The organism is Roseovarius sp. AK1035, assembly GCF_003288315.1.
Classification (GTDB): Bacteria; Pseudomonadota; Alphaproteobacteria; order Rhodobacterales; family Rhodobacteraceae; genus Roseovarius; species Roseovarius mucosus_A.
This window is the reverse complement of sequence record NZ_CP030099.1, coordinates 1,297,267-1,354,443: the sequence shown is the minus strand read 5'-3', so window position 1 is coordinate 1,354,443 and position 57,177 is coordinate 1,297,267. Positions and strand designations below refer to the sequence as shown.

General features: G+C 59.5%; 53 protein-coding genes (2 of these 53 cut by a window edge). 21 read left to right on the top strand and 32 right to left on the bottom strand.

From position 1 onward, the window contains the following. From recQ to yaaA, 3 genes are all read left to right on the top strand, one after another. Positions 1-1,916, top strand: the 3' portion of a protein-coding gene (gene recQ, locus RAK1035_RS06530; RefSeq protein WP_008281334.1) for a DNA helicase RecQ. It extends 121 nt beyond the left edge of the window; the window shows 1,916 of its 2,037 coding nt (coding positions 122-2,037); its start codon lies off the left edge, out of view; the stop codon is at positions 1,914-1,916. Between the two features lie 97 nt (positions 1,917-2,013). Then, complete coding sequence (locus RAK1035_RS06525; protein ID WP_083803324.1) at positions 2,014-2,880, top strand: class I SAM-dependent methyltransferase; 867 nt, start codon at positions 2,014-2,016, stop codon at positions 2,878-2,880. A gap of 88 nt (positions 2,881-2,968) precedes the next feature. After that, a complete protein-coding gene (yaaA, locus tag RAK1035_RS06520; protein ID WP_037297862.1) occupies positions 2,969-3,733 on the top strand; it encodes a peroxide stress protein YaaA in 765 nt (254 codons plus the stop codon). Here the strand turns inward: yaaA and RAK1035_RS06515 are convergent. The 6 genes from RAK1035_RS06515 to RAK1035_RS06490 form a co-directional block, all read right to left on the bottom strand. Next, positions 3,718-5,880 carry a response regulator gene (locus tag RAK1035_RS06515; RefSeq protein WP_008281331.1) on the bottom strand — a complete coding sequence of 721 codons (2,163 nt, stop codon included), beginning with the start codon at positions 5,878-5,880 and terminating at the stop codon, positions 3,718-3,720. The two genes, yaaA and RAK1035_RS06515, sit on opposite strands and share 16 nt — an antisense overlap. An 86-nt stretch (positions 5,881-5,966) precedes the next feature. Then, positions 5,967-7,142, bottom strand: a complete 1,176-nt coding sequence (locus RAK1035_RS06510) for an acetyl-CoA C-acyltransferase family protein (RefSeq protein WP_008281330.1) — start codon at positions 7,140-7,142, stop codon at positions 5,967-5,969. A gap of 97 nt (positions 7,143-7,239) precedes the next feature. Beyond that, positions 7,240-7,953, bottom strand: a complete 714-nt coding sequence (locus tag RAK1035_RS06505) for a metallophosphoesterase family protein (RefSeq protein WP_037297859.1) — start codon at positions 7,951-7,953, stop codon at positions 7,240-7,242. A gap of 51 nt (positions 7,954-8,004) precedes the next feature. Beyond that, the gene (locus RAK1035_RS06500) at positions 8,005-8,865 is read right to left on the bottom strand and encodes a LysR family transcriptional regulator (RefSeq protein ID WP_162655204.1); all 861 of its coding nucleotides are present in this window, start codon (positions 8,863-8,865) and stop codon (positions 8,005-8,007) included. Positions 8,866-9,098: 233 nt separating this feature from the next. Further along, complete coding sequence (serA, locus tag RAK1035_RS06495; RefSeq protein WP_008281327.1) at positions 9,099-10,694, bottom strand: phosphoglycerate dehydrogenase; 1,596 nt, start codon at positions 10,692-10,694, stop codon at positions 9,099-9,101. Positions 10,695-10,780: 86 nt separating this feature from the next. Then, entirely contained in the window at positions 10,781-11,935 is a 1,155-nt protein-coding gene (locus tag RAK1035_RS06490) for a phosphoserine transaminase (RefSeq protein ID WP_037297857.1), read from the bottom strand. 158 nt (positions 11,936-12,093) lie between these two features. On the opposite strand from RAK1035_RS06490, the gene serB reads away from it, so the two are divergent. Then, on the top strand, positions 12,094-12,963 hold the full coding sequence (gene serB, locus RAK1035_RS06485) for a phosphoserine phosphatase SerB (protein ID WP_008281325.1): 870 nt from the start codon (positions 12,094-12,096) through the stop codon (positions 12,961-12,963). 15 nt (positions 12,964-12,978) lie between these two features. On the opposite strand, the gene RAK1035_RS06480 is transcribed toward serB, so the two are convergent. Next, a complete protein-coding gene (locus RAK1035_RS06480; protein ID WP_008281324.1) occupies positions 12,979-13,788 on the bottom strand; it encodes a division plane positioning ATPase MipZ in 810 nt (269 codons plus the stop codon). 154 nt (positions 13,789-13,942) lie between these two features. On the opposite strand from RAK1035_RS06480, the gene RAK1035_RS06475 reads away from it, so the two are divergent. Continuing rightward, positions 13,943-15,472: an AAA family ATPase gene (locus RAK1035_RS06475; protein WP_008281323.1), complete on the top strand. Its 1,530-nt coding sequence runs from the start codon at positions 13,943-13,945 to the stop codon at positions 15,470-15,472. Beyond that, positions 15,469-16,188, top strand: a complete 720-nt coding sequence (locus tag RAK1035_RS06470; RefSeq protein WP_008281321.1) for an SDR family oxidoreductase — start codon at positions 15,469-15,471, stop codon at positions 16,186-16,188. Before RAK1035_RS06475 ends, RAK1035_RS06470 begins: the two co-directional genes overlap by 4 nt. Before the next feature lie 10 nt (positions 16,189-16,198). Here RAK1035_RS06470 and RAK1035_RS06465 read toward each other — a convergent pair whose 3' ends face one another. The 9 genes from RAK1035_RS06465 to greA form a co-directional block, all read right to left on the bottom strand. Beyond that, positions 16,199-16,975, bottom strand: coding sequence for a transglutaminase-like domain-containing protein (locus RAK1035_RS06465; RefSeq protein ID WP_008281320.1), 777 nt, complete (start codon positions 16,973-16,975; stop codon positions 16,199-16,201). Between the two features lie 63 nt (positions 16,976-17,038). After that, positions 17,039-17,797 (bottom strand): TIGR02186 family protein, encoded by a 759-nt coding sequence (locus RAK1035_RS06460; protein WP_008281319.1) that lies wholly within the window; start codon positions 17,795-17,797, stop codon positions 17,039-17,041. After that, entirely contained in the window at positions 17,797-18,711 is a 915-nt protein-coding gene (locus tag RAK1035_RS06455; RefSeq protein WP_008281318.1) for a sulfite exporter TauE/SafE family protein, read from the bottom strand. Before RAK1035_RS06455 ends, RAK1035_RS06460 begins: the two co-directional genes overlap by 1 nt. Before the next feature lie 107 nt (positions 18,712-18,818). Beyond that, a complete protein-coding gene (locus RAK1035_RS06450) occupies positions 18,819-19,235 on the bottom strand; it encodes a GNAT family N-acetyltransferase (RefSeq protein WP_008281317.1) in 417 nt (138 codons plus the stop codon). Further along, complete coding sequence (gene tsaB / locus RAK1035_RS06445; RefSeq protein WP_037297853.1) at positions 19,225-19,803, bottom strand: tRNA (adenosine(37)-N6)-threonylcarbamoyltransferase complex dimerization subunit type 1 TsaB; 579 nt, start codon at positions 19,801-19,803, stop codon at positions 19,225-19,227. Before tsaB ends, RAK1035_RS06450 begins: the two co-directional genes overlap by 11 nt. Beyond that, complete coding sequence (locus RAK1035_RS06440) at positions 19,793-20,356, bottom strand: NifU family protein (RefSeq protein ID WP_008281315.1); 564 nt, start codon at positions 20,354-20,356, stop codon at positions 19,793-19,795. Before RAK1035_RS06440 ends, tsaB begins: the two co-directional genes overlap by 11 nt. Before the next feature lie 88 nt (positions 20,357-20,444). Beyond that, positions 20,445-20,900 carry a universal stress protein gene (locus RAK1035_RS06435; RefSeq protein ID WP_008281314.1) on the bottom strand — a complete coding sequence of 152 codons (456 nt, stop codon included), beginning with the start codon at positions 20,898-20,900 and terminating at the stop codon, positions 20,445-20,447. A gap of 121 nt (positions 20,901-21,021) precedes the next feature. After that, positions 21,022-22,038: a hypothetical protein gene (locus RAK1035_RS06430; protein ID WP_008281313.1), complete on the bottom strand. Its 1,017-nt coding sequence runs from the start codon at positions 22,036-22,038 to the stop codon at positions 21,022-21,024. Positions 22,039-22,052: 14 nt separating this feature from the next. Then, the gene (gene greA, locus RAK1035_RS06425) at positions 22,053-22,523 is read right to left on the bottom strand and encodes a transcription elongation factor GreA (protein ID WP_008281312.1); all 471 of its coding nucleotides are present in this window, start codon (positions 22,521-22,523) and stop codon (positions 22,053-22,055) included. Positions 22,524-22,800: 277 nt separating this feature from the next. On the opposite strand from greA, the gene RAK1035_RS06420 reads away from it, so the two are divergent. Genes RAK1035_RS06420 through RAK1035_RS06410 form a run of 3 tightly spaced genes read left to right on the top strand, consistent with a single transcriptional unit; the run spans position 22,801 to position 27,087 of the window. Beyond that, positions 22,801-24,450, top strand: a complete 1,650-nt coding sequence (locus RAK1035_RS06420) for an electron transfer flavoprotein-ubiquinone oxidoreductase (protein ID WP_008281311.1) — start codon at positions 22,801-22,803, stop codon at positions 24,448-24,450. A 35-nt stretch (positions 24,451-24,485) separates the two neighbouring features. Further along, positions 24,486-26,273, top strand: a complete 1,788-nt coding sequence (locus RAK1035_RS06415; protein WP_008281309.1) for a tetratricopeptide repeat protein — start codon at positions 24,486-24,488, stop codon at positions 26,271-26,273. Then, positions 26,263-27,087, top strand: a complete 825-nt coding sequence (locus tag RAK1035_RS06410; RefSeq protein ID WP_008281308.1) for a 4-(cytidine 5'-diphospho)-2-C-methyl-D-erythritol kinase — start codon at positions 26,263-26,265, stop codon at positions 27,085-27,087. The genes RAK1035_RS06415 and RAK1035_RS06410 overlap by 11 nt, the downstream gene beginning before the upstream one ends. On the opposite strand, the gene RAK1035_RS06405 is transcribed toward RAK1035_RS06410, so the two are convergent. Continuing rightward, positions 27,080-28,081, bottom strand: coding sequence for a polyprenyl synthetase family protein (locus RAK1035_RS06405; protein WP_008281307.1), 1,002 nt, complete (start codon positions 28,079-28,081; stop codon positions 27,080-27,082). The two genes, RAK1035_RS06410 and RAK1035_RS06405, sit on opposite strands and share 8 nt — an antisense overlap. A gap of 56 nt (positions 28,082-28,137) precedes the next feature. Between RAK1035_RS06405 and RAK1035_RS06400 the strand changes: the two genes are divergently transcribed. The 3 genes from RAK1035_RS06400 to RAK1035_RS06390 all read left to right on the top strand — a co-directional run bounded on the left by RAK1035_RS06400 (position 28,138) and on the right by RAK1035_RS06390 (position 29,409). Further along, positions 28,138-28,353: a putative signal transducing protein gene (locus RAK1035_RS06400; RefSeq protein ID WP_008281306.1), complete on the top strand. Its 216-nt coding sequence runs from the start codon at positions 28,138-28,140 to the stop codon at positions 28,351-28,353. Then, positions 28,343-29,116 (top strand): tRNA1(Val) (adenine(37)-N6)-methyltransferase, encoded by a 774-nt coding sequence (locus tag RAK1035_RS06395; protein WP_037297850.1) that lies wholly within the window; start codon positions 28,343-28,345, stop codon positions 29,114-29,116. The genes RAK1035_RS06400 and RAK1035_RS06395 overlap by 11 nt, the downstream gene beginning before the upstream one ends. Positions 29,117-29,238: 122 nt before the next feature. Next, positions 29,239-29,409: a YdcH family protein gene (locus RAK1035_RS06390; RefSeq protein WP_008281304.1), complete on the top strand. Its 171-nt coding sequence runs from the start codon at positions 29,239-29,241 to the stop codon at positions 29,407-29,409. A gap of 78 nt (positions 29,410-29,487) precedes the next feature. On the opposite strand, the gene RAK1035_RS06385 is transcribed toward RAK1035_RS06390, so the two are convergent. Beyond that, complete coding sequence (locus tag RAK1035_RS06385; RefSeq protein ID WP_008281303.1) at positions 29,488-30,096, bottom strand: alpha-ketoglutarate-dependent dioxygenase AlkB family protein; 609 nt, start codon at positions 30,094-30,096, stop codon at positions 29,488-29,490. A 210-nt stretch (positions 30,097-30,306) separates the two neighbouring features. Here RAK1035_RS06385 and dnaK point away from each other — a divergent pair, with 210 nt between their 5' ends. The 3 genes from dnaK to radC all read left to right on the top strand — a co-directional run bounded on the left by dnaK (position 30,307) and on the right by radC (position 34,296). Continuing rightward, the gene (gene dnaK, locus RAK1035_RS06380) at positions 30,307-32,214 is read left to right on the top strand and encodes a molecular chaperone DnaK (RefSeq protein ID WP_008281302.1); all 1,908 of its coding nucleotides are present in this window, start codon (positions 30,307-30,309) and stop codon (positions 32,212-32,214) included. A gap of 78 nt (positions 32,215-32,292) precedes the next feature. Then, entirely contained in the window at positions 32,293-33,453 is a 1,161-nt protein-coding gene (gene dnaJ / locus RAK1035_RS06375; protein ID WP_008281301.1) for a molecular chaperone DnaJ, read from the top strand. 87 nt (positions 33,454-33,540) lie between these two features. Then, positions 33,541-34,296, top strand: a complete 756-nt coding sequence (gene radC, locus RAK1035_RS06370) for a RadC family protein (RefSeq protein WP_008281300.1) — start codon at positions 33,541-33,543, stop codon at positions 34,294-34,296. A gap of 6 nt (positions 34,297-34,302) precedes the next feature. On the opposite strand, the gene RAK1035_RS06365 is transcribed toward radC, so the two are convergent. From RAK1035_RS06365 to secA, 3 genes are all read right to left on the bottom strand, one after another. Further along, entirely contained in the window at positions 34,303-35,859 is a 1,557-nt protein-coding gene (locus tag RAK1035_RS06365; protein WP_008281297.1) for a substrate-binding domain-containing protein, read from the bottom strand. Between the two features lie 25 nt (positions 35,860-35,884). After that, positions 35,885-36,859 carry a hypothetical protein gene (locus tag RAK1035_RS06360; protein ID WP_008281296.1) on the bottom strand — a complete coding sequence of 325 codons (975 nt, stop codon included), beginning with the start codon at positions 36,857-36,859 and terminating at the stop codon, positions 35,885-35,887. A 95-nt stretch (positions 36,860-36,954) separates the two neighbouring features. Continuing rightward, the gene (secA, locus tag RAK1035_RS06355) at positions 36,955-39,651 is read right to left on the bottom strand and encodes a preprotein translocase subunit SecA (protein WP_008281295.1); all 2,697 of its coding nucleotides are present in this window, start codon (positions 39,649-39,651) and stop codon (positions 36,955-36,957) included. 192 nt (positions 39,652-39,843) lie between these two features. On the opposite strand from secA, the gene RAK1035_RS06350 reads away from it, so the two are divergent. From RAK1035_RS06350 to mutT, 3 genes are read left to right on the top strand one after another with little or no spacing between them, the layout of a single operon-like run. Beyond that, entirely contained in the window at positions 39,844-40,695 is an 852-nt protein-coding gene (locus tag RAK1035_RS06350) for a peptidylprolyl isomerase (protein ID WP_008281294.1), read from the top strand. A 3-nt stretch (positions 40,696-40,698) separates the two neighbouring features. After that, positions 40,699-41,928 (top strand): bifunctional glutamate N-acetyltransferase/amino-acid acetyltransferase ArgJ, encoded by a 1,230-nt coding sequence (gene argJ / locus RAK1035_RS06345; protein ID WP_008281293.1) that lies wholly within the window; start codon positions 40,699-40,701, stop codon positions 41,926-41,928. Beyond that, positions 41,925-42,323: an 8-oxo-dGTP diphosphatase MutT gene (gene mutT, locus RAK1035_RS06340; RefSeq protein ID WP_008281292.1), complete on the top strand. Its 399-nt coding sequence runs from the start codon at positions 41,925-41,927 to the stop codon at positions 42,321-42,323. Before argJ ends, mutT begins: the two co-directional genes overlap by 4 nt. 409 nt (positions 42,324-42,732) lie before the next feature. On the opposite strand, the gene infB is transcribed toward mutT, so the two are convergent. From infB to RAK1035_RS06315, 5 genes are all read right to left on the bottom strand, one after another. After that, positions 42,733-45,237 (bottom strand): translation initiation factor IF-2, encoded by a 2,505-nt coding sequence (gene infB, locus RAK1035_RS06335; RefSeq protein ID WP_037297845.1) that lies wholly within the window; start codon positions 45,235-45,237, stop codon positions 42,733-42,735. Between the two features lie 6 nt (positions 45,238-45,243). Further along, the gene (locus tag RAK1035_RS06330) at positions 45,244-45,867 is read right to left on the bottom strand and encodes an RNA-binding protein (RefSeq protein ID WP_008281290.1); all 624 of its coding nucleotides are present in this window, start codon (positions 45,865-45,867) and stop codon (positions 45,244-45,246) included. A gap of 23 nt (positions 45,868-45,890) precedes the next feature. Next, positions 45,891-47,513 (bottom strand): transcription termination factor NusA, encoded by a 1,623-nt coding sequence (gene nusA, locus RAK1035_RS06325; protein ID WP_008281289.1) that lies wholly within the window; start codon positions 47,511-47,513, stop codon positions 45,891-45,893. A gap of 4 nt (positions 47,514-47,517) precedes the next feature. Next, positions 47,518-48,093: a ribosome maturation factor RimP gene (gene rimP, locus RAK1035_RS06320; RefSeq protein WP_008281288.1), complete on the bottom strand. Its 576-nt coding sequence runs from the start codon at positions 48,091-48,093 to the stop codon at positions 47,518-47,520. Between the two features lie 130 nt (positions 48,094-48,223). Then, positions 48,224-49,210: a P1 family peptidase gene (locus RAK1035_RS06315; RefSeq protein ID WP_008281287.1), complete on the bottom strand. Its 987-nt coding sequence runs from the start codon at positions 49,208-49,210 to the stop codon at positions 48,224-48,226. Between the two features lie 156 nt (positions 49,211-49,366). On the opposite strand from RAK1035_RS06315, the gene RAK1035_RS06310 reads away from it, so the two are divergent. Further along, a complete protein-coding gene (locus RAK1035_RS06310; RefSeq protein WP_008281286.1) occupies positions 49,367-50,575 on the top strand; it encodes an aminopeptidase P family protein in 1,209 nt (402 codons plus the stop codon). Between the two features lie 21 nt (positions 50,576-50,596). Here RAK1035_RS06310 and RAK1035_RS06305 read toward each other — a convergent pair whose 3' ends face one another. From RAK1035_RS06305 to RAK1035_RS06280, 6 genes are all read right to left on the bottom strand, one after another. After that, positions 50,597-51,010, bottom strand: coding sequence for a BLUF domain-containing protein (locus RAK1035_RS06305; protein WP_008281285.1), 414 nt, complete (start codon positions 51,008-51,010; stop codon positions 50,597-50,599). A gap of 301 nt (positions 51,011-51,311) precedes the next feature. Beyond that, positions 51,312-52,385, bottom strand: coding sequence for a phenylalanine--tRNA ligase subunit alpha (gene pheS / locus RAK1035_RS06300; RefSeq protein ID WP_037297935.1), 1,074 nt, complete (start codon positions 52,383-52,385; stop codon positions 51,312-51,314). A gap of 69 nt (positions 52,386-52,454) precedes the next feature. Continuing rightward, complete coding sequence (locus RAK1035_RS06295; protein WP_008281283.1) at positions 52,455-52,919, bottom strand: DUF1203 domain-containing protein; 465 nt, start codon at positions 52,917-52,919, stop codon at positions 52,455-52,457. 81 nt (positions 52,920-53,000) lie between these two features. Continuing rightward, a complete protein-coding gene (locus RAK1035_RS06290; RefSeq protein WP_008281282.1) occupies positions 53,001-53,795 on the bottom strand; it encodes an ion transporter in 795 nt (264 codons plus the stop codon). A 79-nt stretch (positions 53,796-53,874) separates the two neighbouring features. After that, positions 53,875-54,261, bottom strand: a complete 387-nt coding sequence (locus RAK1035_RS06285; RefSeq protein WP_008281281.1) for an HIT domain-containing protein — start codon at positions 54,259-54,261, stop codon at positions 53,875-53,877. 9 nt (positions 54,262-54,270) lie between these two features. Further along, on the bottom strand, positions 54,271-55,848 hold the full coding sequence (locus RAK1035_RS06280; protein WP_008281280.1) for a DUF5928 domain-containing protein: 1,578 nt from the start codon (positions 55,846-55,848) through the stop codon (positions 54,271-54,273). Between the two features lie 150 nt (positions 55,849-55,998). Between RAK1035_RS06280 and RAK1035_RS06275 the strand changes: the two genes are divergently transcribed. Together RAK1035_RS06275 and rpsT are read left to right on the top strand one after the other, a co-directional pair. Beyond that, complete coding sequence (locus tag RAK1035_RS06275) at positions 55,999-56,817, top strand: sulfotransferase family protein (RefSeq protein WP_037297933.1); 819 nt, start codon at positions 55,999-56,001, stop codon at positions 56,815-56,817. A 158-nt stretch (positions 56,818-56,975) separates the two neighbouring features. Beyond that, positions 56,976-57,177, top strand: the 5' portion of a protein-coding gene (gene rpsT, locus RAK1035_RS06270) for a 30S ribosomal protein S20 (protein ID WP_008281278.1). 68 nt of this gene lie beyond the right edge of the window; only the first 202 of its 270 coding nucleotides appear in the window; the start codon lies at positions 56,976-56,978; its stop codon lies off the right edge, out of view.

Below are 57,177 nucleotides of genomic sequence, written 5' to 3'. Positions count from 1 at the left end.
GCGGTGGTAAATCCCTCTGCTTTCAAATCCCCGCGCTGATGCGCGAGGGGGTGACGGTTGTGATCTCACCGCTCATCGCCCTGATGCGCGATCAGGTCCGCGCCCTGCGCGCCGCGGGTGTCGAGGCGGGCGCGCTTACCTCTGGGAATACCGACGAAGAAACCGCCGAGGTCTGGCAAGCACTTGAGGCGGGGCGCTTGCGCCTGCTCTATATCGCGCCAGAACGGCTGGCGGCGGGGTCGTCGCTTGGCATGTTGCGCCGCATTGGCGTGGGCCTCATCGCCGTGGACGAGGCCCATTGCGTAAGCCAGTGGGGCCATGATTTCCGCCCCGATTATTTGCGGATTGGGGAACTCAGGCGCGCGCTCAATGTGCCGCTTGCCGCCTTTACCGCCACCGCCGATGCCGAAACCCGTGACGAGATCGTCGAAAAACTGTTTGACGGACAGCCGCCACAAACCTTCTTGCAAGGCTTTGACCGGCCCAATATCCATATGGCCTTTGCCGCCAAGGACAATCCGCGCGCGCAGATCATGGCCTTTGCCGCCGCGCGCAAGGGACAGTCTGGCATCGTCTATTGCGGCACCCGCGCCAAGACCGAAACCCTCGCACGCGCGCTATTGGATGCGGGGCACTCTGCCTGCGCCTATCATGGCGGGATGGAGGCCGAGGCCCGGCGCATCGTCGAAGGCCGCTTCAGCAGCGAGGATGGGTTGATCGTTGTGGCCACCGTCGCCTTTGGCATGGGGGTGGACAAACCGGATATCCGATGGGTTGCACATGCCGACCTGCCCAAATCCATCGAAGGCTATTATCAGGAAATTGGCCGCGCCGGGCGCGATGGCGCACCGGCCGAGACCCTCACGCTCTTTGGTCCCGACGACATCCGCCTGCGCCGCACCCAGATTGACGAAGGGCTTGCCCCACCGGAACGGCGCATGGCCGATCACGGGCGGCTCAATGCTCTTTTGGGTTTGGCAGAGGCGCTGGAATGCCGCCGGGCCACGCTCTTGCGCTATTTCGGCGAGCAGGCCACACCCTGTGGCAATTGTGACCTCTGCGATACCCCACCCGAAACGTTTGACGGCACCGAGGCCGTGCGCAAGGCGCTCTCGGCGATCCTGCGCACCGGTGAGAGCTTTGGCTCTGGCCATCTGATCGACATCCTCACCGGCACCGCCACCGAAAAGGTGCGCCAACGCGGCCACGAGGCGCTGCCAACCTTTGGTGTCGGGCGCGACATGGACAAACGCGGTTGGCAGGGGGTTTTTCGCCAAATGATGGGCCACGACCTGATCCGGCCCGACCGTGAGCGGCATGGCGCGCTGGTGATGACAGAGACCGCCCGCCCGATCCTGCGTGGCGAAGAAGGCGTGACCCTGCGCCGCGACACGATCGACCATACCCCGCGCCCCGCTGTGCGCGCGCTTGTGTCGGACGAGGATGCGCCGCTCCTTTCGGCGCTCAAGGCCAAACGCCGTGCCTTGGCAGAGGCGGCAGGCGTGCCCGCCTATATCGTCTTCAACGACCGAACCCTGATAGAGATGGCCGAAACCCGGCCAGAAACACTGGATCAAATGGCCCGGATCAGCGGCGTCGGCGCCAAAAAGCTGGAGCGCTTCGGCGCCGAATTCCTCGAAGTCATCACCGGCGCGCGAGAGCCTGTGCATCCCACCCGCCGCAAACTGGCCGGCAGCACCGCTGGAGAGGTCTACGACCGCCTGATGCAGGCGCAGGCCGATCTGAACCGGGGAGAGACGGGCATTGACCGCCCGCTCAGTTGCTCTTCCGCGCTCCTGGCCAAGGTTGCCAGCCAGCGACCCCGCACCGCACAAGAGATGCAACGTCTTCTGGGCGAGAAATACGCCGACCGCTTCGGCGCGGCGTTTCTCGCGGCATTACATCTGCAAGAGTGATGGAACCTGCCTGACCAAGCCCTGCTGCTCCGTTGTTGTTCACCGGCTTCTGTGCTAAATCCTGATCATTGGTAACACGCCGCAGAATAGGTTTTGGATGCGACATCTGTTAAAGCGTTTTTCAAATTTGTGGTCGGTTCATTCTTCGCCTTCCCAGACAAAACCTGACTCTGACAAGAGACCTGATGCATCACCCCCCAAAAGACGTCCCAAGGATGCATTGCGCAAGAAATTCCTTGAGTCCTATGCGCTGGAGAATGGTCGAGGTTTGGAAATCGGCCCGTTTTGTCGCCCCGTCTTTCGGCGCGAGAGCTATCCCAACATGCTTTATGCCGATGTCAAATCAGAAGATTTTCTGAAACGACTGGTCAGAAAGGGCGACATATACAGAGAAGAAGATATCGTTCCGCTGGATTATGTGCTTGGCAATCAGCATCTGGATGCCGTTGTCGCACATGAAACGCTGGATTTCGTCTTTTGTGCGCATGTCCTTGAGCATGTTCCTGATATGATATCGTCACTCAAGGGGATTGAACGCGTGCTCAAACCCGGCGGTCTGTTTCTATGTTTCTATCCGGATCGCAGGTTTACGTATGACATCGACCGCCCCACAACGACGCTCTCACAGCTAGAAACGCGCCACAAACTTCGGATCACGCGCCCTGCCTCGGACACGGTGCTGGAACATTTCACGTTCAATCGAAAGGTTGACGCGGGAAAGGTGTGGGCGAACCACAACGATGCGGTTGGAGAGCGCCGGTTCACCGCGGAACAAGCACAGGAATTCGCCCTTCAGGCAACGCGCTCTTATGTTGATGTGCATTGCAATGTGTTCTCGGATTCAGAGTTTTCCAACATGATTGAGACTTTGGGCGCGGCGGGTCATATCTCGCTGCGTGTGGATCGCATGGTGCCAACTCGGGCACCGTTCAACGAGTTTCATGTCGCCTTGCGGAAACCATAACACGCCCATCGGGTAATCAGCTTGCAAAGCGCCTGTAGCCTTCCATATGCAGGGCTATAACACAGGCACCGCAAACACAGGAAATCCCATGCTCGTCGTCGTATCCCCTGCCAAAAAATTGGACATGACCCCGGTCGAGGGGATTACACCCACCCGCCCCGTGTTCGCCCAGGAGGCCGCTGAACTGGCACATGTGGCACAGGGATTGAATGTGGGTGATCTGCAAAAGCTGATGCATATCAGCGAGAGCCTTGCACGCCTAAACGCCGACCGTTTCGCTGATTTTGGGCAAATGGCGCAGAAACCCGCCGCGCTCGCCTTCGCCGGGGATACCTATCAGGGGCTTGAGGCGGGATCGCTTGACCCAGACGAGATGGGCTGGGCGCAGGATCACTTGCGCATCCTGTCAGGGCTTTATGGTGTGCTGCGCCCACTCGACGCGATTGAGCCTTATCGCCTTGAGATGGGCAGCCGATTAAAGACCGCGCGCGGCAAGACACTCTACGACTACTGGGGGGCACAGATTTCCACGGCCCTGAATACGCAGGCAGAAACGCTTGGGGCAGAAACGCTCATCAACTGTGCGAGCCAAGAGTATTTCGGCGCGGTTGATCGAAACGCGCTGCGCCTGCGGGTGGTGACACCTGTGTTTATGGAGGAAAAGGCTGGCGCGCCAAAGATCGTCAGCTTCTACGCCAAACGTGCGCGAGGTGCCATGGCGCGCTTTATAATCCAGCATCGGTTGACCGATCCGGATGCCATTCTCGATTTCGACAGTGGCGGCTATCGGTATACGGCCAGCCTTTCAAAACCCGATCAACCGGTATTCCTACGCGATCATCCAGCGGCCTGATCCGGCGTCGCCTCGCCCTCTGGCGAACGCACGCTCTTCGGACAGGCGGCACGGATATGTTGGTGGATCATCTCTTTGCGCAGCGGCTTGGTCAGGTAGTGATCGAGGCCCGCTGCCAGAATTTCCGCGTCATCCCCGGTCATGGCATGGGCCGTCATCGCAACGATGGGCACATGCCGCCCACTCTGCGCCTCGATGGCTCGAATGGCGCGCGTGGCCTCTTTGCCATCCATTTCAGGCATCGAGATATCCATAAAGATCACATCTGGCGCGAGTGACTGAAAGAGATCAACCGCCTCTTGACCATTCTCAGCGAAGGTCAGCTCAATATCCAACCCCTTGACCATGTTCGAAAAGACAAGGCGGTTGGTGCGATTATCCTCTGCCGCCAGCACCCGCATCGCCCGGCTGGATGCATCAGATGGGGGCATCACCCTAGCCAAGGCGTCAAAGAGATCGCGCCGCGCCACAGGCTTTTGCAGCACGGCCTGCACATGAATGCGCGCCGGGTCCTGATCGGCATAGCCGGTGTTGGGACTGAACAGCAAAAACGGCGTGTCGTGCCCCGCTTCGCGCAGCGCCTCGGCCAGTTCCAGCCCGTCCATCCCGCTCATGTTATGATCGCTCACGATCAGGTCGAACCCGTTACCCGCCTGCGCCAAGGCCTCTGCCGCGCTTTGACAGGAAACTGCGACGATCCCCAATTGTCCCAACTGTCGCTCCAGAATGGCGCGGCTGGTCGCCTGCGGCTCGACAATCAGGGCGCGGTATGTTCCCGCACTTAGATTGGGAAAGGCGATCTCGCCAACCTCGGCCACCGGCAAGGATATCGAGAAGCCAAAGATCGAGCCGTTGCCCGGCTCCGACTCGACCCAGATTTTTCCGCCCATCATCCGGATCAGCTTTTGCGAGATGGCCAGGCCAAGGCCGGTTCCCTCGAACTTGCGGTTGCGTTCGTCATCGACCTGATTGAACTCGCCAAAGATGTGGTCGATCTTGTCGGGCGGAATTCCAATCCCGGTATCCTCGACCGTCACATGGATGCTCGCGCGCCCTTCGGTATCGGAGTAAACGCCCGTCACGCGCACCAGAACATGCCCATTTTCGGTGAACTTTACCGCATTGCCCAAAAGGTTGGTCATGATCTGCCGAATGCGCCCCGGATCACCGACAAATTGCGTTGGCAGGAACAGATCGTAATCCACCAGCACATCCAGCCCCTTATCACGGGCATTAACCTGCATCAGCGTCACCAGCTCGTGAATACATCGCTCCAGATCAAAGGGTTCAGCGTGCAGGATCAGTTTTTCCGCCTCGATCTTGGAGTAATCGAGCACATCGTTGATGATCACCAACAGCGCCTCGCCAGAGTTCTTGATGGTCGAGGTAAAGAGCCGTTGCTCTTCGGTCAGCTCAGTTTCCATCAACAGCTCTGCCATGCCCACCACCCCGTTCATCGGCGTGCGGATTTCGTGGCTCATATTCGCAAGAAAGGATGATTTCGCCCTATTTGCCGCCTCGGCCCGGCGACGAGCTTCCTTGAGTTCCTTCTCATATCGGATCGTATCGGTGATGTTGAGCGCAAGGCTCACGACATCGCCACCGTGCCCCCGCTGGTCAATCAGCTTGATATACTGCCCGTTCCAGAGGCGGATCACCTCTGGTTCGGGTTGCGTGCTCTGCCAGCGATCTAGCATTTTCTCGCGCCATTCCTGTGGTTTCAGCGCGCCGATATTGACGATCCCCTCTTCGGTGATGAATTGCAGGATCTCGATATAGCTGACACCAGGTTTGACCGCCTCAAGCCCGTCAAACACCGCAAGATAGGCATTGTTGGCCGCGATCATCCGGCTGTCGGCGTCAAAAAAGGCAAAACCGTCCTGAATCGTCTCGATCGAGTGCCAAAGACGACGTTCGGCAATCTCCACCTTTTGATAAGCGTCATTAAGATCGGATTTGACGCGCTGATTTTCGTCACGAACGGTTTGCACCTCGGCCCGCGTTTCATGAATCTCATGCGAGAGGGCAAGCGCATGCTTGCCCAATTTGCGATTGGCGGCCTGCAGTTCGGCTTGTTTCTGTTCCAGCAGGCGTTCGGCGGCCAATCTGGCCCGCCGTTCATCTGCCAGTTTGTTGGCGAGGCTCATGCCTGTCCTCCGACATGCCGGATCGTGATGACCTCACCATCCGGCATCGTCGTGAACAAGCGGTTAAAGCCACTGAAAATATGCTCTCAAAGCCGCTCGATAGCCAAGGCAATCCCCTGACCACCACCAATGCACATTGTGATGATGGCCCGCTTGCCTCCGGTCCGCTCCAGTTCATAGAGCGCCTTGACCGTGAGGATCGCCCCGGTTGCCCCAACCGGATGGCCAAGCGCAATCGCGCCGCCATTGGGATTGACACGGGCGGGATCAAGGCCAAGGCCCTTGTTGACCGCAAGCGCCTGCGCGGCAAAGGCCTCATTGGATTCGATCACATCAAAATCCGAAGCCTCAAGCCCAATGCGTTTGAGCAGCATCTCGACAGCAGGGACCGGGCCAATGCCCATCACCTGCGGACGCACCCCGGCGTGGGCATATCCAAGAATACGCGCGCGCGGTTTAAGACCGGCTGCCTCCGCCGCACTGGCCCGCGCCAGAACAAGGGCTGCAGCCCCGTCGTTGATGCCGCTGGCATTCCCGGCGGTCACGGTGCCATCCTTTTGAAACACAGTCTTAAGACCGGCGAGCGCCTCGGGCGTTGTGGCCTTGGGATGCTCATCGGTATCAAAGGCCACCATGTCGCGTTTCACACGCACCTCTACCGGCACGATCTGGGATTTAAATCGCCCCTCGCTGATCGCCACACCAGCACGCCTCTGGCTCTCAAGCGCAAAGGCATCCTGATCCGCGCGGCTGATCCCATGTTCCGCTGCGACATTCTCGGCGGTGACACCCATATGGCCGGTGCCAAAGGGACAGTTGAGCGCACCCAGCATCATATCGAGCGTTTTGACATCGCCCATCTTGGCACCCCACCGTTGGTCGGGGATGATAAAGGGCGAGCGGCTCATGTTCTCGGACCCACCGGCAAGGCCGAAATCGGCATCGCCCAGCATCAGGGATTGCACAACCGAAACAATCGCCTGCGCGCCAGAGCCGCAGAGGCGGTTGACGTTCATCGCCGGTGCCGTGTCCGGGATACCCGCCTCCATCGCCGCCACGCGGCTGACATACATATCGCGCGGTTCGGTGTTGATGACATGGCCAAACACCACGTGACCAATCTGCCCTCCTTCAACCCCAGACCGGGCAAGCGCCTCGCGCGCCACAATGGCCCCAAGAGCGGTGGGCGGCGTCGCGGCAAGCGCCCCACCAAAAGTGCCAATCGCCGTGCGGCATCCGTCCAGAATCACGATGTCGGTCATGGGTATCCTCCCCCCGGGTTGCGTTGGCAGGAGCCTAGCGGCAGGGATGCACATCTGGCAACGGGGACGTGTCGTCAGACAACTTTGCCTGCCCTAGTCAGAGCGGGATACGGCCCCTTTCCGTCAGGAGCCACGCATCACGCCCTTCAAACACCGCAGGCCAGAGCGGGCGGCCATAGGCGGCCCCACCGTCCAAATCTATGCGGTTGCCAAAATGGGTGGGCATCTCGAGCGCGGTGTGACCATGGACGACAAGCCAAGGATGCGCCCCCTCATGGTCGAGAAAGCCGTCCCGGATCCACATCAGGTCCGCAGGGTCTTGGGCGGTCAAGGCAACTCCGGGGCGGATGCCGGCATGAACAAAAAGCAGATCCCCCACCTCTTGCCAAAGCGGCAAACCCGCCAGCCAATCGCGATGCGCCTGAGGCACAGCGCAGCGGGCCGCTTGCCATTGCGTCGCGTTCTCGGTCACGTCAAGCCCGTAGGAGGCCAGCGTCGCGACCCCACCCAAGCGATGATTCAACCATGAGAGGCCAGATCCGATATGCGGCGAATGGATCACGCCGGTATCGAGGAAATCGATCAACATCTGATCATGATTGCCGCGTAACACGGTCCAAGGACAGCCCTGCGCCTGCCCTGTCATAAGCCGGTCGATCACCGCGCGGCTATCTGGCCCCCGGTCCACCAGATCCCCGAGGAATATGATCTCTGCCTCTGTCCCGCCATCGCGCGCGACAAGGTCAAGTGCAGCTTCTAGCAGGGCGTCCTGCCCGTGAATATCGGGAATGGCATAAATCGGATCAGTCATGGCCCCGTTGAACCCCTGCACGCGGCAGATGTCCAGCGATTCCCAAGCTGGTCAAAGCGTATCGGCCAAACGCTCGCGCAGCCAACGATGGGCGGGATCGTTTTGGGACCTGACATGCCAGACCATAGCAACATCGGTCACCGCAATCGGCTCTGGCAGGGCATAAACCGCAAGGCCCTGCCCAGTAACCAGATGGACTGCAAGGGGCCGGGGCAGAATCGACACCAGTGGTGTGCGCGACAACATCGCCGCAAGGGTATGCACATCCGGCAGGGTAACGACCGTGCGCCCGGCTTTCTGTCCGGGGTTCGCGCCGCAATCCGCCCGCGGCAATTCTGCCAATAGGTCGGAGGGCACCGTATCGCCGGGCGCAAGCCCCGCCGCCACAAGGCGCGGGTGATCTTGACGCGCCAAAAGCACCTGCCCCGCGCGATAGAGTGGCTGTGCCGCGGCCCAGTCGGGCAAGTCGCACATCGGGCAAAGCGCCAGATCAGCGCGTTTTAGCAGCAAAGCCTCAGAAGGGTCAGGACCGGACATCGTCGCACAGTAAAGAGTGACGCCGGGTGCCACAGACGCCAGATGCGCCATCAACTCGGGCAAAAGGTGGGCACCCCAAAACTCTGCCCCCAGAATATGAAAATGCCGCTCGGACCGGGCAGGCTCGAAACTGGTCGGTCGCGTCAAAAGCGCCTCGGTCTCGGCCAAAATGGCACGAACAGGCTGTGCCAGCGATTGCGCATAATCTGTGGGCACCAGATGACGCCCTTCACGCAGGAAAAGCGGATCATTCAGTGCCACCCGCAAACGGCCAAGGGCCGACGAGACAGCGGATTGCGAAAGCCCCACCTGTTGTCCCGCCACGGTGGTAGAGCGGGTGATAAGCAGCGCGTCGAGGACGCGCAAAAGATTCATGTCAAACTTTGAAAAATCCATCTTCTAGACAAAATGTCCAACAGTAGTTCCTAGGTATTGGTCGGTTTGCATCGTGGATACGGGCAAACGTCGTGTGGTTTTAGGGTGGCAAGAACAGCTTTCAAGATTTTTCCGTTCAATAGTTCATCCCCAAAAAGAAAACCGCCGCCCGGCGCATGCAGGCGGCGATCATTGGTTCAAGTCACGTTGAGTGGCAGAGCTTGCGTTGCGCGTCAGCTCACGTCGAATCTCAATTCGCGGATCTGCTGAAACTTGCCCGTGGCATGCAACGCCTTGATCGCGGCCTCGGGCACGGGGGCATCCACATAGAGGAGCGCAATCGCTTCGCCGCCTGCGTCCGACCGCCCAAGTGTGAAGTTGGCGATGTTGACGCCGTGATCACCCATTGTCATCCCCAAGGTGCCGATGATGCCCGGCACATCCTCGTTGGTGGTATAGAGCATGTGGCGACCGATTTCAGCGTCGATATTGATCCCCTTGATCTGGATGAAACGCGGCTTGCCATCCGAGAATACCGTGCCCCCGATAGACCGCTCACGCTTGTCCGTGACCACGGTAATTTTGATGTAGCCCTCAAAAGCGCCGGATTTGTCCTGCTTGGTGGTGCTGATCTTGACACCGCGCTCTTTGGCCACCACGGGGGCCGAGACCATGTTGACCTCGGGGTTGACCGATTTCATGATCCCCGCCACCGCCGCAGAGGTGAGCGCACCAAGGTTCATCTCGGACACAACACCATCATAAAGGATGTTGATCGCCTTGATTGGCTCGTCGGTCATCTGGCCGATGAAATTGCCAAGGTGATCCGCCAGCTTGATCCACGGCCCCATCACCTTGGCCTCTTCCGCCGTCACCGAGGGCATGTTGAGCGCGTTGGTGACGGCGCCGGTCAGAAGATAGTCTGACATCTGTTCGGCCACTTGCAGCGCCACGTTTTCCTGCGCCTCTGTGGTGGCCGCCCCCAGATGCGGCGTGCAGACGACATTGGGCAGACCGAATAGCGGATTCTCAACTGCCGGCTCCTCGGTAAACACGTCAAAGCCAGCACCGGCGACATGGCCGGATTTCAGGAGGTCAGCAAGTGCCTGTTCATCCACCAGACCGCCACGCGCGCAGTTGATGATGCGTACACCCTTCTTGGTCTTTTCAAGGTTCTCACGGCTTAGAACATTGCGGGTCTGATCGGTCAGCGGCACATGCAGCGTGATGAAATCGGACCGCTTCAGCAACTCGTCCAAGTCGACCTTTTCCACCCCCATCTTGTCGGCCTTTTCCTGACCCAAGAAGGGATCATAGGCGATCACCTTCATCTTGAGGCCGCGCGCCCGGTCACAGACAATACCCCCTATATTGCCCGCACCAATCACGCCGAGGGTCTTGTTGAACAGCTCCACCCCCATAAAGGCGTTCTTCTCCCATTTGCCAGCATGGGTCGAGGCAGAGGCCTCGGGCAGCTGTCGTGCCACCGCGAACATCATCGCAATCGCGTGTTCTGCGGTGGTGATCATGTTGCCAAAGGGCGTGTTCATGACGATCACGCCTTTCTTAGAGGCGGCTTCCTTGTCGATATTGTCGGTGCCAATCCCTGCGCGCGCGATCACCTTGAGCTTGTGCGCGTTGGCGAGGATTTTTTCCGTGACCTTGGTCGCGGACCGGATAGCGAGGCCATCATAGTCACCGATCACTTCGGCGAGTTTATCCTTGTCCTTGCCCAATTCGGGGCGGAAATCCACCTCGATGCCCCGATCGCGAAAGATCTGGACAGCGGTTTCGGAAAGTTTGTCGGAGACGAGAACCTTGGGCGCCATTGTAGGGCTCCTTGACTGAAAATCTTGAGGGGGAGACCCGGACTCTTGCACAAAGCCCGGGTCGATTTCTTTTCAAGAAATCGGGATCACGCAGATACGGACAGCGCGGCGATCTCGGTCTCGAACGCCCATTTGATCCACGGCATCAACGCCGCGACATCAGCGGTTTCGACCGTGCCACCACACCAGATCCGCAGGCCGGCAGGCGCATCGCGATACGCCCCGATATCATAGGCGACATCCGCCGTTTCCAGCCGCTTGGCCACCGCCTTGGCAAAGGCTGCACCATCCTTGATCCGCGCATCCCCGAAGGTAAGGCAGACGGACGTATTCGAGCGGATCTCAGGATCAGCCGCCAGAAATGCGAGCCAATCGTTTTGCGTCACAAATTCCTCGACCGCCGCAAGATTGGCATTGGCGCGTGCCTGCAGGCCGGTCAGCCCGCCAATCGACGACGCCCAATCGAGCGCCACAAGGTAATCCTCGACCGCAAGCATCGAGGGCGTGTTGATGGTCTCGCCTACAAAGATGCCGTCAATCAGCTTGCCGCCTTTGGTCAGGCGGAAAATCTTGGGCAGTGGCCATGCGGGCGTATAGCTTTCCAGCCGTTCCACAGCGCGGGGGCTAAGGATCAGCATGCCATGCGCCGCTTCGCCCCCCAGCACCTTTTGCCAAGAAAAGGTCGTCACGTCGAGCTTGTCCCATGGCAGGTCCTGCGCAAAGGCCGCACTTGTCGCGTCACAGATTGTCAGACCCTGACGATCCGCCTTGATCCAATTGCCATTCGGTACGCGCACACCAGAGGTGGTGCCGTTCCAGGTGAACACGACATCCTTGTCGGTATCAACCGATGCCAAATCAACGATCTGGCCATAATCAGCAGTTTTGACCACCGCATCGAGTTTGAGCTGCTTCACCGCATCGGTGACCCAGCCTGCGCCAAAGCTCTCCCAAGCCAGCATTTCGACGGGGCGCGCGCCGAGCAGGTTCCACATCGCCATCTCGACGGCCCCGGTGTCAGAGGCGGGAACGATGCCGATTTTGTAATCAGCAGGCACGCCCAGAATGGCGCGGGTGTTCTCGATGGCGGCCTTTAGCTTGGCCTTGCCCCCGGCAGCACGATGGCTGCGACCCAAGGGGGCATCAGACAGCATGTCGAGCATGAATGTGGGGATTTTGGCACAAGGGCCAGAAGAAAAACGCGGATTTTCCGGCCGCGTTGCCGGTGCTTCAATAGCCATATAGCTACCCTCTCAGATAAGCGCCCCTCGTTGGGGAGGGGTGTCCCACGGATCGGATTACGGCCAAGCAGGGTCTTTCGCAAGTGCAGAAATGACGCTAGAACGCCGCTTGAGCTAGAAAATACGACACTGCACGGCTACGATCGGAAACCTGCCCCATGTTTACCACCACCTTGATCGCAGCACCCGGTGCACTTGACCCCGCTCTTGCCGAGGCATTGCGCAATGCCTGGGGCGGCGGGGCGGTGCAGTGGTTGGCCCCTGATGAGGCGGCGGAATTTGACATGCCCGAGGTGCCGGGCAACCGATGGGAGGTTTGGGCCGAACTGCAAAACCAAGCCGTTGATCTGGTGGTTCAGCCCACAGAGGGGCGGCGCAAAAAGATGCTGCTCGCCGATATGGACAGCACCATGATCCAGCAGGAATGTATTGACGAATTGGCAGAGGTCGCAGGCGTGGGCGCGCATGTCCGCGCCATCACTGCGCGGGCGATGAACGGCGAGCTGGATTTCGAGGGCGCGCTGATCGAGCGTGTGGCGCTGCTCAAGGATTTGCCCGAAACCGTGATTGCCGAGGTTCTCGCTAACCGGATCACCTATATGCCGGGAGGTTCCGCATTGGTCGCGACGATGCGGGCCAACGGGGCCTATTGCGCGCTGGTCTCGGGCGGGTTCACCGCGTTTACGCAATCGGTCGCCGCACATCTAGGCTTTGACGAGAATCGCGCCAACACGCTTTTGGTTGCGAAGGGTCGCCTGATTGGGGATGTCGCGCGCCCCATCTTGGGCCGCGCAGCCAAGGTGCAGGCACTGGAAGAGATCAGCGCGCGTCTCGGCATCTCAGAGACCGACGTGCTCGCCGTGGGGGACGGGGCCAATGATCTGGGCATGTTGGGGCGTGCGGGCGCAGGCGTGGCGCTTCATGCCAAGCCAAGCGTCGCCGCGCAATGTGACATCCGCATCCAGCACGCAGACTTGACGGCGTTGCTCTATATCCAAGGCTATGCGCGGGATCAGTTCGTGATCTGAGAGGCGGACAGAGCGTTAGAAATTGGCGGTCACGCCCGGCAGGTTCAGCGCCTTGATCAATTCGCGCAATTCCTGACGCGCGGCGATGTTCGAGATGTTGAGACCCTTGACCCCGATATCCTTGAGGTCGAGCAGCGTCAAACCACGCGGGAACAACTCCCGAAAGATCACGCGCTCGTTAAAGCCTGGTGCCACGCGAAAGCCGATGCGCTTGGCGAGATTGTCGACCGCATCGCCCATCTTCTTCTTGTTGACCATCTGTTGTGCGCCCAGACGGTTGCGCACCACCACCCAGTCAATCGCGCGCAGACCGGCTTGTGCCCGCAGTTGTCGCGCGCTCCAGACCATCTCGGAATAGACCGACGGGCCGAGGATCTTCTTGCCGTCGCTGTCGATGCGGGCGAGCAGATCAAAGTCGATAAAACTGTCGTTGAGGGGCGTAATCAGCGTATCGGCGAGGCTATGGGCCACTTGGCTCAGACGGGTGTGCGAACCGGGGCAGTCGATCACGATGAAATCGCTATCCGCCTCCAGTTCCGCCACCGCCGCCGAGAGCCGCCGATCATAGACATTCTCGCCCGGCTTGAGCTGATCCGCCGCCACTTCGGGCAGTTCGTGATACCGTGGGCTTGGCAGATCAAGGCCGGATGTCGCCAAGAATTTGGCACGGTTCTCCGCGTAGCGGCCAAAGGTCCGCTGGCGCAGGTCGAGATCAAGCGCGCTGGTTTTGTGGCCCATTCGGGCTAGGGCCGTCGCCACATGCATCGACACGGTCGATTTGCCCGCGCCGCCCTTTTCATTGCCGACGACGATGATATGCGCCATTGTCCATTCCCCTTGGTCGCGAGGTGCGGATCGTTGCCGCCCCCGGTCTTTTTGCCAGACAGTACCCGGCTGCGCTGCAATAGGGAAGTGCGCCCCGACTGGTCAAGCGCCTTTGGCTCTGGCACCTGCCCCACACCAAGGATAGGGTCGCGCCATGACGCAAACAGCACTGACATATTCGCCCGATCAGGCCGAGGCGCATGACCGTATCGCGGCGGCGCTGCGCAGTGTCGGTGTTGATCTTGACACAGGGCTATTGACCCCACCCCGCGACGGCAAGACTGCGGTCATGGCCGTCACCGGCAAGGCGGGATCCGGCAAGACATTGCTTTTGGCGGCGCTCTACCGCGCGCTGGAAGAGGCAGGCGTCGAGATCGTTTCAGGCGATTACGAGAACCGCAAACGCCGGGACAAGCGCACGCTGGCCATCCTTGCGCCCACCAACAAGGCCGCGAGCGTGCTTCGGATGCGCGGGGTGCCTGCCACCACCATTCACCGCATCCTCTATACCCCCGTCTATCACCCGGAATATGAGAAGATCGCCGAATGGCTGGCCGGTCAGGGCGAGCGCCCCGAGATCGAGGGCTTGACCGATCTGGCGCTGGACCGTGCCTTTGCGTTTTACCAGAGCAACAAATCCATCCCCGGCGCGCTTGCCGCTGCTGGCCTACGAGGCTCGGATTTCATCACCGGCTGGAAGCGTCGCGAAGAACCACTCGATATCGGCTTTGTCGATGAGGCGAGCATGCTGGATGGTCAGCAATTCGAGGATCTGCAAGAGATTTTCCCAACCCTTCTGCTCTTTGGCGATCCCGCACAATTACCGCCTGTGAAATCGACCGGCGGTATGGTGTTTGAAACGCTGCCCGCGCCGGCGCGTCTAGAACTCAGCCGTATTCACCGGCAGGACGCGGACAACCCGATCCTTGATCTGGCCCACGCCCTTGCCGATCCTGCACTGGACTTTCACCAGTTCGAGCGCATGATTGAAGATGCAGCGCAGCGGGACGAACGGGTAAGATGGGCAGAGCGGGTCGAGGTTGATTTGATGGCGCGCTCGCCGGTGCTGGTCTGGCGCAATGCCACGCGCATCCGCCTGATCAATGCCTTTCGCGCGGTGCATGGCGCGCCCGAAACCGAGCTTCTGGCAGGTGAGCCTTTGATCTGCGACGGGATCGAACTACCGCTCAAGCATCGCAAAAAGCGGCTCGATCTCGAGGCGCGCGGGCTGATCAAGGGCGCGCAGGTGGTTTACCTTGGACCAGGGCGTAGGCCCGGCTTTTCCCGCCTGCATGTGATCGGAGCGGAAGATCCGCAGATTTCTGCCGCGTCCATCGTCAAGATCGAAAAACCGGATGAAGAAGAGCCGTTCATCCCCTTTGCCGCCAATATGGGGGCAACGTTCCTGCATGGCGCGGCGGTGACGATCCACAAGGCACAAGGCAGCCAATGGCAAGATGTGCAGGTGTTCGCCCCTGACATTTACGCCGCTGCACAGATGGGCCGCTCAGAGGCGGGGCAACCGCTCTGGAAACGGCTGGCCTATGTGGCAATCACCCGCGCCGAAGAGCGGTTGCACTGGATCGTGCGCAACAGGCTATCCAAACCCTCGGCACCACTCACAGTTGATGATCTGCGCGGGGGGCCTGCGCCCCTGCAACTCGAACAGGAGGAAGAGACATGAAAACCGTTCTGATCACCGGGGCAAGCGCCGGTATCGGGGCCGCCTGCGCGCGCGCCTTTCTTGGGGCTGGCTGGCATGTCGGGCTGATGGCGCGGCGGCCAGAGGCGCTGGACGCTGTGGCAAAGGGGCATGACAACGCCGTGATCCTGCCCGGCGATGTGACTGACCCCGGCGATGTGGTGCGGGTGTTCGAGGATTTCATCGCCCGCGCCGGGCGGCTTGATGTGCTCTTTAACAACGCCGGCAGCTTTGGCCGCGCCGCGATGATCGACGAGCTGAGCTATGAGGAGTGGCGGCAAGTCGTGGATGTGAACCTGCATGGCATGTTTCTTTGCGCGCGCGCGGCCTTTGCCCAAATGCGCAATCAATCCCCGATGGGGGGGCGGATCATCAACAATGGCTCGATTTCGGCGCATGCGCCGCGCCCCGGTTCGGTGGCCTATACCACTACCAAACATGCGATCACCGGCTTGACCAAGACGCTCAGCCTTGATGGACGCCCCTATGATATCGCGTGCAGTCAGATCGACATCGGCAATGCCAGAACCGAATTGCTGGAGGGGATCATCGCCGCCAATCCCGACGCGCCGCCACCGACGATGGACGTCGAGCACGTGGGCGCATCGGTGCTGCATATGGCGGGTTTGCCGCTAGAGGCGAATGTGCAGTTCATGACGCTGATGGCAACGAAAATGCCCTTTATCGGGCGGGGCTAAAGACCCAAGATCACACCCGCCGCACATCGACCGCTTGCCAGAGGGGGCGCGCCCAGTCTTCGGTTTCCATGAAGGCCACATCGCTTGCGTCCCGACCAGAGCCGATCACCACCATGTCGGCGGCGCTGCTCATACCGGTGGCATCGACAAGGTGCCACGCCCCCTCTAGCCAGACCTCGGCCACAGCGTGAAAATCGGGCGGGTCCACATCAGCACCATAAACCGAGGTATAGCGCGCCGGGATATTGCCCGCGCGCGCCAGGCTGCATACGAGATGGGCGTAGTCGCGGCACACGCCCTTGCGGGCTATGAAACTGTCTATTGCCGAGGTTGTGGCACTGGATGAGCCGGACACATAGCTGATCTCGGAACGGGCCCAGTCTACAATCGCCGCAATCCGCGCTCCTCCTTCGAGACCGCGAAACTGTTGGGTCGCGAATTCGGTCAAAAGGTCGGATTGGCAGAACCGTGACGGGCGCAAGTAGCTCACAACCTCGCCGGGCAGGTCGCGCATCGCCGTGCCCACGAGCCTTTCCAAATCCGCACATGTGCGTGTCACCTCAACACGTGCACGATACCGCAATCTCATCCGATCACTTGTCACATGCGCCCAGACCCGGCGCCCCGGCATCCCCTCAACCTCGATCCAACGCAGGTCGGCACCCTCAACGTCAAGCGTGCTCTCGATCACGGTTTGCCCATCGGTCTCGGCCGCTTCAAGTGTCAGGAGCACTGTGTCATGCCCTGTCAGCTGGTAATCCATGGTCACGTCGATGTTCAGGCGCATAAGCTCTCTATCTTGATCTCAGGGTTTTGGGCCGGTGCCTAAACGAAGCCGCCCGCAGCGATATCAGCCACGCCGCATCGCTTGAAACGCTGCGGACGCGCCCCAGCCCGCAGCGATGGCAATCGCCAGCGACATCAGGCCATAGACCAGCGGTTGCTGGCGGGACAGGGTGTAGAGCCAGCGTTCCAGCCCCACTTTCTGCACGTCAATCACGGTTTCGAGTTGCGATACCACGCGCCCCTCTCGGGTCAGGAATATCCGGGTTAGATATTCCCCTTCGGTCAGATTGGCCGGGAGTTGAATCGCGCCACGAAAGAGCGTTTCCTGATCCAGTACCACAGCCCCTTCGCGCATTGCATAGGCCCCTTGATCCCGGCGAATACGGATCAGGGCATCCGTAAAGCGCTCTGCATCCTCGGCCATGCTGGCCGCGCCCACAGAACGGATTGCACGTGGGATCGAGACGCGATGCCGCAAATCCTCGGTATCGGACATGACCTTGTCGAGCGGGCCTGTCGTGGCGACGGCATAAAAGCTGGGGGCGGAATCAAGCACGACCATTTCCGTATTCACCCAGATGCCAAAGCGGCGATCCTTGCGGCGTACCGTCACCGGCTCTGACGGACCAGCAACCGCGATGACCACATCCAGCGGAATATCAGGAATCGGGGACTCGCGCTTGACCGCACCAAAGATCAAAATTTCCGAGCCTTCAAAGGTCGCCGTGATCGCCACCTTGTCTTTACTCAGCCCCAATACAACCTCTTCGGCGCGCAGCGGCAGGGCGGCAAGGCCCAGCAAAAGCAACAGACGCCAGAACATCACGCCCCCCCGCCCGTACCAAGCGAGTAGAGTTCCGATGGCGTGGCCAAGAGATCGAACGCCAGCTTACCACAGACCGCCAACACCATGATCGCAAGAAGGATGCGCAATTGCTCGGCCTTCATCCTTGTGCCGATAGACGTTCCGAACTGTGCGCCGATCACGCCCCCCACCAGCAAGAACACGGCAAGGGCGATATCAACCGTGTAATTTGTCATTGCATGCAAGAGCGTCGTAAACGCGGTGACGAAGATGATCTGAAAAAGTGAGGTGCCCACCACAACCTTGGTCGGCATGCCCAAAAGATAGATCATCGCGGGGACCATGATAAAGCCGCCGCCAACCCCCATGATCGCTGCGAGAATGCCAACACTGGTTCCCACCAGAAGCGGCGGGATCACCGAAATATAAAGGCCACTGGTCCGAAACCGCATCTTGAACGGCAAGCCATGAACCCAGCCGTGTTTCTTGCGCTTGGGGGGCACGCCGCGCCGGGTGTTGCGGATGGCGCGCAGGCTTTCGATGAACATCATGCCGCCGATGACACCCAGAAAAACCACATAGCAGAGCGTGACCAAAAGATCGACCTGCCCCAACGACTTGAGATAGTTGAACACCATCACCCCAAGAGCGGCCCCAATGAGGCCGCCAATCAGCAGCACCGTGCCCATTTCGAGATCGACGGTCTTGCGCCTGAAATGCGCGAGAACTGCGGAAAAGGAGGCAGCCATGATCTGATTGGCGCCGGTCGCTACAGCGACCGCAGGCGGAATGCCGATAAAGAACAAAAGCGGCGTCAGAATAAAGCCGCCCCCAACCCCGAACATGCCCGAAAGAATGCCCACGATCCCACCCAACCCCAAGAGGAGAAAGATGTTGACCGACACCTCGGCTATGGGGAGGTAAATCTGCATGGCAATTCCTAGCCCCATGTTCCGCCATTTTGCAAGGGCGCGGGCGTGCAGAGCCGTGCAGGTCTGATGAATTTCTTGTAACTGGACCTATCGCGAGGCTATTCGGATCAGTCCAGCGTTTTATGCAGGATCAGCGCGTCCACTTTGGGCCCTTGGCTGCGGGCATAATATCCGGTGCGGCGCGCGCTTTCCCGGTAGCCAGCCGCATCATAAAGCGCGAGGGCCGGCGGATTGTCCTCGGCGACTTCGAGAAAGGCCATGGTCGCGCCGCGCGCGCGCGCTACCACCTCAAAGGCGCTGAGGCAGGCCCGCGCAAGACCGTTGCGGCGATGATCAGGATCGGTGGCAAGCGTCAGCACTTCGGCTTCATCGGCGATGACCCGACCCAGCACAAAGGCCCGCGCATCGCCGGATATGAAAACGAATGCGCTGTCCAGAAGCGTGGCGAATTCCTCAGCAGACCAAGCCCTGCCCGTCCCGGCAAAAGCGCGCGCGTGGCAAGTCGCGAGAGCCTCAGGCGTCATCGAGGATCACCGGTGGCCGATCCCGCGCGGGGGCGGCATCGGCGGGGCGCACATAAAGCGGGGCAGGCGGCGGGCTGTTCTCAGGTGCCAGAGCTGCCAGCCGCGCAATCAGTTCGGCCAGTCGCACCGGATCAGGCGGCAAGACAGGATCTGCGACAGAGGCAAGCGCAACCAATTCGGGCGCGGCGTTGCGGGTCTGGACATAGGCCATGTCGCGGGGTGCGGGCACGCAGGGCGTCCCTGCGCCAGCCTGCGCGCGGATCGCGTCAAGCGTGCTGATCCCGACTGTCGGAATTCCAAGGCTGAGGGCCAGCCCCCGCGCGGCCGCTACGGAAATGCGAATACCGGTAAAATTGCCGGGCCCGATGCCGACACCGATTCGGTTAAGGTCGATCCATGTGACCCCGGCCTGATCCAGCACCTCTTGCAACAATGGCATAAGACGCTCTGCCTGTCCGCGCCCCATCTCTTCGGCACGTGCAGACAAAACGCGGCCTCCTCGCAACAAAGCGGCCGCGCAATGCGCGGCCGATGTGTCAAAAGCCAGTATCAGTGGTTCAGAGACCAACAGGGCGCACCTCTGTCACCTCGGGGATGTAGTGGCGCAGCAGATTCTCGATGCCCATTTTGAGCGTGATGGTCGAAGACGGGCAGCCCGCGCAAGCACCCTGCATATGCAAATAGACCACGCCACGATCAAAGCCGTGGAAGGTAATATCGCCGCCATCCTGCGCCACGGCGGGACGTACGCGAGTATCCAGCAATTCCTTGATCTGGTTCACGATCGCCGAATCCTCGCCAGTATGCTCGGCATGGCCAGAGGCCACAGCGCTTTCGCCCAACATGACTGGCTGACCGGATTGGTAATGCTCCATGATCGCCCCCAAGATCGCGGGCTTGATATGATCCCACTCAATCGCCTCGCCCTTGGTGACGGTCACGAAATCATTACCAAAAAACACGCCAGACACCCCGGGCACACGGAAAATACGCTCGGCCAACGGGGAACTTCCGGACTTTTCGGCGCTTGGAAAATCAGCGGTGCCAGCTTCAAGCACGGTTTGACCGGGCAGGAATTTCAGTGTCGCGGGATTGGGGGTGGATTCGGTCTGGATGAACATGGCGCGCCCTTTCGTGGTTGCCAAAGATATGCGCCCGACGCCCTCTGGTGTCAAGGATTGGAACGATTCTAAACTAGAACTACGCTGCTCAGGTAATGGCCTCGAGCCGTTCTTTGGTCAGATCGCCGGGCACAATGGTGATGGGAATGGGCAGGGTGCCAGCGGTCTTGGTCAGTTGCGTGACCAGTGGGCCAGGTCCCTTCTTGCCAGTGGCAGCCCCCAGAACCAGCACGCCGATGGCGGGATCATCCTGCACCTGCGCGATGATCTCGACTGCGGGATCGCCTTCGCGGATTACCAGCTCTGGATTAATCCCCTGCTTGTCACGCATCCATTTGGCAAAGACTTCGAAATGCGCCTCGATCCGCTCACGCTGTTCCTCACGCATGAGATCACCCACGCCGATCCAATGGTTGAATTCTTCGGGCGGGATCACAGCGAGGATTTCCACCCCAGCCCCGGTATGGGCGGCGCGCATGGCAGCAAAGCGCATGGCATTGAGACATTCGCGGCTATCATCCAGCACGACAAGAAACTTGCGCATCGGTTCTATCTCCTCAGGCGCGCATCATGCCGTGGATTTTTCGCGGGGGCAATCGCAGAGTCGGGGGGCGCTGCCCCCCGGCCCCCGAGGTATTTAAGGCCAGATGAAACCGAGGCGCGGATCAGTCGAAGGTGCCCGCGACACGCCCCAAGAGCATGAAGGCGCGGGCCGTGCGGGTTTCGGAGAGTTCCGAAATTTCGGCATCACTGGCGGTTTCGGCAAACTGTGTGAACATCTTGTCAAAGCGGCGCAGAAAATGGTGTGCAGCATCCCGAAAGATCGTGTCCTGCTTCATCCGGGCCGCTGTCAACGCCAAAGACGACCGGTCCCTGATACCGCCCAAGGCGGCGATGGTGCGGCCACGTTCGCCCCCGGCAAAGCGGCGCCAAACCTCGGGGCGGGCCATATCGGGGCGCAGATCGTCCATATAGATGCCATCATGGGACATCAGCGTCAGGATATCCTGCGAGGCGCGGATCAATTGGGCGGTGGGCCGGTCCTTGAGTGCGCGGCGCAGCGCGGCAAAGCCGATCTTGTCCTCGGGGTTGTCGGGGAAATTCAGGGCGCGGATGAAATCAGACCGCTCGAGTGGGGCCTGAATATCCTCAGCAGAGGTTCCAAGCGGCAACGACACCTGATCGCCGGGATCATTTGGCGAGGGTGCCGGGGCAAGCACAGGGCGGGGTTCTGGCAGACCCACACGGATCGAGGAAAACGTCGCCAATGCCGTTTCGGTCTTGCGCTGAGCGGCGGCGATTTCGTCGAGTTTCTGGCTGACGGTCTTGTCGACGGTCTGACCAAGCGTTTGGCTTTGAGCGACATAGGCGGCGCGGATGGCGTCGATGGCCGCGCGCAAGCGGCGACTTTCCTCGCGCATCACCCGGCTGGTGCGGGCGGCCGTGGCACCGACCCAAATCATCGCCACTGGCATGAAGACGGCAATCAAAACGATGACAAATTGCAGCGCACTGCCACCAGTTTCCCACTGCGGAGTGAGCACCAGAAAGAACACAGCCGAGCCCAAGAGCCATAGCGCCGAAAGCACCACCGCGATCCATTCGATCGCGGTGACGGCTTCGGTTTCAGATTTCGTGTCAAACCCCTTGGAAGGGCCATTTTCGGTGCGGGCTGGGCGCATGATGGGGTGCCTGATCAGATATAGGCGACTTTTATCACCTCATAGCCGCGATCACCACCGGGCGTGCGCACTTCGACGCTATCGCCCTCTTCTTTGCCGATGAGCGCCCGGGCAATCGGCGATTTTATGTTCAGAAGCCCTTTTTCGATGCTGGCCTCGTGTTCGCCCACGATTTGATAGGTGCGTTCCTCGCCCGAATCTTCATCCACGAGCGTAACAGTCGCGCCAAACTTGATCGGGCCCGACAGCTTGGCCGGGTCGATCACCTCAGCCAGGCTGAGGATGCCTTCGAGTTCCTTGATCCGCCCTTCGATAAAGGACTGTTTCTCTTTGGCGGAGTGATACTCGGCATTCTCGCTGAGATCACCATGTTCGCGCGCCTCGGCAATGGCACGGATGATCGCCGGCCGTTCGACCGATTTCAGCTGCTTCAACTCGACCTCAAGCGCGGCATGGCCGCCAGCCGTCATCGGGATCTTTTCCATTTCAACCGTCCATTGTCAGAAGCGGGGCCGCTGGATAGCTGGCCCCGTGATAACATGCCCAAGATTTCAGCGCAGCTTGCCCGAAGCGCGCGCCCGATTGCAAGAGCGGATCGCAGACCCCATGAGATTAGGCCGCTGGCACGTGACGAAATGCCGTTTTCCATCTGGTTTTACGTCGTGTTTCAATTGACGCTTGACGCATGCGCAGGCTAGTCACACTCGCAACTTTGTTGCGCGTCAGGCCGTAGTTGCCGCGCCCGAGAAAAGGATGAGCACGATGACCGAGATAACACGCGAAACGATGGAGTATGACGTTGTAATCGTGGGCGCAGGCCCAGCCGGTCTGTCGGCTGCGATACGCCTGAAGCAGCTTGATCCTGATTGCGCCGTTGTGGTTCTGGAAAAAGGATCCGAGGTTGGCGCGCATATCCTGTCAGGTGCGGTGCTTGATACTTGCGGTCTCAACGCGCTGATCCCGGATTGGAAAGAGCGGGGCGCGCCCCTTCACACCCCCGTGACCGAGGACAATTTTTACATGCTGGGCGAGGCCGGACGCATTCGCGTGCCGAATTTCCCGATGCCTCCGCTGATGAACAATCACGGAAATTACATCGTCAGCATGGGCAATGTCTGTCGCTGGATGGCCGAGCAGGCCGAGGAGCTGGGCGTTGAGATTTTCCCCGGCATGTCGTGCTCAGAGCTGGTCTATGGTGGGTCTGGCGAGATCAAGGGTGTTGTCGCTGGCGAGTTTGGCAAGAATGAGGATGGCACGCCCGGCCCGAATTATGAGCCGGGGATGGAGCTGCACGGCAAATACGTATTTCTCTCAGAGGGTGTGCGTGGATCGCTCGCCAAAGAAGTGATCGCAAAATATGACCTGTCCAAGGGCAAGGAGCCGCAAAAATTCGGCCTTGGGATGAAAGAGATTTGGGAAGTCGATCCCGCCAAGCACCGCCCCGGCACAGTCACGCATACGATGGGATGGCCGCTAGGCAGCAATGCAGGCGGCGGATCGTTCATCTATCATCTTGAGAACAATCAGGTTTATGTGGGCTTTGTGGTGCATCTCAACTACAAGAACCCCTATCTTTTTCCTTATATGGAATTCCAGCGATTCAAGCATCATCCGATGGTGGCGGAGCTGCTGAAGGGTGGAAAGCGTGTGGCTTACGGCGCACGCGCGATTTCCGAGGGCGGGTATCAGTCGATGCCGAAAATGGTGGCACCCGGCGTGGCGCTGTTGGGCTGTTCGGTGGGCATGGTCAACGTGCCGCGCATCAAGGGCAATCACAACGCCATGCTCTCTGGCAAGGCCGCCGCAGAGGCAGCGCATGCCGCGCTCTCTGCGGGCCGCGCGAATGATGAGTTGACCGATTACGAGACCGAAGTGCGCAGCGGTGCAATCGGCAAGGACCTTAAAAAGGTTCGCAATGTCAAACCGCTCTGGTCGAAATACGGCCTCTTGGCGTCGCTTGGTCTCGGTGGGTTCGACATGTGGACCAATACCGCGGGCTTCAGCCTGTTGGGCACGCTAAGTCATGGCAAGACCGATGCCGCCGCGACCGAACCCGCGTCGAAACACAAGCCCATCGACTATCCGAAGCCTGATGGAAAGCTGAGTTTTGACCGGCTGACCAATGTCAGTTTCTCGATGACCAACCACGAGGAAAGCCAGCCTGCGCATCTGCACTTGAAGGATTCATCGGTGCCGATTGGCGTGAACCTGCCGAAATATGACGAGCCCGCGCAGCGCTATTGCCCGGCCGGCGTGTATGAGGTGGTGCGCGAAGAGGGCAAAGACCCGCGGTTCGTGATCAACTTTCAGAACTGCGTGCATTGCAAGACCTGCGACATCAAAGACCCGAGCCAGAACATCAACTGGGTCACGCCGCAGGGTGGGGATGGGCCGAACTATCCCAACATGTAAGGTTTGCGTGATCTTTGGGGTGTGGCGCGGCAATTATGCCGCGCCGCATTGCCTTGGGGGGGCGGGCATATTACCTTTGCGACAATCCAGACCATAAAAGGCAGGACAGCGTGACTCATCGACCCCTTGCAGCGCTTGCATTCACCGCCCTTTTGCAGGTCATGCCCCTGCCCGCGATGTCAGAGGTGTCTTCTGGCGCCTATCTCGCGGCACAGCAGGCGCGAGCCAGTGGGGATTTCGCCGCTGCCGCACAGTATTATGCGCAGGCGCTGACCCGCGACCCGTCAAATCCGGCCCTTCTGGAAAATGCGACAGTCGCCTATTTAGCCTTGGGCAAACTGGAGCCTGCAGTCGCCGTCGCGCGCAAGATCGAGGCGGACGGGCTACGCAGTCAGGTCAGCCAGATGGCGCTGGTGGCCGACGAAACGCGGCAAGGGCAGTGGGATGCTCTTTTGAAGCGGATCGAAGAGGGGCGCGGGGTTGGCGATCTGGCGGATGGCATGATTTCAGCCTGGGCCGATCTGGGCAAAGGCGACATGACTTCGGCGTTGGCGCGGTTTGATGATGTGGCCAAGGAACGTGGGTTGCGTAGCTTTGCCATCTATCACAAAGCGCTGGCTCTGGCCTCGGTCGGGGACTTTGAAGGCGCAGACAAAGTCTTCAGCGGCGAAGATGATGGACCAATCCAGCGGACAAGGCGCGGCGTTATCGGCTGGTCGCAGGTGCTGAGCCAACTCGGAGAGCACGAGCGCGCCGTCACGATCATCGACGATACATTTGGCACAGATCTTGATCCCGAGATCGAAACGCTGCGCGCACGGCTCGCGGACGGCGAGAGCCTCCCCTTTGATCTCGTCAACAGCGCATCGGACGGAATTTCCGAAGTCTTCTTTTCGCTTGGCCGCGCCCTGATGCAAGAGGCCAATGATGAGTATGTCTTGATCTATGCCCGCGTGGCCGAGATGATCAAACCTGCCCATGTCGATGCCGTGCTGATGGCGGCAGACCTGCTAGAGGATCTGGAGCGTTTCGATCTAGCAATCGAGGCGTTTAAGAAAGTACCGCGCGATCACCCCTCTTACCATCTGGCGGAACTGGGGCGCAGCGATGTGCTGCGTCGCGCTGGCAAGCCTGACGCGGCGATCGAAGTTCTGGAGCAATTGGCAAAAGACTATCCCAACCTTGCCGAAGTTCATGTTGCAGTGGGCGACCTCCATCGCTCACAAGAGGATTTTTCCGCCGCAGTGCCAGCCTATGACCGGGCGCTCGAGCTGTATCAGTCGCGGGGGAACGATCAATGGTTCGTGCGTTATGCCCGCGCCATCAGCCACGAACGCTTGGACAACTGGCCCGAGGCTGAGGCCGATTTTCGTCGTGCGTTGGAGTTGAACCCGGATCATCCACAGGTGTTGAACTATCTCGGGTATACGATGGTGGAAAAGCACATCAATCTCGATGAGGCACTGAATATGATCGAGCGCGCCGTCGCCGCGCAACCCGATAGCGGTTATATTGTGGATAGTCTGGGATGGGTTCTCTATCGTCTTGGCCGGTATGAAGAGGCCATCGTGCAGATGGAGCGTGCCGCCGAATTGATGCCGACTGACCCGGTGGTGAATGACCATCTGGGAGACGTTCTCTGGGCTGTAGGCCGCAAGGTCGAAGCGCGGTTTCAATGGAAACGCGCATTGTCCCTGAACGAGAGCGAGCCGTCGCCCGATCTGGAACCTGAGCGCGTGCGCCGCAAGCTCGAAGTCGGTCTGGATCAAGTGCTGAAGGACGAAGGCGCGGAGCCGCTAAAACTTGTCAAAGATGGTAATTGACGGGTTCGCCCCCGCCAAGATCAACCTCTCGCTACATGTCACCGGCCAACGGGCAGATGGGTATCATTTACTCGATTCGCTGGTGGTCTTTGCCGATGTGGGAGACCGACTGCGCGTGCGGCCTGCGCCCGATGCGCGGCTAACAGTGACCGGCCCCATGGCCGTGGGTGTGCCGGGCGGCCCAGACAACCTCGTGCTGCGCGCTGCGGCATTGATGGGGATCACCGCCGAGATAAGCTTGGACAAGCATCTGCCCGCAGCAGCTGGCATTGGCGGCGGGTCAAGCGATGCGGCCGCCTGCCTTAGGGCGCTGTCAGAAATGCGCGGTCAGCCTGTGCCAAACGATGTCCTGGCGCTTGGCGCCGATGTGCCGGTTTGCCTGCTGGCGCGCGCTGCGCGGATGCGCGGAATTGGCGAGGATGTGGTGCCCGTGGCAGGCTTGCCCACGCTTGATGCCGTGCTGGTCAATCCCGGCGTGCCGGTCTCGACGCCTGCGATTTTCCGCAGGCTGACACAACGTGAAAATCCAGCGATGCCTGCGCAAATGCCCGAATGGCCTGATGCCGCCGCTCTGATCGACTGGCTGCGCGTACAACGCAACGACCTGCAAGATGCGGCTATTACCTTAGAGCCGGTGGTGGCCGATGTGCTGCACGCGATTTCCGCGACGCAGCACTGTGCCCTAGCGCGGATGTCGGGATCAGGAGCCACCTGTTTCGGGCTCTATCCCGATACCGCGACTGCCACGCGTGCTGCCCAAGCGCTGAGTGCTGCACACCCCGACTGGTGGGTGCAGGCCACGCGCCTTAGCTGATCCGCGCCACCACATATCCCGCAAGACGATCGAGCATCCCACGCACCGGATGATCCGGCAGCACGGCAATCGCCGCGCGTGCGCGCGCGGCCCAATCCAATGCTTCGGCGCGGGTCTGTTCCAAGGCACCATGTGCCTGCATCAGCGCCAAGGCATGCTCCAGATCGCCATCGCGCTGATCGCCTTTTTCGATGGTGCGTTTCCAAAACGCACGCTCTTCGGCATTGGCCGCTGAAACCGCCTTGATCACCGGCAGGGTCAATTTCCGCTCGCGAAAATCATCGCCGACATTCTTGCCGGTGGATTTGGCGTCGCCCTGATAGTCGAGCAGGTCATCGACGATCTGGAACGCGATACCAAGCGCATCGCCATACTCGAACAGCGCCTTGATCTGCGTCTCGGGCGCACCTGCAATCACGCCGCCCACCTCGGTTGCGGCGGAAAAGAGCGCTGCCGTTTTACCACGCACCACTTGGAGGTAGATATCCTCGGTCGTCGCGAGATCCTGCGCCGCGCTCAGTTGCAATACCTCGCCTTCGGCAATCGTCGCCGAGGCGTTGGACAGGATATCGAGCACGCGAAGCGATCCCGGCTCGACCATCAATTGGAAGGCGCGCGCAAAAAGGTAATCGCCCACGAGAACACTTGATTTGTTGTCCCAAAGCAAATTGGCGGTGGGGCGGCCCCGCCGCTGCGCGCTCTCGTCCACAACGTCATCATGCAAGAGGGTGGCAGTATGGATAAACTCAACCGTCGCAGCCAGATGCACATCAAACGGTCCGTCGTAACCACAAAGATCCGCTGTTGCCAGCACAAGCATGGGGCGCAGACGCTTGCCGCCCGCCTCAACCAGATGCGCGGTGACTTGGGGGATGCGCGGCGCATGACGCGAGGCCATCCGCTCGCGGATCAAAAGATTGACCGCCTCCATCTTGGCTGCAAGATGCGCAGCAAGTTGTTCATGCGGTTTTGTGGCGATTTCGTCCAATCCCATACTTCCCCCGTCAACATGGCTCGACATAGAGCGCGCCCTGCCCTTATCTATGGCCTATGAAACAACTTTTGCGAACCAATGACATCGCGTCCATCGCCTTTGCTCAGGCTCTTCTTCAGGGCGAGGGTATAGACTGCTTTGAAATGGACGTAAACATGAGCATCCTTGAGGGCTCGATCGGCATTTTTCCGCGCCGTCTGATGGTCGCCAATGAAGATTACGAAGACGCACGGATCACGTTGATTGACAATGGTTTCTCGCTTGAGGACTGAGCCATTTGCCGAGGAAAACCTGAGCCACGATGCGTTTTTGGGGGGGCGTCTGCGCATGGCGCAACCCAAGACGGGCTATCGCGCCGGGGTCGATCCGGTGCTTTTGGCGGCAAGCGTTCCGGCGCGGGCGGGTCAGAGCCTGCTTGATTTGGGGTGCGGGTCTGGAATTGCTGCGCTTTGCGTTGCGTCACGGGTGCCGGGCGTCACTCTGGCTGGACTAGAGATTCAGGCCGCCTATGCGGCGTTGGCCCGCCAGAATAGCGCCTCCAATGGTATCGCACTTGAGGTTTTCGAGGGCGATATTGCAGACATGCCCGCCAGCTTGCGGAGGCGTCAGTTCGATCACGTGATCGCCAACCCACCCTATTTCGAGCGTGACCGAAGCACTCCAGCCAGCGACACCGGGCGCGAAAAGGCGATGGGCGAGGCGTTGCCCTTGGCGGATTGGGTGCATGCCGCCGCTCGGCGTACGGGCGTTGGCGGCACCGTGACCTTCATTCAGAGGGTAGAACGATTACCGGATCTTCTGGCGGCAATGGCGACACATCTGGGCAGTATCGAGATTTTGCCGCTGACCCCACGCCGGGGCCGTGCGGCACGGCTGATTCTGCTGCGAGGGCGCAAAGGGGGGCGCGCCGCACTGCGATTGCACGATGGTTGGCTGCTTCACGCGGGTGAAAATCATGGGCAGGATGGGGCAGATTACACCACTGCAACCTCGGATGTGCTCAGGAACGCAGCAGCGCTGCCTTTTCCGGATTGATTTTTCTAAAATGCCGCAGGCAAAGCGCCGCGCAGTTTGCAGGTGCAGCGTGACAGTATTGTAAAAATGTGGTGCACTTCCCATGTCGAATAGACACATCCACACCACAGAGGAGACTGCCCATGAGCTTGAGTTCGCATATTGAAGAACTGAAGAAGAAACATCACGCGCTCTCGGAACAAGTGGAACGGGCGCAGCGCGCGCCGGGCAGCAGCACGCTGGAAATCGCGGAGCTGAAAAAGCAGAAACTCAAGATCAAAGAAGAAATCGAGCGCCTTTCTGTCAACGCCTGACAGCGCCGGTTCTTTTATTACGGGTCTTGTCCGCCAGTGCGCGGACAAGGCCTTTTTTATGCGCTACGGCGTGGCGCGTCACATCACCACCCGGCAGGTCAGATTGATCCGCCCACCCCCGCGCAATAGGCCTGATGTGCCGGGTCTGATCCGGTCAATCCCATGATAGACCAGCCGTGCCGCGCCCCCCATGACCACCACGTCGCCAGACGCAAGCCAGAGTGAGTCGGTCTTGCCGCCGCGTGTCACATTGCCGATGCGAAAGAGCGCATCATCCCCCAAAGAGATCGACAGCACCGGCCAAGTAAAGTCGGCCTCATCCCGATCTTGATGCAGGCCCATGCGCGCCTGCCCCGTGTAGTGGTTGATCAAGCAGCAATCCGGCAGCCGTGTTTCGCTGACCAAGGCGCGCCAGATTGCCAGAACAGTTTCGGGAATCGGGGGCCAACCCATTCCATCAGGATGATGGCCCGCGTAGCGATAGCCATTTCGGTCACTGATCCAACCACAGCGCCCTGCCGAAGTCATGCGCACACTCATCGCGCGGCCCGAGGGTGTCACCGGCTGAAAAAGCGGTGCCTGAGCCACCACATCGCGCAGGGACGCGATCAACGCCTCTTGTTCCAGAGGGTCGAGCCACCCTTTGTAGATTGCGACATCCCGCAGGATCAGCGTTGGCTCTGGCATCCTGTGCCTCCTTTTGCGCCGGACAGCGCCAATTCGGACCAAATTCGAGGAATTGCCCAGCAGCCACCGCTTGCAGGGGCACAATCCCCTGCCTATATACGCCCGGAACCACTGGTCATGCCACGGGCTGACCTGTCATTCACCGGGGGCCGGATGCCGTAACGGGTCAGGCCTCTGTCACATCGCCTAAGTTAGAAGGGATCGAACAACATGGCCAAAGTTATTGGTATTGACCTCGGCACCACCAACAGCTGCGTCGCGATCATGGACGGCTCTCAGGCCCGCGTGATCGAAAACTCCGAAGGCGCGCGCACCACCCCCTCCATCGTCGCATTTACCGAGACCGAGCGTCTCGTCGGCCAGCCCGCCAAGCGGCAGGCCGTGACCAATCCAGAAAACACCATCTTTGGTGTGAAACGTCTGATTGGCCGTCGCGCGGACGATTCGTATCTCGCCAAAGACAAAAAGAACATGCCGTTCACCGTTATTGACGGTGGCAATGGCGATGCCTGGGTTCAGGCACGTGGCGAGAAATACAGCCCCTCTCAGATTTCTGCATTCATCCTCGGCAAGATGAAGGAAACCGCCGAAAGCTATCTTGGCGAAGAGGTGACGCAGGCCGTTATCACCGTGCCCGCCTATTTCAACGACGCTCAGCGTCAGGCCACCAAGGACGCAGGCAAGATTGCCGGTCTTGAGGTGCTGCGTATCATTAACGAGCCGACGGCAGCGGCACTCGCCTATGGTCTGGACAAGAAAGATACGCATACCATCGCGGTTTATGACCTTGGCGGCGGCACCTTCGATGTCACCATTCTCGAGATTGACGATGGCCTCTTCGAGGTGAAATCCACCAATGGCGATACGTTCCTTGGCGGTGAAGACTTTGACATGCGCATCGTCAACTACCTTGCCGATGAGTTCAAGAAAGAGCATGGCGTTGATCTGACCAAGGACAAGATGGCGCTTCAGCGCCTCAAGGAAGCGGCAGAAAAGGCCAAGATCGAGCTGTCGAGCTCGTCGCAGACCGAGATCAACCAGCCATTCATTTCGATGGGTTCGAATGGCCAGCCGCTGCACATGGTCGTCAAACTGACCCGTGCCAAGCTCGAAAGCCTTGTGGGCGATCTCATCACCGCGTCGCTCAAGCCCTGTAAAGCCGCGCTCAAGGATGCGGGCCTTACCGCCGCCGACATCGACGAGGTGGTTCTTGTGGGCGGTATGACCCGCATGCCCCGCGTGGTCGAGGAAGTGACCAAGTTCTTTGGCAAGGAGCCGCACAAGGGCGTGAACCCCGATGAGGTTGTCGCCATGGGCGCTGCCATTCAGGCGGGCGTGCTTCAGGGCGACGTCAAGGATGTGGTGCTGCTCGACGTAACGCCGCTGTCGCTCGGGATTGAGACCTTGGGTGGCGTGTTCACCCGCCTCATTGACCGGAACACAACCATTCCGACGAACAAAAGCCAGATCTTCTCGACTGCCGAAGACAACCAGTCTGCCGTGACGATCCGCGTCTTCCAAGGCGAGCGTGAGATGGCAGCGGACAACAAGATGCTGGGCCAGTTCAATCTGGAACACATCCCACCCGCACCGCGTGGCATGCCGCAGATCGAAGTGACATTCGACATCGACGCCAACGGTATCGTGTCTGTTTCAGCCAAAGACAAAGGCACCAACAAGGAACAGAAGATCACGATCCAAGCGTCGGGCGGTCTCTCGGACGAAGACATCGAGAAGATGATCAAGGACGCCGAAGAGAATGCCGAGGCCGACAAGGCCCGTCGCGAACTGGTCGAAGCCCGCAATCAGGCCGAAAGCCTTATCAACTCGACCGAAAAGTCGATTGAGGAACATGGCGACAAGGTTGATCCAACCACAGTTGAGGCGATCGAACTGGCCATTGCCGCGCTCAAGGACGAGCTTGAGACCGACAATGTTGGCAAGATCAAATCTGGCATCCAAAACGTGGCCGAAGCCTCTATGAAGCTGGGCGAGGCGATCTACAAGTCCAGCCAGGGCGACCCGGACGACGAACCGCGTGCAGCCGATCGCGGCGGCGATGAGGATGATATCCTTGACGCCGATTTCGAGGATCTCGACGACAACAAGCGCGCCTGAGGCCCGTCTTGACCCATCGGGGCCGGTTCGGCATCGCGCCGGATCGGTCCCATCAGGGTCACACCAAGGAGATCCCCGATGGCCAAACGTGACTATTACGAAGTGCTCGGGCTGTCCAAGGGCGCCTCGGCCGATGATATAAAAAAGGCCTATCGCAAGAAGGCCAAGGAACTGCACCCCGACCGCAACGCCGACAACCCCGACTCTGAACGCCAGTTCAAAGAGGCGGGAGAGGCGTATGACGTGCTCAAGGACCCGGAAAAGAAAGCGGCTTATGATCGCTTTGGTCATGCGGCCTTTGAAGGTGGCATGGGCGGTGGCGGCGCGCGTCCGGGTGGATTTGGCGGTGGTGCCGGCCAAGGCGACTTTGCCTCTGCCTTCTCTGATGTGTTCGATGACCTTTTCGGCGATTTCATGGGCGGTGCGCGTGGCGGCACCGGGCGGCAGCGTGCTGCACGTGGCGCTGACCTGCGCTATAACCTGCGTATAACGCTGGAAGAGGCCTATGCTGGCCTGCAAAAGACGATCAAAGTGCCCTCTGCCGTGCCCTGCGATGCCTGCGAGGGTTCTGGGGCCGAAGGCGGTGCACAGCCCAGCACCTGCCCCACCTGTTCAGGCATGGGCAAGGTGCGCGCGCAGCAGGGTTTCTTTACCGTAGAGCGGACTTGTCCCACCTGCGGAGGCCTGGGGCAGATCATCAAGAACCCCTGCAAAAGCTGTCAGGGTCAAGGCCGCGTGCAGAAAGATCGCGCGCTCTCGGTCAACATCCCAGCCGGGGTGGAAACCGGCACCCGCATTCGGCTTGCTGGTGAGGGCGAGGCTGGCATGCGTGGCGGTCCGGCAGGCGACCTTTACATCTTCATCGAGGTGGCCAAGCATGAGCTGTTTGAGCGCGAGGAAACCAACCTCTTTTGCCGCGTGCCAGTGTCGATGACCAAGGCCGCTCTGGGTGGCGATATCGAGGTGCCCACAATCGACGGCGGGCGCAGCCGGGTCAAGATACCACCCGGTTCGCAATCAGGCCGCCAGATGCGCCTGCGTGGCAAGGGGATGCCCGCGCTGCGCGGTGGGGCGCATGGCGACATGTTCATCGAAATGGCGGTTGAAACTCCGGTGAACCTTACCTCGCGGCAAACCGAGTTGTTGCGTGAGTTCGAAGCGCTGAGCGAGGACAATAGCCCCGAGAGCAAGAGCTTTTTCTCATCGGTCCGAAGTTTCTGGGACTCGATGAAAAGCTAAACCAAACCCGGCCAGACACGGCCGGGTTTTTTCATGCGCCGCGCAGTCGTTAACCTCTTGCTAAGGCTCTTGCGGCAATGTGGGCGCATGAGCAAACCCCGCGCCTTTTCCGATATGCCGCTTCCCCTCTTTGCCAATGATGTAGCAGAGGGACAGCGGAGTGCGTCACAGCCTTCCTATATTCGCGATCACCGCACCCGGCTGCGCAGTCGCTTTCTTGAAGGAGGGGCCGCAGCGATACCAGATTACGAGCTTTTGGAACTCGTGCTTTTTCGCGCCATTCCCCGGCGCGATGTGAAACCGTTGGCGCATGCGCTTTTGGCACAATTCGGGGATTTCAACGGGGTCATCTCTGCCCCGCTGGACCGGCTTATCGCGCTGCCCGGCGTGGGCGAAGCGGTGGCAACAGAGCTTAAGATCGTGGAGGCCGCAGCGCATCGTCTGGCCCGCGCCCGTGTGCTCCGGCGTCAGGTCATTTCCTCTTGGGATGCCCTGCTCGATTATTGCCACACCACAATGGCCCATGCCGAGATCGAACAGTTCCGCGTGTTTTATCTGGACCGCAAGAATATCCTCATCGCAGATGAGGAACAGGCGCGCGGCACCATTGATCATGTCCCTGTCTATCCGCGCGAGGTGGTCAAGCGTGCGCTACATCTCAATGCAAGCGCGCTTATCCTGGTGCATAACCACCCCTCGGGTGATCCTACGCCCTCCGCCGCTGATATCAGCATGACGCGACAGGTTCAGACCGCCGCAGAGGCGCTCGGCCTGACGCTGCACGACCATATCGTGATCGGTAAATCCTCTGAGGTCAGCTTTCGGTCGTCAGGCTTTCTCTGACGGCTGTCAGCGCACCCAGACTTCGACGCGACGGTTCACTTGCCGCCCCCAGGCTGTGTCATCGCAGGCCATCGGCATCGCCTCGCCAAAGGCATCCAACTCTAGGCCGATTCGCTCTAGATTTGCAGTCTCGGCGGCACGCATCACGGCACGCTGTACCGTCTCGGCACGGCGCAGGGCAATGTCGCGATTGGTGCCTGCCGGACCATCGCCATCGGAAAAGCCGACAAAGACCAATCGCCGTGCATCGTAATGGCCCAGTTCCATCGCTCGCGCCAACTGCTCGGCGTTAGAGCGGGATTGCGCATCAAGCCGCACCGATCCAGCCTCGAACCGAAAGGTTGTGGTCAGACGTTTGAGCGGCCCCAGAACCCTCACCATCCGTTGCAGTTCTTCCAATCCTACCTCTGTGCCTGCCTGCGCGATGGCATTGGCAAATCGGTCGCCTTGGGCGTTAATCTCGATTTCCTCTGGGGTTTGATCCACAAACCCGGCGCGTCGAATGACCAACTGCGCCGACGGATCCCTCAGATAGGTCATGAACTCGCGCCCCAGTTTCGGAAGCCGCCGTGCGGGCAAATAAATAAAGAGGGGGGCGGTCAGCGGATAATCCTCGGTCTTGACGGCGCGACGGGTGGCGCTGAGGGCAAAACCACAGTCCCCGCTCAGCGCCAGTTCCCAAGTGTTACCCTGTTCAGAACGTGTCGTGAGACCAATGGCAAATGGATCGCTGGCTACCGTCTCGGCAAATGTCGCACCGTCGGGGTGACGTTGCACGCGTTCCAGCACGTCCCGCCCCTCTGGTCGCAGCACCTGATCGACGCTGGCCTGACCAATGCCGGTCGCCGCATCCCAGAGGTGCACATCAATCGGCGCATCTGGCCCCCCCAAAGCGGCCCAATTGGTAACGTCACCCGACAGCACCTGCGCCAATTCGCGCAGGCTGATATCCTGAACCGGATTGCTTGGTGCGACCACGGGAATGAGTGCATCAAGTGCCAGCACGCGCACCTGTCCCGCGGCCATCAGATTGCCCAATCCCGCCTCGCGCGCGCGTGTGATCTCGTCCTGCCGCGCCTCGCGCAGGGTCATGGCAATATCGGCCTCATTAGCCAAAAGATCGGCAAAACCTTCGTCGGTATTGGTCAGGCGAAACACAAATTCGCCAACTAAAGTGCCGTCGCCCTGATTCAGCGCAAACCGCAGCTCTTGCGGGCTCAGATCTTCGCGGGTCACGTCGTAATTACCGCGAATGGCGAATGCCTCGATCAGAGCGGGCATCAACACCCGGCCAATCGTGGGCGCCCCGGAAAACACCAGACGTGCCACGTAATGTTCCAGGTCAGGACAACCCGGCCCCTCACAGGCCACGCCAGAGCCATCTACCGTCAGCTCGCCATAAATCGTGTCGACGCGATAAAACTCGCCATCAAAGCCCAAAAGATTGCCAGAAATCTCCACAGCGCCGTCGTGCGAGCGTAGCGTGACATCCTGCGCTCGGGCAAACCCAGGTAATATCAGAAACGAAAGTGCGGCGAAGAACGCCGCACGCACAATTGTCATAGCTTGCCCCCTGCAACACCGCGCTTTAGTTCGACGCGATCTTCAGGTCATTGAACAGGTTTTTCAACACAAGAAAGTCACCAATCCCCTCGCAGTCGGGCATTGCCAGCACAATATCTTGCACCACGAGTCCCTCTGCGCCCGTCGCGATAGACTGCGCTTCGAAATCCCGGCTGCAATTGGCGTCTGTTACCTCAGCCTCGACCTGAAAATGCACAACGCCATCTTGCAGCATGGCACCAGTGGGAAAGGTATAGACCTCGGCCCTCAGCCCCTGATCGAGATTCGGCTCACCAAGAGATGTCAGGAACCCACCCTCGCCCTTGAGCGCGCGTGTCATATCTTCACTGGCATTGGCCCAGACATGACCAGAGCCACCGAATTCAGCACCATATTCGAACGCATGCAGATGCAGCACCTCGCCTCCGCGCCATTGCACGACAAAGCGGTCATAAAGCGCCAGCGTGTCCATTGTTGCAGTAGAAATGGCACCTTCGCCATCTTCGAACGCAGCAATGAACACCGCCGCTTCGGCCAATGCGGGGATGGTCAACGTGCTCTCACCCTGATCATCGGTGACGGCTGTGAACATCATGCCGTTGTGGTGCAACGTGAAATTTGTGTTGGGCTGACAGGGCGCACTGAGTGTCACCTCGACCATCGCGGCGGCCTGCGCGCGGGCCTCCATTATGTAATCACAGGCAAAACTGGGCGCGATCTCTTCTTCGGGCAGGGTGTCAGTCAAAGGCACATCCTCAGCCACGGCCAGCGTCACGGGTGTTGCAGGCAAGGCAACAGGCTCTGGCGCTGTCATCGGCGGCACCGCCCCTGCAGAGGTCAGCTCGATCTGGGTAATCTCAACCGGCGCTTCTAGGGCCGGGCCGGGGATTGCAGTGGCATTCTGCGCCGGGCTCTGAGCCCCGGACTGCATGAAATACCCGATCCCCAAAGCACAGGCGAGCGTGCCGCCTGCAGTGATGTAACGTCTGGCCTTGGACATAAGACTCTCCCTGACACATCAATTGTCAGGGAAAGGCCTAATGCACAAAAATGGCCCCGGTATGGCGCGGAATGGGTGTCAATCGGGCGCTGGTGTCAGGCCAGACGCCCGTGGCAATGCTTGAATTTCTTGCCGGATCCACAAGGGCATGGATCGTTGCGCCCCGGATTGCCCCAAGTTGCAGGATCGTTTTCATCAAAACCGGGGGCTGCATTCTCATTCACTTCAGCTGGTTCGCTGGTGTCAGCAGCCGCCATCATCGCTGCGCGCTGCGCTGCCATTTCCTGCATCAGCTGCTGCTGCTCGGCCTCATTCATGGGGCGAATCTGAGCCAGTTTCTGCGTTACATCCATGCGCAGGCTATCGAGCATGTTTTCGAACAATTGGAACGCTTCATTTTTATATTCGTTGAGCGGGTCGCGCTGTGCATAGCCACGAAACCCAACGACGCTACGCAGATGCTCGAGCGTCAGCAAATGTTCGCGCCATTTTCCGTCGATGGTCTGCAACAGAATCTGCTTTTCAATCATTCGCATGGTATCGGGGCCGAATTGTGCTGCCTTGGCCGCCATCATCTCATCGGCGGCCTTGTCCAGCCGGGCGACAATATCCTCGTCGTCCACGCCGTCTTCTGCGGCCCAGTCGATAACCGGAAGGTCCATGTTGAGCTTTTCGATCACCGCCGCATAGAGACCTTGGGTGTCCCACTGATCGGCATAGGTCTTGGGCGGCATGTATTGATCGACCAGATCGTCGATCACCTCGCCGCGCATGTCCTTGATGATCTCACTCAGATCTTCGGCGCGCATGATGTCGAGACGCTGCTTGAAGATCACCTTGCGCTGCTCGTTCATCACATCGTCGAATTTCAGCAATTGCTTGCGGATGTCAAAGTTGCGCCCTTCGACCTTAGCTTGCGCGCGCTCCAGCGATTTGTTGACCCAAGGGTGAATGATCGCCTCGCCCTCTTTCATGCCTAGCGTTGCCAGCACCTTTTCCAGCCGTTCAGAACCGAAGATGCGCATAAGATCGTCTTCGAGACTGAGGAAGAAGGCGGATTTACCCGGATCGCCTTGACGGCCCGAGCGACCGCGCAGCTGATTGTCGATCCGACGACTCTCGTGTCGTTCGGTCGCCAGCACAAAGAGGCCACCTGCGGCCTTCACCGCCTCTTCATCGGCGGCATGTTCGGCCTCGATCCGTTTGCGAATTTCTTCGGGATCTGCTTCTGGATCGGCGGCGATGGCCTCCATAACTTTGAAGTCGACGTTGCCGCCCAATTTGATGTCGGTGCCGCGTCCGGCCATGTTGGTGGCGATGGTCACCGCGCCCAACCTGCCCGCATCGGCAACGATCTGCGCCTCTTTTTCATGCTGGCGCGCGTTGAGCACGTTATGAGCAATGCCCGCTTCGGTCAGCAGCTTGCTCAGCATTTCGGATTTTTCGATAGAGGTGGTGCCCACCAGCGTCGGCTGACCCTTTTCGCTCGCGGTGCGAATGGCCGAGGCAATCGCCTCGTATTTCTCGCGGGCGGTGCGATAGACGGCATCATCCTTGTCGATGCGCGCGATGGGCCTGTTGGTTGGCACCTCGACCACGCCAAGACCGTAGATTTCGCCAAATTCCTCGGCTTCTGTCAGGGCGGTGCCGGTCATACCCGACAGCCGGTCATAGAGGCGAAAGTAGTTCTGAAACGTCACAGAGGCCAGCGTCACATTCTCTGGCTGGATCGTGCAGCCCTCTTTGGCCTCAATCGCCTGATGCAAACCGTCCGACAGGCGCCGGCCCGCCATCATCCGGCCGGTAAATTCGTCGATCAACACCACATCGCCACCGCGCACGATATAGTCCTTGTCCTTGGTAAAGAGCTTGTGCGCCCGCAGACCCTGATTGACGTGATGCACGATGGTCGTGCTCTCAGGATCATAGAGAGATTGCCCCTCGGGCAGCACACCGCGTGTCACAAGCAGGTTTTCGAGAAACTCGTTACCCTCTTCCGTGAAAGTGACATTTCGGGTCTTTTCGTCTAGCTTATAGTGTTCGTCCTGCAATTCAGGGATCAGCGTATTGATCGACTGATAAAGACTGCTGCGGTCCTGACTTGGCCCAGAGATGATCAGGGGCGTGCGCGCCTCGTCGATCAGGATGCTATCCACCTCGTCGACCACCGCGAAGTTATGGCCACGCTGGTTCATATCCTCGAGCGACGATTTCATGTTGTCGCGCAGGTAATCGAACCCAAGCTCGTTATTCGTGGCGTAGGTCACATCAGCGGCATAGGCCGTCTTTTTCTCGGACTCGGGCTGTTGGGGATAGACCACACCCGTAGTCATTCCGAGCGCACCAAACACTTTGCCCATCCATTCGGCATCACGCTTGGCCAAGTAGTCATTGACGGTGACGATGTGCACGCCTTTGCCCGAGAGAGCGTTGAGATAAGCGGGGAATGTCGCAACGAGGGTTTTGCCTTCGCCTGTCTTCATCTCGGCGATATTGCCCTGATGCAGAAATATCCCCCCCATCAACTGTACGTCGAAGGCCCGAAGACCCAAGGCCCTGCGAGCCCCTTCGCGACAATTGGCAAAAGCCTCGGGCAAGAGGGCCTCTAGGCTTTCGCCCCCGGCGATCCGAGCCCGGAATTCGTTGGTCTTGTCGATGAGCGCCTGATCGCTCAGGCCTTGATACTCGGATTCAAGCGCATTGATCTTTGCGATCAACGGGCGCGTCGCCTTGATCTTGCGGTCATTCGGGGTGCCGAAGATCTTTTTGGCGACCGTTCCAATACCCAACATGTTTTATCCGTTCCGGTGTTTTGCCTATCCTTGGCAGGCAACCGCTTGCCCCTCTTGCCGCGTCCCCCTAAAACGGGGCGCAAGACGGCGGTTCTGCCTTGGTCTCAGGGCGATGTAAGGGCCAGCCGGTTGAGTGTCAACGCTGCGCACCCGCGCACCCCCGCTCTGCGGGCCCCACCAAAGGATGATTTCATGTACCGCCACTTGCTTTCGACCGCGGCCCTTGTCTCTGGCCTTGCCATTGGCGCTCAGGCCTTTGCGCAGGACACCCCAAGTGCCGAAACGGTGATGGCCACCGTTGGCGGCACCGATATTACCCTTGGGCATATGCTCGCGGTTCGCGCATCCCTGCCCGCGCAATATGATCAGGTGCCCCCAGAGGCTCTGTTCAAGGGCGTTCTGGATCAACTGATCCAGCAGGAATTGTTGAGCCAAGCGCATGAGGGCGATTTGTCTCGTGCGGCTGCACTACAACTCGAGAACGAGCGCCGCGCCGTTTTGGCCGCCGATGTGGCAGAGGAAGTTGTCAACGCCGACTTGACCGAAGAGCGCCTGCAAGCCGCCTATGACGCACAATATGCCGGGGCAGAGGACGAAACCGAATACAAGGCCGCGCATATTCTGGTCGAGACCGAAGAGGCCGCTCAAAACCTTGTGATCGAATTGGAGGGCGGGGCAAATTTCGCAGCGCTGGCGCAGGAGCATTCCATCGGCCCGTCCGGCCCGTCAGGCGGGGATTTGGGCTGGTTTGGTGATGGCGTGATGGTTCCAGAGTTCTTTGCCGCTGTGGCGGCCCTCGACGTGGGGGCTGTCTCTGCGCCAATCCAAACACAATTCGGTTGGCATGTTATCCAACTCAACGAGACGCGGATCAAGGAACGCCCGACGCTGGACGGGGTGCGCGACGAGCTGACCAACACCCTGCGGCAAGAGGCCTTTGATGCCTTTATCGCTGCACGCGAGGCGGCGACCGAAGTGATCCGGACCGACACGACCGCAATGGACCCTGTTGTCATCAACCAAACCGACCTGCTGGAGAACTGAGCCATGGGCGCCAAACCGCCGCTTTCCCCGCTTGCCCCGGAAGGCTTTCCCAAGCTGCCCGTGATCGGCGGCGTGAGCTTTGCCACAACAGAGGCCGGAGTGCGCTATCAAAACCGCACCGACGTGCTTTTGGTGAGCCTCGCGCCCGGCACGGCCGTGGCAGGGGCCTTTACACGCTCGGCCACCCGCTCGGCCGCAGTGCTCGATTGTCAGGACAAGATCGGGTGCGATCCGGTGGCCGGTGCAGCCATCGTGGTCAACTCGGGCAATGCCAACGCATTCACCGGGCGGCGGGGGGCTACCTCTGTGCAAGCCATCACCGAAGCGACGGCTAGTGCGCTGGGCATTCCAGCGAATCGCGTCTTTTCCTCCTCGACCGGGGTGATTGGTGAACCGCTGCCGCATGAGCGTATCATCGACAAGCTAGAGGATCTGGCCTCTGCCCTTTCGCCCCATGCGATTGAAACGGCTGCCCGTGCGATTATGACCACTGATACCTTTCCCAAAGGGGCCTCAGAGGTGGTGATGGTTGATGGGCAGGCAGTGCATATCGCGGGGATTGCCAAAGGGTCAGGCATGATCGCCCCGGATATGGCGACGATGCTTGTCTATATATTCACCGATGCTGCGATAGATCAGGACATCCTTCAGGATATGGTGAGCGCGCTGAATCGCACGACGTTCAACTGCATCACCGTGGATAGCGACACCTCAACCTCAGACACTCTGCTCGTGGCCGCCACCGGTGCCTCTGGCCTTCGGATGACCGAAAACAGCATGGGCTTTATGGAGGGGCTGCGCCGTGTCATGCTCGATCTGGCGCACCAGGTGGTTCGCGATGGCGAGGGGGCGACGAAATTTGTCGAAATCTCGGTCACTGGTGCCGCCTCGGATGCCGAGGCGCATATCCACGCCAAGGCGATTGCGAACTCACCGTTGATCAAGACAGCCATCGCCGGTGAAGACCCCAATTGGGGCCGTGTGGTGATGGCCATCGGTAAATCCGGGGCGCGGGCGGATCGTGACCTTTTGGCGATCTGGTTTGGCGATATGCAGGTGGCCAAAGACGGGTTTGTCAGCCCCAGTTATAACGAAGCCAGTGCCGCCGCCTATATGAAGCAACAGGAGATCGTGATTCATGTCGACCTGGGCCTAGGTGGTGGTACGGCACGGGTCTGGACCTGTGATCTGACCCATGGCTATATCGACATCAACGCGGATTACCGGTCTTGAAAACTGTTCTGGTTTCGGCGGTCGCCCTCATTGACGTGGACGGCCGCATTCTCTTGACCCAAAGACCGGAGGGGAAATCCATGGCCGGTCTGTGGGAACTTCCCGGCGGCAAGGTAGAGCCGGGCGAGACACCAGAGGCGGCGTTGATCCGCGAATTGGAAGAGGAGTTGGGCATCAACACCTGGGCCAGTTGTCTGGCCCCGTTGACCTTCGCCAGCCACTCCTATCCCGATTTTCACCTGCTGATGCCGCTCTTTGCCTGCCGCAAATGGGAGGGGATCGTGCAGGGGCGAGAGGGCCAAGCGCTCAAGTGGGTGCGCGCGGCAGACTTGCGATCCTACCCCATGCCCCCAGCCGATATTCCCCTGATTCCCATTCTGCGCGACTGGCTTTGAGCCTTTTGTCGGCTTTTGCGCCGCCTAAAAATTCCTCATGTCAATCGTTTTCACACGGATTTCTTGTGATATCGGGCGCGTCGCAAGAAAATTGAACGCCATGCGAAAAAGTTAGTATCTTTTTCACCATTTATGGAAATACTCAATCAATCTTCACAGCCTTGTTACATTCGGGGGGATGACATGCTGCGCACTGTTCAACTAGGGTCTTGTGTTTCCATTCAGGGTATTTTTGTGCGGCTTCTCAGCAATGGCTTGATGCAGGTCAGGGTAGGGAGCCGTCTTTATTCCGGTCGTCCAGTCGAACAGCGCACCGCCTGATTTCGCTTTATTCGATCTTCTCAACCTCAATCATGCAAAAGGGGCAGCCTAGCTGGCCGCCCCAATTATTTTGTCTCTGTCCTTTAGCTTAGGCCAGTGTCCGCGTCACTTCCTCGCGCTCGAAAATCTCGATCACGTCGTCAGGGCGGATATCGTCATAATTCTCAAAGGCCATACCGCATTCTTGACCGGATTGAACCTCGTTGACGTCATCCTTGAAGCGCTTAAGCGTCTTGAGCGTGCCCTCATGGACCACAACATCATCGCGCAAGAGACGCACACCGGCAGACCGCCGCGCGACACCCTCGGTCACAAGGCAACCTGCCACGCGACCAATGCCCGTAACCTTGAACACTTCCTTGATCTTGGCATAACCAATGAACTTCTCGCGAATTTCATTGCCCAACAGACCGCTCGCCGCCGCCTTCACGTCGTCAACCAGATCGTAGATGACCGAGTAATACCGGATCTCCACACCTTTCTGGTTGGCGGTGTTGCGCGCAGGCGCATTGGCGCGGACGTTAAAGCCGAAGACCGGCGCACCTGACGCTTCGGCCAAGCCAATGTCGGATTCGGTGATGGCACCCACACCAGAGTGCAACACGCGCACGCGCACTTCGTTGTTGCCGATCTTTTCCATCGCCTGAACGATAGCCTCGGCAGAGCCCTGCACATCCGCCTTGACGACGATTGGCAGTTCTTTGACGTTCTCGTCTTCCTTGGCCTTGGCCAAAAGCTGTTCGAGCGTGGTGCCAGCACCCACCGCCGCACGCTTTTCCTTAGAGGCGTTGGCGCGGTATTCGGCGATCTCGCGTGCTTGCGCTTCGGTCTCGACCACGTTCAGCACGTCACCGGCCTCGGGCGTGCCGTTGAGGCCAAGAACCTCGACCGGCACCGACGGGCCAGCTTCTTTGATCCGCTCGCCGCGATCATTGATCAGCGCGCGCACGCGGCCATATTGCTCGCCCACAACAAAGACATCGCCTTGGCGCAGCGTCCCTTTCTTGACCAGAACGGTGGCGACAGGGCCACGGCCCACATCAAGCTGCGCCTCGATCACAGCGCCTTCAGCGGCACGGTTGGGATTGGCCTTGAGTTCAAGGATCTCTGCCTGCAGCGCGATAGCTTCCAGCAGTTCATCCAGACCCTGCCCGGTCACAGCCGACACTTCGACATCCTGCACATCGCCTGACATCTGTTCGACGATCACCTCGTGTTGCAAGAGATCGGTGCGCACCTTTTGCGGGTTGGCCTCGTATTTGTCGATCTTGTTGATCGCCACGATCATCGGAACCTTGGCCGCCTTGGCATGGTTAATCGCCTCGATGGTCTGAGGCATGACTGCGTCATCAGCCGCAACAACCAGAACCACGATATCCGTCACTTGTGCGCCACGGGCGCGCATGCTGGTAAAGGCCGCGTGACCGGGCGTATCAAGGAATGTGAGCAATGCACCGCTGTCGGTCTTGACTTGATAAGCACCGATATGCTGTGTGATGCCTCCAGCCTCGCCAGCCACAACCTTGGCATCGCGGATCGCATCCAGAAGCGAAGTCTTGCCGTGGTCGACATGGCCCATGATGGTGATCACAGGCGGCCGCGAGGCGAGATCCTCGGGCTTGTCATCGACTTGATCAATCACATCTTCGACATCCGAGTCGCTCACGCGAACCACGCGGTGCCCGAATTCCTCGATGATAAGTTCGGCGGTGTCGGCATCAATCGACTGGTTCTGCGTGACCATCATGCCATTCTGCATCAACGCTTTGACAATATCACCGACACGCTCGGCCATGCGGTTGGCCAATTCCGATACGACAATGGTCTCAGGTAGTTGCACGTCACGCACGATCTTTTCACGCTCTTGCAAGCCGCCCATTGCCTTTTGGCGGGCGCGTTCTTGCTTGCGCTTCATCGCAGCCATAGATTTCGGGCGCCCACCTTCGCCCCCGGCCAGTGCTTGATTGAGCGTGAGCTTGCCCGCGCGGCGGGCATCTTCGCCACCACGCGCCTTGCCACGACGCGAAACCTGATCGTCTTCTTCGCGCTTGCGCGCGACAGGGGCTGCCTTGGAAGCCGGCGCACGAGTGGGCGCGGCTACGGGCGCAGCATCCGGCTCTGCCGCCGAAGCCGCAGCCTTGAGCGCAGCTTGTTCGGTGGCGCGCTTCTGGCGCTCCTCTTCCTCTAGTTTGGCACGCGCCTTTTCCTCGGCTTCGCGTTGTTCGCGTTCCTTGGCCTCAGCCTCTTCGCGACGGCGATTGCGCTCCTCTTCGCGGGCCTTTTCATCCGCCTCGCGTTGGGCTGCATCATCGGCTTCGCGCGCTCTGGCTGCGGCGAGCGCCTTCATCCGGCGCTCCAGCTCTGCATCAGAAATACCTGCCGGACGCTTGGACGCCGCTGTGATACCCGAAGACGTTCCAGAGCCCGCAGCCCCGGTGGCCGCCGCCGCAGGTTTTGGCACGACGACACGCTTGCGCTTGGTTTCCACCACGACGTTCTTGGTTCTGCCATGGCTAAAGCTCTGCTTCACGTTCCCCGGCCGGGAACCTGCGCCACGCACCCCCAAAGGTTTCTTTCCGTCGTTGTCGCTCATAGTCTTCTACTTTCCTTTCCGGCGCGCTGTCTCGCCGTCCGAGACGCGCAGACCTTTCAGTCTTGCCGCCTCCTCTACAACACGTTGCAACAAACCTCCAGCACCCAGTGCCGCGTGAATTGTGGTTTGTCGGCCAAAGGCCTGGCCCAGCTCGTCCGCCGTAAGCCAGCCAATGAAAGAGCCGCCATAGGGCGTGCTCAGTTTAGATTTTCCGCGCTCAGAGCCATCGCTGGCCTGAATGAGAACACGCGCATCCTCGCGCATGAGCATGTCCTTGACCTTTTCATAGCCCGACACGGCGCGCCCACCTTTTCGGGCAAGGCTGATGAGGTCGATCACCCGCCGCACCAAAAGCGCCTCGACCTGGTCAACCAACCCCTCAGGCACTTGGACAGTCTGCTTGGCTGCACGCGCAAAAAGCCCCTTATTTGCAGCCTTTTCAAGGGCAGCGCGATCCGCCGCGACCCAGATACCACGCCCCGGTAGCTTTTCAGCCAGATCCGGCGCAATCTGGCCTTCGGGGCCGATCACAAAGCGAATAAGCCCATGCTTCGGCTGCACCTCACCCGTGGCGATGCATTTACGCTCGGGACCGTCACTCCGGTCTTTGGGTTCACCACCGCGCCCCATGATGTGCTCCAAGGCCTGAGCGATCAGGCCTCGGCCTCCTCGTCATCATCGCCGTCGATATCGGCCTCGTCAGCATCGGCCTCAAGTTCGGTCGGGTCGACCCAGCCCAGCATCACGCGGGCAGTCATGACCATATTCTGCGCCTCTTCGAGCGAGACGTCAAATTTCTCCAGAATACCTTCGTCTTTGACGCGCTCGCCCTTGACTGTGGTCCATCCACCGGCAAGCTCCCAATCGGCGCAGGTGGCGAAATCCTCAAGCGATTTCACATCATCTTCGGCCAATGCCAGCACCATCTGCGGGGTCAGACCCTCAAAGGCGATCAGGCTATCCTCGACACCCAATTCGCGGGCCTTGTCCAGAGCGGCCTTGGCCTGAGCCTCGATCATGTCGCGGGCACGCGCCTGAAGTTCTGCGGCTGTATCCTCGTCAACCCCGTCGATCACGAGCAATTCATCGACATCGACATAGGCCACTTCTTCGAGGTTGGTGAAGCCTTCGGAAACCAGCAATTGCGCAAAGAATTCATCCAGATCAAGCGCATCAACAAAGAGCTTGGTGCGCTCTTCGAATTCCTTCTGGCGGCGCTCGCTATCCTCGGCCTCGGTCATGATGTCGATATCCAGCCCGGTCAACTGGCTGGCCAGTCGCACGTTCTGACCACGACGGCCAATGGCAAGGCTCAACTGTTCTTCTGGAACCACGACTTCGATACGCTGCGCATCCTCGTCGATCACCACCTTGCTGACCTCGGCAGGCTGGAGCGCGTTCACCAGGAAGGTCGCTTGATCTTCGTTCCACGGGATGATGTCGATCTTTTCACCCTGCAACTCGTTCACAACCGCCTGAACCCGGCTGCCGCGCATACCAACGCAGGCACCGACGGGATCAATCGAATTGTCATAGCTGATCACGGCGATCTTGGCCCGGCTGCCCGGATCGCGCGCCACGGCCTTGATCTCGATGATGCCGTCATAGATTTCGGGCACTTCCATCTTGAACAGCTCTGCCATGAACTGCGGATCGGTGCGGCTCAGGAAAATCTGCGGTCCGCGCTGTTCGCGGCGCACATCCTTGATGTAGCAGCGCACGCGATCATTGGGCCGATAGGCTTCGCGCCCGATCTTTTCATTGCGGCGCAGAATCGCTTCGCCACGGCCCACGTCGACGATGACGTTGCCATATTCCTCGCGCTTGACCACACCGTTGATAATGGTGCCCAAGCGATCCTTGAATTCCTCGAACTGCCGATCCCGCTCGGCCTCGCGCACTTTTTGCAGAATGACCTGCTTGGCGCTCTGCGCGGCGATCCGGCCCATTTCGACGGGCGGCACTTCTTCGACATAGGTGTCACCGACCTTGGGGTCGTCGAGATACTGCTTGGCTTGCGCGACGGTCATCTCTGCCTGATAGTTCTCGACCGCCTCATCCTCGACAACAGTACGGACACGGGTAAATTTGGCGCGCCCGGTCTTGCGGTCGATATTCACGCGAATATCCATCTCGCTGCCGTACCTGCTCTTGGCAGCACGGGCGAGGCTTTCTTCCATCGCTTCGACCACCAGTGCTGGGTCGATCATCTTTTCGCGCGCGACCGCTTCTGCGGTCTGCAACAGCTCCAGCTGGTTGGCGGATGTGATTGCCATGGTGTCAGTCCTCCTCAGAACCGTTCTCGGTTTCGATCTCGTCAAATTGCTCTTCGTTGATCACGCCCGCCGCTTTGCGCTGCCGCAGCATTTCCTTGATCAACTCATCCGTCAGAACCAGCTTGGCATCAGAGAGCCAGTCGAATTCCAGCCCGATCGTGCCTTCCTCGACATTGATCAGCACTTCGCTGCCTTCAACACCCGCAAGAACGCCCTTGAAGCGACGGCGTCCGTCGATCAGCTCGGTGGTCTCGATTTTGGCCTCATAGCCCTCGAACATCTCGAAATCCTTGAGACGGGTCAAAGGCCGGTCAATGCCGGGGCTTGATACTTCGAGCGTATACGCCTCGACCAATGGATCCTCGACATCCAGTACAGCGCTGACCGCTGTGCTGATCGCGGCGCAATCATCCACCTCGATCCCGCCTTCGGGTTTGTCCGCCATGATCTGAAGCGTGTGATATTGCCCGCCCATAAGCCGGACGCGCACCAATTCGTAGCCCAGATCCTCGATCACGGGTGTAATGATCTCGGCCAGTCTGCGATCAATCGCTGCCTTTGCAATCAAGTCGTTCGTCATGGTTCCCAAGCACAAAAAAACGGGCGCGCGGCCCGTTACACTCTCCGGTGGTGCATTCGAGTGGACCCGAAAGCGCCGCTGTTGAGGGGCATATACGCCCCTCGCCCTGAGTCTGCAAGAGGATTCCACCTTAGCCGAATCTGTCTTGCCACGCGGGCAGAGTATCGTCCGCGACGGACCGCGCTGCGTGCACGCCGCGTGCAATAGCCCGCGCCATCACGCAAGCGGCTGCGTGGCCAAGCATCACCTGTGCCGCGAGATCAGGCGGGGGATGCGCGCCTGTGGCCAAGGCAAAGATGGCGTCACCATCCATAAGCGTATGCGACGGCACAAGCGCCCGCGCAAAGCCGTCGTGCGCCGCCACCGCCAATCGGGTGCATTGTGCCTGGGTTAGCGCCGCGTCGGTTGCGATGATCCCAATCGTGGTATTGCCGTGCTGCGCCATCTTGGTCGGAGCCTGCAGAGGATCGGGATAGGCCCGCGCCACGCCGCGCCCACCAAATTCTGCCCCCCTCTCGAACGGGGCCGCCCAAAACTCGGGCCCGTCCCCCACCGTGGCGGACCCAAGCGCATTTACCGCAACCAAGGCCCCCACCGTCACGCCAGAGGGCAAAACAACCGAGGCGGAACCTAGCCCTCCACGCAGGTTTGCCGTGGTCGCCCCGGTTCCGGCCCCCGTGCTGCCGATCGCGAAATCCTCAGACCTGCCCGCCAATGCCTTTCGGCCCAGACCCTTGTAGGGATTCTCACGCCATGCCTTGTCGCCACCGTTCAGCAGATCGAAAAGAATCGCCCCCGGAACGATGGGCACCCGCACATCGCCCACGGCAAACCCGCGCCCTTCATCGCGCAGCCCGTCCGCCACACCCGACGCAGCATCAAGCCCAAAGGCCGAGCCACCCGACAGAACCAAAGCATCGACCTGCTCAACGACCCGGTCGGGGCTAAGAAGATCCGTCTCGCGCGTGCCCGGCGCACCGCCCATCACATGCACACCTGCGGTAAAGGGCGCATCGCCCACCAGCACTGTCACACCCGAGCGGAGCCGCATGTCCTGCGCATTGCCCACGCACAACCCGGGCACATCGGTGATCAGATTTCGTGCGCCGATTTTCATTCCCATGCCGCAATCCCTATATCCCTGTCGCAAACCCGCTTGCCAGACCCGAGCTAATCGGCAAAAACGCCATAGGCCCGGGCGATGGCGTCGCCCCAAAATGGCCTTTCCCCACAGTCCTGAACGCCGGGACCTTCTTTTGCAAGGAGGGTCACTATGACTGCACGTCCTGAATTCTATCGTTTCCACAATGGCGAAAAGGCACCGCTGGCCTTTGCCACATCTGAATATGAGGCCCGGATCAAGGGGCTGCGCGCGCTCATGGCCGAGCATGGCACGGCAGCGGTTGTTCTCACATCCATGCACAACATCGCCTATTACTCGGGCTTTCTCTACTGCTCGTTCGGCCGCCCTTATGGTCTTGTCGTCACCGACACCGATTGTGTGACCATCTCGGCGGGGATTGACGCCGGTCAGCCGTGGCGTCGCTGTTTCTGTGACAACATCACCTATACCGACTGGCAGCGCGACAATTACTGGCGCGCAATCCTGTCGGTCACGGGCGAAGGGCGTGTCGTGGGCTATGAGGGTGACCACCTGACGCTGCTGCAACGCGACAAACTGGAAACTTTCCTAAAGCCTGCTGCGATGGTCGATCTTGCCCCTGCGACGATGCGCCAACGCATGCGTAAATCGGCGGCAGAGATTACCCTCATCCGGTCCTGCGCGCAGGTGGCGGACGTGGGCGGCTATGCCATCCGCGATGCGGTTCAGATTGGCACCCGCGAGATTGACGTGGCCATGGCAGGCCGCGATGCGATGGAAGCTGAGATTGCCAAACGCTTCCCGGATGCAGAGTATCGCGACACTTGGGTGTGGTTCCAATCGGGCCTCAACACGGACGGGGCGCATAACCCTGTGACTGCCCGCGCGATTGAACGCGGCGATATCCTGTCACTCAACACCTTTCCGATGGTGTCAGGCTATTACGTGGCGCTGGAACGCACCATGTTTGCCGGCGAAGTAGACGACGCCAGCCTGAAAATCTGGGAGGCCAACGTCGCCGCCCATGAATATGGCATGTCTCTGCTGAAACCCGGCGTCAGCTGCGCCGAGGTCACGCACAAGATCAACACCTTCTTTGAAGAGCGCCAATTGCTGCAATATCGCACCTTTGGCTATGGCCACAGCTTTGGCATCCTCAGCCATTATTATGGCCGCGAGGCAGGTCTGGAACTGCGCGAGGATATCGACACGGTGCTCGAGCCGGGCATGGTCATCTCGATGGAGCCGATGCTGACGCTGGCGGCGGATCAACCCGGTGCCGGGGGCTACCGCGAGCATGATATTCTGGTCATTACCGAAGACGGGAATGAGAATATCACTGGCTATCCTTATGGACCCGGTTTCAACGTGGTTGGCTGAATCAATGACTGCGGCGGGGGATCACCCCGCCGTATCACACCGCGATGCGGCCAGCCGCTGAAAGAACTTTAGCGCCTCCTGCCCAGCCGAAAACCGCTCCAACGCGCCGCCGCGCACTTCGGCGATGCTCCAGACCCAGCTTTGCGCCGGATCGTCCAGCATCGACCATTTGGGAAACATCCGCTCTTGCACTTCGCGGTGCATCAGGCGCACCGGATTGACATGCCGGTCATCCTGAATGATCCGATCATAGGTCGCCTCGACCTTGGGCTTCGGACCTTCCAAAAGTTGAAGATACATATCGCCGCGCACAATCAACGCACCGGTAATGTCGTCACGGGCGTTGTAGCGCCGCGCATCCAGCAGGATACCCGCCAGCATCGCCGGGTCAAAGCCAAAAGGCTGAGAGGCGTAGATCAACTGGGTCAGCGGCATGTCATGGCTCCTAAAGCCGAAAAGATATACGACGCAGACTGCGCCGTCGACGGGGTCTTCACACATCCAGTCAACATGCGCCATTCCCGTGCCAGAAGCGATAGGCAGGCGCACAACCATGGATTATTTGCAGCACTCTACATGCCACCCAGATACGTATCCTATTGTCCCGTATCAACCCACCCACAGGTATACGCGATACGTTAGAATAGCGTTAAACGTCGATATTCATAGCAAGGAATCGCTTGGCCAGGGGCCTGCGCGATCCTTCCGCTCTGCTTAGCGCTATGGGTCTGCCCCCCTACCGCGACAACCCGCCATGCAGCGTCGGCTGATCAAGGCTCGCAAACCCGTAATGCCGCAGCCAGCGTAAATCAGAATCAAAGAACGCCCGCAGATCAGGAATCCCGTATTTCAGCATCGCGATCCGGTCGATCCCCATGCCAAAGGCAAATCCCTGCCACTCATTCGGGTCAATATTCCCCGCCTGCAACACCTTGGGATGGACCATTCCGGACCCGAGAATTTCAAGCCAGTCATTGCCCTCGCCCACCTTGAGCGTGCCACCTTCCCAAGAACAGCGGATATCCACCTCGGCCGATGGCTCGGTGAAGGGGAAATGCGACGCGCGAAAACGCAGATCGACATTGTCCACCTCAAAGAACGCTTTGACGAACTCTTCCAGCACCCATTTGAGGTTGGCCATGGAAATGGCACGGTCAATCGCCAGACCTTCGACCTGATGGAACATGGGTGTATGGGTCTGATCGTAATCGGCACGATAGACGCGGCCCGGCGCAATGATCCGAATGGGCGCGCCATTGGCCTGCATGCTACGGATCTGCACCGGGCTGGTGTGGGTGCGCAGGACATGCGGCGGCCGTTCGTCCCCGTCCGCACGATGCGTATAAAACGTATCCATTTCGGCACGTGCCGGGTGATGGCCGGGAATGTTCAGTGCGTCGAAATTGAACCAGTCGGATTCTATTTGCGGGCCTTCGGCCACGGCAAAGCCCATGTCGGCAAAGATTGCGGTGACTTCCTCTGTCACTTGGCTGACCGGGTGGATCGTGCCTGCCCTGCGCCCGCGCGCAGGCAGCGTCACATCCAGCCACTCGCCCCGCAAGCGTTCATCCAGCGCGGCATCGCCCAAGGCTTGTTTCTTGGCGGCAAGTGCGCTTGTGATCTCGTCTTTCAGCGCATTGAGGCGTGGTCCGGCCTCTTGCCGCTCTTCCGGGCTCATCCGACCCAATTCGCGCATCGCAAGGCTGATTTCGCCCTTCTTGCCAACGGCCTGCACACGCAGATCCTCAAGCGTGGTCTCGTCGCCCGCATGGGCAATCGCCGTCAGATATTTTTCCCGCAGATCACTCATCGCTTCCATCCCGCTGGTCTCTCCGGCGAGTTACCGCGCATCGGCGCGGCGTGCAAGCAATTGCGCCGGTCAAGCCCGGTCGATCCGTGCCTGATAGCAATTGTTGCGCGCCGAGCGAACATGAATATAGGCCACATCCCTCTGCTCGAACACCTGTTCGGCATAGGTAGGGATCTCGGCCGCCGCCACAACACGACCGGTGCCGTAAACTATTCGGTCCCGGCTGTTGTAACCCTTGAGCAGATAGTCGGGGCTGTCGCGCAAGACTTCGGGAATCGCTGTGCCGTCATGCCGCGCGCAGGCATCCGCACAGAGGAAAATCGGCCCGGTCTCCGCATAAGGATGCAATCCGGCAAAGGGCCGATAGGCGAGGATCAGCATCGCCGCCCCCTCGGGTATTAGGCGCAGACAATGGCGGCAAGGATTGCCAGATCCCTGCGCCACATGATGTTCAGGCGGGGTTCCATAGGCATCGGGCGCGCCAGCTTGCAAGGCGCGGACAGTCTCTGTGGGCAAGGCGGTGATAGCAATCATTCTCGGGCCTCCGGTTCGGGTTTCCCCAAATATGCCCCAAGGCTGCGTCATGAGACGACCCGCTTCTTGCGCAATCTGCGCTCACCCTTTCGGATTCTTGTCCTGAACGTCCCGGAGCAGCGCCTCAAGCTGTGTGAGTCGCGTCAACACCTCATCGCGGTAATTGTCGGTCTTTTCTACGTCCTCAGCGTGATGGGCATCCTGCATCGAGTTGACGATCAGACCGACCAGCAAGTTCACCACCGCAAAGGTCGTGACCATGATGAAGGGCACAAAAAACGCCCAAGCATAGGGGAATTCCTCCATCACCGGGCGCACGATGCCCATCGACCAGGATTCGAGCGTCATGATCTGGAAAAGCGAATAGGCCGAGCGACCCAGATCACCGAACCACTCCGGGTACGCCGCGCCAAACAATTTGGTCGCCATCACGGACCCGATATAAAACAGCATACCCATCAAAAGGAACACCGACCCCATGCCGGGTAGGGCCGTCACCAACCCCTCGACCACCCGACGCAGTGAGGGCGCAACAGACACGACGCGCAACAGACGCAAGATACGAAGTGCCCGCAACACCGACAGGCCCTGAGTGGCCGGAACCAAAGAAATACCCACGATAACGAAATCAAAGATATTCCAACCGTTCCGGAAAAATCCCCCGATTCCGCGCGCAAAAAGTTTGGCGGCGATCTCGACCACGAAAACCGCAAGACAGAGCTTGTCGAGCAAAAGGATCAGATCACCCGCCCGCTCCATGATCGGATCAGAGGTTTCCATGCCAAGGATCACGGCATTGAACAGGATCACGCCCAGAATCGCGTTTTGAAACAGAGAGGTGTCGATGAATGCGCCGACGCGGGTGCGAAAATTCATGAAGATGCCTGCCAAGTCCTATGTCTGACCAATGCGCCCCATATGGGCGCATCTCATCTGCGGCACAAGCGGGGCTGACTCAGGTTTCGGCGCGCGCTAGCATGCGGCCCAGCATTCGACCGCCGAGGATATGCAGATGGTAATGCGGCACCTCCTGCACACCATGGGCACCGGCGTTGGTAATCGCGCGAAAACCCTGACCATCTGCGCCCAGATCAACGCCCGTCTGGCGGCACACCTCGGCTACGGCGCGGTTGAAATCGACGATCTCAGCATCACTCGCCTCTGACGCAAAGTGATCGTAGCTGACATAGGCCCCTTTGGGGATCACCAGCACATGCACCGGGGCCTGCGGCTGGATATCGTGAAATGCAAGGGTATGCGCCGTCTCCAGCACCGTTTTGTTCGGGATCTCACCGCGCAGGATTCGGGCAAAGATATTCTGGGGATCATAGGCATAGGGCATGGGGCGTCCTCAATCTGCAAACAGGTGGTCGGGCTCTGCGATTTCCTGCGCTTTTTCGCGCGGAATATCAAGGAAGCGCGCCAATAGATCGGCGCGTTGGCCCCGATCATCCGATTGCCGCAGGATCATGTGATTCTCGAATTCGGAATCGCGTATGCGGTCGCTCTCATAGGTCATGTCGCCTCGGATTGTGGGCAACAGCCGCTCTAATGTCTCGGGCGGGGTCTGTTCGCCCGCCAGTCCAACACGCATGGCATGACCAATCAGATACGCATCGGTAAAATGACACTGAACCTCCAAAAGCTTGGTCACAGCGCGATCACCGCAGAAATCCTGCAAGAGATCAATGCTGCCGGGGTCCATGCAGACAAGCAGGCGATCCGTCTCATAGTAATCGAACAGCATCCGCATCAGGGCCCGCCGATGCCGGGTTCGCTTGGCCAAAGTACCCTGAATACCCCCCAGATCAGGCAGAGCTGTGCCCTCTTCGTTGAAAAGATATTCGATTGCAGGCAGGTTTGTGACCTGTCGGATGCGCTCCAGCAAACGCTTGGCCACATGCCATTTCTTGCACACAACGATCATCAGCTCGCGCTCACGCCCCAGTGTGCTTTCGGTTTCCCAGAACCGCTGAGCAAATCGTCGGCCTTCCCGGCCCCGCGCAGTCAAAAACTGAAACAGGCCGCGCCCCTCGTTCGAAATCTGGAACTGCGCGCGCTCGTCAGAATAGAGCGTGCCCAAACGCCGCTTCAGCTCCAATGCCTCGGGGCTGATCTTGCGGGCAAAGAGATAATCCTGACTGAGCAAGAGGTCGTAGTGGTCGTTGTAGAACGTGACCGGCATCCCATAGTCTGTGAACATGAGAAATGTCAGTGTGCGCGTCTCAATCTCACTCTCAGGCACCAGATGCCGCACAAGCGTTTGAAAGAACGTTTCATCGGGAATCCATGTGGTGCGAAAAAACCGCATCACATCGCGCCGTTTGCGGGTGAATTCCAAAATCCACTCGACTGTGCGCCGCCGCAGGCACCACCACTGGCTTCCGATCTGGATTTGGATGTCAGGCGGAATGGGGCGCGTCAGACCCAGTTTGCGCTGGAGGTTGTATGACGCGTAGAACCGCTTGGGCTGTGTGCGTTCGTTGAAGAAGTGGCGATAAATCAGCCGCTCTTCCTTCATCCCGGTTTTGATCCAGTCACTCTCGAAGTAGTCGAAACTTTCGACATAATCGACATCGCGATTGTCCAAAAATTGATGCGCAAAACGGGCCGACTTGATCGGCGCGCAATCGCCCGAGAGCATGTAAAAATGCGTGGCACGCGGAAATTCGTCAACCGCCGCCTCAACCGCGTAAAGCGTGGCTTGCACCAAAGACCAGGCGCCCCAACCGCATTTGATGCGCTTTCTCGCGAAGGTCACACTGGGATTATCCGCCAGGGCTGTCTTGATCCGGTTAAAAGCCTCAGGCTTGGCGCGTGCGTCAAAATGGATCGCCATATAGTCGCCCGCAGCCGTCAGCATCTCAGCCTGACGGATGATCGCCTCAGGGTCCTTGTGACACAGCAGGATGAATGCGATCTTTGCCATTACGGAAACGGTTTAACCTTCGATTTACCGACTGTTTATAGCATTAACGGTGAACAGCGCCTGAATAAACAGACTTTCTTTGGTTTTTTGAACAGGTTAGACAGGATCAAGCCTGCATCAAGCGGGAAAGTATTGGCGGAGGCAGTGATCATGGGATTTCCCGGAACCTGGATGACCGAAAGCGAGAGCGTGGTCTACCGCGTGGTCCCCAAGTGTGCCTGCTCGACCATCGGGCAAATTCTCTATTATTCCGACCATGGCGTGTTCTTTGATGGCGACATTCACGACGCAACGGAAGGCCTTCATAAATGGGCGCGCGAAGACAGTCAGAAGCTGATCAACGCCAATGTGAAAACCCATACCTCCTATGCGTTTTCCTGCGTGCGCAACCCATATACCCGCATCCTGTCGTCTTTTTTCGACAAGATTTGCGGCATTCAACGCAACGGCAGCCGCTATCGCGGCAAGCTGGTGCCGACCATCATCCAGAAATACGGAATTGAAGTGGGCGGCGACGACGGCAAGCAAGAGTTTGACCAGATCAAAAGCTTTCGCCGGTTTTTGCTCTTTGCTCGGGACACCATCCGCTGGAAACGACCGATGGAGCCAGATATTCACTGGTCCGCGATGTCGGGCCATATCTCGACCTTTATCGTCAACGGTGGCCGCTACAACAAGATTTTCTGGACAGAGAAATTCGATGACGGCATGGGCGAGGTGCTGGGGGCGATCAACACCAAGCATACGATCGACCTCAAAACCATTCCTCGGTTCAACGAATCCGAAGGCCACGGGCCCAAACGCGCGCATCCTGTCGAAGAGTATTTCGACGACCTCTCGATGCATCTGATCTACGAAATATACAAACGCGATTTTGACCTGTTCAAATATGATTTCGAAAATCCAGCCAACAAGATGCCAATAGGTGAGATCGACCTTGACGAGGTGCATGCCAAGCTGGGCGACTGATCTGCCCCACGAGGGCTTGCATTCCGGGCCAACTGGCGTATACGGCACGCCAGACATGCGCGTGATGCCCGCTTAGGCAAGAATCACCCCGTTCGGCGGGGGTCCCGGTTGGGTATGACGTGCGTTTACACATATCGAACCGAGAAAGGGTCACTTACATGGCCAATACGCCGCAGTCCAAGAAACGCGCCCGCCAGAACGAAAAGCGTTTTGCAATCAACAAATCCCGCCGCTCGCGCATCCGCACCTTCCTTCGCAAAGTCGAAGAGGCCATCGCTTCTGGCGATAAGGACGCGGCCGTGACCGCCCTGCGCAATGCTCAGCCCGAATTGATGCGCGGCGTAACAAAAGGTGTGGTGC

Bases quoted from the DNA above. Each gene is read 5' to 3' on its own strand.
- RAK1035_RS06525 (WP_083803324.1), top strand. From the start codon at position 2,014: ATGCGACATCTGTTAAAGCGTTTTTCAAATTTGTGGTCGGTTCATTCT.
- yaaA (WP_037297862.1), top strand. From the start codon at position 2,969: ATGCTCGTCGTCGTATCCCCTGCCAAAAAATTGGACATGACCCCGGTC.
- RAK1035_RS06515 (WP_008281331.1), bottom strand. From the start codon at position 5,880: ATGAGCCTCGCCAACAAACTGGCAGATGAACGGCGGGCCAGATTGGCC.
- RAK1035_RS06510 (WP_008281330.1), bottom strand. From the start codon at position 7,142: ATGACCGACATCGTGATTCTGGACGGATGCCGCACGGCGATTGGCACT.
- RAK1035_RS06505 (WP_037297859.1), bottom strand. From the start codon at position 7,953: ATGACTGATCCGATTTATGCCATTCCCGATATTCACGGGCAGGACGCC.
- RAK1035_RS06500 (WP_162655204.1), bottom strand. From the start codon at position 8,865: ATGAATCTTTTGCGCGTCCTCGACGCGCTGCTTATCACCCGCTCTACC.
- serA (WP_008281327.1), bottom strand. From the start codon at position 10,694: ATGGCGCCCAAGGTTCTCGTCTCCGACAAACTTTCCGAAACCGCTGTC.
- RAK1035_RS06490 (WP_037297857.1), bottom strand. From the start codon at position 11,935: ATGGCTATTGAAGCACCGGCAACGCGGCCGGAAAATCCGCGTTTTTCT.
- serB (WP_008281325.1), top strand. From the start codon at position 12,094: ATGTTTACCACCACCTTGATCGCAGCACCCGGTGCACTTGACCCCGCT.
- RAK1035_RS06480 (WP_008281324.1), bottom strand. From the start codon at position 13,788: ATGGCGCATATCATCGTCGTCGGCAATGAAAAGGGCGGCGCGGGCAAA.
- RAK1035_RS06475 (WP_008281323.1), top strand. From the start codon at position 13,943: ATGACGCAAACAGCACTGACATATTCGCCCGATCAGGCCGAGGCGCAT.
- RAK1035_RS06470 (WP_008281321.1), top strand. From the start codon at position 15,469: ATGAAAACCGTTCTGATCACCGGGGCAAGCGCCGGTATCGGGGCCGCC.
- RAK1035_RS06465 (WP_008281320.1), bottom strand. From the start codon at position 16,975: ATGCGCCTGAACATCGACGTGACCATGGATTACCAGCTGACAGGGCAT.
- RAK1035_RS06460 (WP_008281319.1), bottom strand. From the start codon at position 17,797: ATGTTCTGGCGTCTGTTGCTTTTGCTGGGCCTTGCCGCCCTGCCGCTG.
- RAK1035_RS06455 (WP_008281318.1), bottom strand. From the start codon at position 18,711: ATGCAGATTTACCTCCCCATAGCCGAGGTGTCGGTCAACATCTTTCTC.
- RAK1035_RS06450 (WP_008281317.1), bottom strand. From the start codon at position 19,235: ATGACGCCTGAGGCTCTCGCGACTTGCCACGCGCGCGCTTTTGCCGGG.
- RAK1035_RS06440 (WP_008281315.1), bottom strand. From the start codon at position 20,356: ATGTTCATCCAGACCGAATCCACCCCCAATCCCGCGACACTGAAATTC.
- RAK1035_RS06435 (WP_008281314.1), bottom strand. From the start codon at position 20,900: ATGCGCAAGTTTCTTGTCGTGCTGGATGATAGCCGCGAATGTCTCAAT.
- RAK1035_RS06430 (WP_008281313.1), bottom strand. From the start codon at position 22,038: ATGCGCCCAGCCCGCACCGAAAATGGCCCTTCCAAGGGGTTTGACACG.
- greA (WP_008281312.1), bottom strand. From the start codon at position 22,523: ATGGAAAAGATCCCGATGACGGCTGGCGGCCATGCCGCGCTTGAGGTC.
- RAK1035_RS06420 (WP_008281311.1), top strand. From the start codon at position 22,801: ATGACCGAGATAACACGCGAAACGATGGAGTATGACGTTGTAATCGTG.
- RAK1035_RS06415 (WP_008281309.1), top strand. From the start codon at position 24,486: ATGCCGCGCCGCATTGCCTTGGGGGGGCGGGCATATTACCTTTGCGAC.
- RAK1035_RS06410 (WP_008281308.1), top strand. From the start codon at position 26,263: ATGGTAATTGACGGGTTCGCCCCCGCCAAGATCAACCTCTCGCTACAT.
- RAK1035_RS06405 (WP_008281307.1), bottom strand. From the start codon at position 28,081: ATGGGATTGGACGAAATCGCCACAAAACCGCATGAACAACTTGCTGCG.
- RAK1035_RS06400 (WP_008281306.1), top strand. From the start codon at position 28,138: ATGAAACAACTTTTGCGAACCAATGACATCGCGTCCATCGCCTTTGCT.
- RAK1035_RS06390 (WP_008281304.1), top strand. From the start codon at position 29,239: ATGAGCTTGAGTTCGCATATTGAAGAACTGAAGAAGAAACATCACGCG.
- RAK1035_RS06385 (WP_008281303.1), bottom strand. From the start codon at position 30,096: ATGCCAGAGCCAACGCTGATCCTGCGGGATGTCGCAATCTACAAAGGG.
- dnaK (WP_008281302.1), top strand. From the start codon at position 30,307: ATGGCCAAAGTTATTGGTATTGACCTCGGCACCACCAACAGCTGCGTC.
- dnaJ (WP_008281301.1), top strand. From the start codon at position 32,293: ATGGCCAAACGTGACTATTACGAAGTGCTCGGGCTGTCCAAGGGCGCC.
- radC (WP_008281300.1), top strand. From the start codon at position 33,541: ATGAGCAAACCCCGCGCCTTTTCCGATATGCCGCTTCCCCTCTTTGCC.
- RAK1035_RS06365 (WP_008281297.1), bottom strand. From the start codon at position 35,859: ATGACAATTGTGCGTGCGGCGTTCTTCGCCGCACTTTCGTTTCTGATA.
- RAK1035_RS06360 (WP_008281296.1), bottom strand. From the start codon at position 36,859: ATGTCCAAGGCCAGACGTTACATCACTGCAGGCGGCACGCTCGCCTGT.
- secA (WP_008281295.1), bottom strand. From the start codon at position 39,651: ATGTTGGGTATTGGAACGGTCGCCAAAAAGATCTTCGGCACCCCGAAT.
- RAK1035_RS06350 (WP_008281294.1), top strand. From the start codon at position 39,844: ATGTACCGCCACTTGCTTTCGACCGCGGCCCTTGTCTCTGGCCTTGCC.
- argJ (WP_008281293.1), top strand. From the start codon at position 40,699: ATGGGCGCCAAACCGCCGCTTTCCCCGCTTGCCCCGGAAGGCTTTCCC.
- infB (WP_037297845.1), bottom strand. From the start codon at position 45,237: ATGAGCGACAACGACGGAAAGAAACCTTTGGGGGTGCGTGGCGCAGGT.
- RAK1035_RS06330 (WP_008281290.1), bottom strand. From the start codon at position 45,867: ATGGGGCGCGGTGGTGAACCCAAAGACCGGAGTGACGGTCCCGAGCGT.
- nusA (WP_008281289.1), bottom strand. From the start codon at position 47,513: ATGGCAATCACATCCGCCAACCAGCTGGAGCTGTTGCAGACCGCAGAA.
- rimP (WP_008281288.1), bottom strand. From the start codon at position 48,093: ATGACGAACGACTTGATTGCAAAGGCAGCGATTGATCGCAGACTGGCC.
- RAK1035_RS06315 (WP_008281287.1), bottom strand. From the start codon at position 49,210: ATGAAAATCGGCGCACGAAATCTGATCACCGATGTGCCCGGGTTGTGC.
- RAK1035_RS06310 (WP_008281286.1), top strand. From the start codon at position 49,367: ATGACTGCACGTCCTGAATTCTATCGTTTCCACAATGGCGAAAAGGCA.
- RAK1035_RS06305 (WP_008281285.1), bottom strand. From the start codon at position 51,010: ATGCCGCTGACCCAGTTGATCTACGCCTCTCAGCCTTTTGGCTTTGAC.
- pheS (WP_037297935.1), bottom strand. From the start codon at position 52,385: ATGAGTGATCTGCGGGAAAAATATCTGACGGCGATTGCCCATGCGGGC.
- RAK1035_RS06295 (WP_008281283.1), bottom strand. From the start codon at position 52,919: ATGATTGCTATCACCGCCTTGCCCACAGAGACTGTCCGCGCCTTGCAA.
- RAK1035_RS06290 (WP_008281282.1), bottom strand. From the start codon at position 53,795: ATGAATTTTCGCACCCGCGTCGGCGCATTCATCGACACCTCTCTGTTT.
- RAK1035_RS06285 (WP_008281281.1), bottom strand. From the start codon at position 54,261: ATGCCCTATGCCTATGATCCCCAGAATATCTTTGCCCGAATCCTGCGC.
- RAK1035_RS06280 (WP_008281280.1), bottom strand. From the start codon at position 55,848: ATGGCAAAGATCGCATTCATCCTGCTGTGTCACAAGGACCCTGAGGCG.
- RAK1035_RS06275 (WP_037297933.1), top strand. From the start codon at position 55,999: ATGGGATTTCCCGGAACCTGGATGACCGAAAGCGAGAGCGTGGTCTAC.